51 protein-coding genes and 1 tRNA gene (1 of these 52 only partly in view) are annotated in these 56,811 nt (G+C 63.5%); 31 read left to right on the top strand and 21 right to left on the bottom strand.

Annotated features, from left to right (window positions below):
• A protein-coding gene (groL, locus tag NKJ57_RS20805; protein WP_023705440.1) for a chaperonin GroEL crosses the window boundary here: on the top strand, positions 1-344 show its 3' end. Its footprint begins 1,285 nt before the window's first position; only the last 344 of its 1,629 coding nucleotides appear in the window; the start codon falls outside the window, past its left edge; its stop codon occupies positions 342-344.
• Between the two features lie 134 nt (positions 345-478).
• On the top strand, positions 479-643 hold the full coding sequence (locus NKJ57_RS20800; RefSeq protein WP_023705441.1) for a hypothetical protein: 165 nt from the start codon (positions 479-481) through the stop codon (positions 641-643).
• A 12-nt stretch (positions 644-655) separates the two neighbouring features.
• On the opposite strand, the gene NKJ57_RS20795 is transcribed toward NKJ57_RS20800, so the two are convergent.
• Together NKJ57_RS20795 and NKJ57_RS20790 are read right to left on the bottom strand one after the other, a co-directional pair.
• Positions 656-2,209: a trimethylamine methyltransferase family protein gene (locus NKJ57_RS20795; protein ID WP_352512368.1), complete on the bottom strand. Its 1,554-nt coding sequence runs from the start codon at positions 2,207-2,209 to the stop codon at positions 656-658.
• Positions 2,191-2,496, bottom strand: a complete 306-nt coding sequence (locus tag NKJ57_RS20790; protein ID WP_352512370.1) for a glycine cleavage T C-terminal barrel domain-containing protein — start codon at positions 2,494-2,496, stop codon at positions 2,191-2,193. Before NKJ57_RS20790 ends, NKJ57_RS20795 begins: the two co-directional genes overlap by 19 nt.
• 127 nt (positions 2,497-2,623) lie before the next feature.
• Between NKJ57_RS20790 and NKJ57_RS20785 the strand changes: the two genes are divergently transcribed.
• From NKJ57_RS20785 to NKJ57_RS20770, 4 genes are all read left to right on the top strand, one after another.
• Positions 2,624-4,783: a transglycosylase domain-containing protein gene (locus NKJ57_RS20785; protein ID WP_352512371.1), complete on the top strand. Its 2,160-nt coding sequence runs from the start codon at positions 2,624-2,626 to the stop codon at positions 4,781-4,783.
• Positions 4,784-4,856: 73 nt separating this feature from the next.
• On the top strand, positions 4,857-5,441 hold the full coding sequence (locus NKJ57_RS20780; RefSeq protein WP_023738546.1) for a DUF1214 domain-containing protein: 585 nt from the start codon (positions 4,857-4,859) through the stop codon (positions 5,439-5,441).
• The gene (locus NKJ57_RS20775; protein WP_023687234.1) at positions 5,434-5,982 is read left to right on the top strand and encodes a DUF1254 domain-containing protein; all 549 of its coding nucleotides are present in this window, start codon (positions 5,434-5,436) and stop codon (positions 5,980-5,982) included. The genes NKJ57_RS20780 and NKJ57_RS20775 overlap by 8 nt, the downstream gene beginning before the upstream one ends.
• A gap of 396 nt (positions 5,983-6,378) precedes the next feature.
• On the top strand, positions 6,379-7,389 hold the full coding sequence (locus tag NKJ57_RS20770; RefSeq protein WP_023692802.1) for a DUF2336 domain-containing protein: 1,011 nt from the start codon (positions 6,379-6,381) through the stop codon (positions 7,387-7,389).
• Here NKJ57_RS20770 and NKJ57_RS20765 read toward each other — a convergent pair.
• The 3 genes from NKJ57_RS20765 to NKJ57_RS20755 all read right to left on the bottom strand — a co-directional run bounded on the left by NKJ57_RS20765 (position 7,376) and on the right by NKJ57_RS20755 (position 10,305).
• Entirely contained in the window at positions 7,376-7,723 is a 348-nt protein-coding gene (locus tag NKJ57_RS20765; RefSeq protein WP_023808038.1) for a DUF1491 family protein, read from the bottom strand. The genes NKJ57_RS20770 and NKJ57_RS20765 overlap by 14 nt on opposite strands.
• Positions 7,724-7,796: 73 nt before the next feature.
• Positions 7,797-8,585, bottom strand: a complete 789-nt coding sequence (locus tag NKJ57_RS20760; RefSeq protein WP_023670159.1) for a peptidoglycan-binding domain-containing protein — start codon at positions 8,583-8,585, stop codon at positions 7,797-7,799.
• Positions 8,560-10,305 carry a sensor histidine kinase gene (locus tag NKJ57_RS20755; RefSeq protein WP_352512410.1) on the bottom strand — a complete coding sequence of 582 codons (1,746 nt, stop codon included), beginning with the start codon at positions 10,303-10,305 and terminating at the stop codon, positions 8,560-8,562. Before NKJ57_RS20755 ends, NKJ57_RS20760 begins: the two co-directional genes overlap by 26 nt.
• 531 nt (positions 10,306-10,836) lie before the next feature.
• Here NKJ57_RS20755 and NKJ57_RS20750 point away from each other — a divergent pair.
• Together NKJ57_RS20750 and NKJ57_RS20745 are read left to right on the top strand one after the other, a co-directional pair.
• Positions 10,837-11,205: a DUF5330 domain-containing protein gene (locus tag NKJ57_RS20750; RefSeq protein ID WP_023684546.1), complete on the top strand. Its 369-nt coding sequence runs from the start codon at positions 10,837-10,839 to the stop codon at positions 11,203-11,205.
• 116 nt (positions 11,206-11,321) lie between these two features.
• The gene (locus tag NKJ57_RS20745) at positions 11,322-11,750 is read left to right on the top strand and encodes a SufE family protein (RefSeq protein ID WP_023692799.1); all 429 of its coding nucleotides are present in this window, start codon (positions 11,322-11,324) and stop codon (positions 11,748-11,750) included.
• A 127-nt stretch (positions 11,751-11,877) separates the two neighbouring features.
• On the opposite strand, the gene NKJ57_RS20740 is transcribed toward NKJ57_RS20745, so the two are convergent.
• Together NKJ57_RS20740 and NKJ57_RS20735 are read right to left on the bottom strand one after the other, a co-directional pair.
• Complete coding sequence (locus tag NKJ57_RS20740; protein WP_023673680.1) at positions 11,878-12,303, bottom strand: Ros/MucR family transcriptional regulator; 426 nt, start codon at positions 12,301-12,303, stop codon at positions 11,878-11,880.
• A 415-nt stretch (positions 12,304-12,718) separates the two neighbouring features.
• Positions 12,719-13,090 (bottom strand): SH3 domain-containing protein, encoded by a 372-nt coding sequence (locus NKJ57_RS20735; protein ID WP_352512412.1) that lies wholly within the window; start codon positions 13,088-13,090, stop codon positions 12,719-12,721.
• 114 nt (positions 13,091-13,204) lie between these two features.
• Here NKJ57_RS20735 and NKJ57_RS20730 point away from each other — a divergent pair, with 114 nt between their 5' ends.
• The 3 genes from NKJ57_RS20730 to NKJ57_RS20720 all read left to right on the top strand — a co-directional run bounded on the left by NKJ57_RS20730 (position 13,205) and on the right by NKJ57_RS20720 (position 16,535).
• A complete protein-coding gene (locus tag NKJ57_RS20730) occupies positions 13,205-15,376 on the top strand; it encodes a S9 family peptidase (protein WP_352512372.1) in 2,172 nt (723 codons plus the stop codon).
• Entirely contained in the window at positions 15,373-15,999 is a 627-nt protein-coding gene (locus NKJ57_RS20725; RefSeq protein ID WP_352512373.1) for a LysE family translocator, read from the top strand. The genes NKJ57_RS20730 and NKJ57_RS20725 overlap by 4 nt, the downstream gene beginning before the upstream one ends.
• 146 nt (positions 16,000-16,145) lie before the next feature.
• Complete coding sequence (locus NKJ57_RS20720) at positions 16,146-16,535, top strand: SET domain-containing protein (protein ID WP_023673684.1); 390 nt, start codon at positions 16,146-16,148, stop codon at positions 16,533-16,535.
• Positions 16,536-16,555: 20 nt separating this feature from the next.
• Here NKJ57_RS20720 and NKJ57_RS20715 read toward each other — a convergent pair whose 3' ends face one another.
• The 4 genes from NKJ57_RS20715 to NKJ57_RS20700 all read right to left on the bottom strand — a co-directional run bounded on the left by NKJ57_RS20715 (position 16,556) and on the right by NKJ57_RS20700 (position 19,699).
• Positions 16,556-17,506, bottom strand: a complete 951-nt coding sequence (locus NKJ57_RS20715; protein WP_352512374.1) for a cytochrome c — start codon at positions 17,504-17,506, stop codon at positions 16,556-16,558.
• Positions 17,507-17,515: 9 nt separating this feature from the next.
• Positions 17,516-17,953, bottom strand: coding sequence for a c-type cytochrome (locus tag NKJ57_RS20710; RefSeq protein ID WP_023684552.1), 438 nt, complete (start codon positions 17,951-17,953; stop codon positions 17,516-17,518).
• A 159-nt stretch (positions 17,954-18,112) separates the two neighbouring features.
• Complete coding sequence (locus NKJ57_RS20705) at positions 18,113-18,715, bottom strand: superoxide dismutase (RefSeq protein ID WP_023742667.1); 603 nt, start codon at positions 18,713-18,715, stop codon at positions 18,113-18,115.
• Positions 18,716-18,820: 105 nt separating this feature from the next.
• Positions 18,821-19,699, bottom strand: a complete 879-nt coding sequence (locus tag NKJ57_RS20700; RefSeq protein WP_023742668.1) for a branched-chain amino acid aminotransferase — start codon at positions 19,697-19,699, stop codon at positions 18,821-18,823.
• 168 nt (positions 19,700-19,867) lie between these two features.
• On the opposite strand from NKJ57_RS20700, the gene NKJ57_RS20695 reads away from it, so the two are divergent.
• The 9 genes from NKJ57_RS20695 to NKJ57_RS20655 all read left to right on the top strand — a co-directional run bounded on the left by NKJ57_RS20695 (position 19,868) and on the right by NKJ57_RS20655 (position 30,694).
• Positions 19,868-20,530 carry a haloacid dehalogenase type II gene (locus tag NKJ57_RS20695; protein ID WP_352512376.1) on the top strand — a complete coding sequence of 221 codons (663 nt, stop codon included), beginning with the start codon at positions 19,868-19,870 and terminating at the stop codon, positions 20,528-20,530.
• Positions 20,531-20,705: 175 nt separating this feature from the next.
• Positions 20,706-21,515, top strand: a complete 810-nt coding sequence (locus NKJ57_RS20690) for a L,D-transpeptidase (RefSeq protein WP_023692792.1) — start codon at positions 20,706-20,708, stop codon at positions 21,513-21,515.
• A gap of 289 nt (positions 21,516-21,804) precedes the next feature.
• Entirely contained in the window at positions 21,805-22,005 is a 201-nt protein-coding gene (locus tag NKJ57_RS20685; protein ID WP_023684556.1) for a hypothetical protein, read from the top strand.
• Between the two features lie 763 nt (positions 22,006-22,768).
• Positions 22,769-23,704, top strand: a complete 936-nt coding sequence (locus NKJ57_RS20680; protein ID WP_352512377.1) for a helix-turn-helix domain-containing protein — start codon at positions 22,769-22,771, stop codon at positions 23,702-23,704.
• 233 nt (positions 23,705-23,937) lie between these two features.
• Positions 23,938-24,357, top strand: a complete 420-nt coding sequence (locus NKJ57_RS20675) for a hypothetical protein (RefSeq protein WP_352512379.1) — start codon at positions 23,938-23,940, stop codon at positions 24,355-24,357.
• A gap of 1 nt (position 24,358) precedes the next feature.
• Complete coding sequence (locus tag NKJ57_RS20670; RefSeq protein WP_352512381.1) at positions 24,359-28,927, top strand: YadA-like family protein; 4,569 nt, start codon at positions 24,359-24,361, stop codon at positions 28,925-28,927.
• 9 nt (positions 28,928-28,936) lie between these two features.
• Entirely contained in the window at positions 28,937-29,512 is a 576-nt protein-coding gene (locus NKJ57_RS20665) for an invasion associated locus B family protein (RefSeq protein WP_023670757.1), read from the top strand.
• A gap of 13 nt (positions 29,513-29,525) precedes the next feature.
• Complete coding sequence (locus tag NKJ57_RS20660) at positions 29,526-30,221, top strand: hypothetical protein (protein ID WP_023727661.1); 696 nt, start codon at positions 29,526-29,528, stop codon at positions 30,219-30,221.
• Positions 30,218-30,694: a DUF4189 domain-containing protein gene (locus NKJ57_RS20655; protein ID WP_352512382.1), complete on the top strand. Its 477-nt coding sequence runs from the start codon at positions 30,218-30,220 to the stop codon at positions 30,692-30,694. Before NKJ57_RS20660 ends, NKJ57_RS20655 begins: the two co-directional genes overlap by 4 nt.
• Positions 30,695-30,698: 4 nt before the next feature.
• On the opposite strand, the gene NKJ57_RS20650 is transcribed toward NKJ57_RS20655, so the two are convergent.
• Complete coding sequence (locus tag NKJ57_RS20650) at positions 30,699-31,568, bottom strand: aldose 1-epimerase (protein ID WP_352512384.1); 870 nt, start codon at positions 31,566-31,568, stop codon at positions 30,699-30,701.
• Positions 31,569-31,638: 70 nt separating this feature from the next.
• Positions 31,639-33,183 (bottom strand): helicase HerA-like C-terminal domain-containing protein, encoded by a 1,545-nt coding sequence (locus NKJ57_RS20645; protein ID WP_352512385.1) that lies wholly within the window; start codon positions 33,181-33,183, stop codon positions 31,639-31,641.
• Positions 33,184-33,532: 349 nt separating this feature from the next.
• On the opposite strand from NKJ57_RS20645, the gene NKJ57_RS20640 reads away from it, so the two are divergent.
• The 3 genes from NKJ57_RS20640 (at position 33,533) to NKJ57_RS20630 (ending at position 37,288) form a co-directional block, all read left to right on the top strand.
• On the top strand, positions 33,533-34,975 hold the full coding sequence (locus NKJ57_RS20640; protein ID WP_352512386.1) for a methylmalonyl-CoA mutase subunit beta: 1,443 nt from the start codon (positions 33,533-33,535) through the stop codon (positions 34,973-34,975).
• Entirely contained in the window at positions 34,972-37,092 is a 2,121-nt protein-coding gene (gene scpA / locus NKJ57_RS20635) for a methylmalonyl-CoA mutase (protein ID WP_352512388.1), read from the top strand. Before NKJ57_RS20640 ends, scpA begins: the two co-directional genes overlap by 4 nt.
• A gap of 64 nt (positions 37,093-37,156) precedes the next feature.
• Entirely contained in the window at positions 37,157-37,288 is a 132-nt protein-coding gene (locus NKJ57_RS20630) for an AbrB/MazE/SpoVT family DNA-binding domain-containing protein (protein WP_023732052.1), read from the top strand.
• A gap of 111 nt (positions 37,289-37,399) precedes the next feature.
• On the opposite strand, the gene greA is transcribed toward NKJ57_RS20630, so the two are convergent.
• Positions 37,400-37,873: a transcription elongation factor GreA gene (gene greA, locus NKJ57_RS20625; RefSeq protein ID WP_023670749.1), complete on the bottom strand. Its 474-nt coding sequence runs from the start codon at positions 37,871-37,873 to the stop codon at positions 37,400-37,402.
• Positions 37,874-38,012: 139 nt separating this feature from the next.
• Here greA and NKJ57_RS20620 point away from each other — a divergent pair, with 139 nt between their 5' ends.
• Positions 38,013-39,368 carry a TIGR03808 family TAT-translocated repetitive protein gene (locus NKJ57_RS20620; RefSeq protein ID WP_023732053.1) on the top strand — a complete coding sequence of 452 codons (1,356 nt, stop codon included), beginning with the start codon at positions 38,013-38,015 and terminating at the stop codon, positions 39,366-39,368.
• On the opposite strand, the gene NKJ57_RS20615 is transcribed toward NKJ57_RS20620, so the two are convergent.
• Together NKJ57_RS20615 and NKJ57_RS20610 are read right to left on the bottom strand one after the other, a co-directional pair.
• Positions 39,361-40,365: an asparaginase gene (locus tag NKJ57_RS20615; protein ID WP_352512390.1), complete on the bottom strand. Its 1,005-nt coding sequence runs from the start codon at positions 40,363-40,365 to the stop codon at positions 39,361-39,363. The genes NKJ57_RS20620 and NKJ57_RS20615 overlap by 8 nt on opposite strands.
• 28 nt (positions 40,366-40,393) lie before the next feature.
• A complete protein-coding gene (locus tag NKJ57_RS20610) occupies positions 40,394-41,560 on the bottom strand; it encodes an acetyl-CoA acetyltransferase (protein ID WP_352512392.1) in 1,167 nt (388 codons plus the stop codon).
• A gap of 189 nt (positions 41,561-41,749) precedes the next feature.
• On the opposite strand from NKJ57_RS20610, the gene betI reads away from it, so the two are divergent.
• Genes betI through betB form a run of 5 tightly spaced genes read left to right on the top strand, consistent with a single transcriptional unit; the run spans position 41,750 to position 48,050 of the window.
• On the top strand, positions 41,750-42,340 hold the full coding sequence (gene betI, locus NKJ57_RS20605; RefSeq protein WP_023670745.1) for a choline-binding transcriptional repressor BetI: 591 nt from the start codon (positions 41,750-41,752) through the stop codon (positions 42,338-42,340).
• An 8-nt stretch (positions 42,341-42,348) separates the two neighbouring features.
• Complete coding sequence (gene betC, locus NKJ57_RS20600; RefSeq protein ID WP_352512414.1) at positions 42,349-43,878, top strand: choline-sulfatase; 1,530 nt, start codon at positions 42,349-42,351, stop codon at positions 43,876-43,878.
• A complete protein-coding gene (locus NKJ57_RS20595; protein WP_352512394.1) occupies positions 43,875-44,879 on the top strand; it encodes a threonine/serine dehydratase family protein in 1,005 nt (334 codons plus the stop codon). The genes betC and NKJ57_RS20595 overlap by 4 nt, the downstream gene beginning before the upstream one ends.
• 3 nt (positions 44,880-44,882) lie before the next feature.
• A complete protein-coding gene (gene betA, locus NKJ57_RS20590) occupies positions 44,883-46,535 on the top strand; it encodes a choline dehydrogenase (RefSeq protein WP_352512395.1) in 1,653 nt (550 codons plus the stop codon).
• 51 nt (positions 46,536-46,586) lie between these two features.
• Positions 46,587-48,050, top strand: a complete 1,464-nt coding sequence (betB, locus tag NKJ57_RS20585) for a betaine-aldehyde dehydrogenase (RefSeq protein ID WP_023670741.1) — start codon at positions 46,587-46,589, stop codon at positions 48,048-48,050.
• Positions 48,051-48,238: 188 nt separating this feature from the next.
• On the opposite strand, the gene NKJ57_RS20580 is transcribed toward betB, so the two are convergent.
• Positions 48,239-50,476 carry a mannose-1-phosphate guanylyltransferase/mannose-6-phosphate isomerase gene (locus tag NKJ57_RS20580; RefSeq protein ID WP_352512396.1) on the bottom strand — a complete coding sequence of 746 codons (2,238 nt, stop codon included), beginning with the start codon at positions 50,474-50,476 and terminating at the stop codon, positions 48,239-48,241.
• Between the two features lie 11 nt (positions 50,477-50,487).
• Complete coding sequence (locus tag NKJ57_RS20575; protein WP_352512397.1) at positions 50,488-52,008, bottom strand: phosphomannomutase/phosphoglucomutase; 1,521 nt, start codon at positions 52,006-52,008, stop codon at positions 50,488-50,490.
• A 198-nt stretch (positions 52,009-52,206) separates the two neighbouring features.
• Between NKJ57_RS20575 and NKJ57_RS20570 the strand changes: the two genes are divergently transcribed.
• Together NKJ57_RS20570 and NKJ57_RS20565 are read left to right on the top strand one after the other, a co-directional pair.
• Positions 52,207-52,283 (top strand) — tRNA-Pro (locus NKJ57_RS20570).
• Between the two features lie 168 nt (positions 52,284-52,451).
• Positions 52,452-52,790, top strand: a complete 339-nt coding sequence (locus NKJ57_RS20565; RefSeq protein ID WP_023684572.1) for a hypothetical protein — start codon at positions 52,452-52,454, stop codon at positions 52,788-52,790.
• 41 nt (positions 52,791-52,831) lie between these two features.
• Here the strand turns inward: NKJ57_RS20565 and NKJ57_RS20560 are convergent, their stop codons facing one another.
• From NKJ57_RS20560 to NKJ57_RS20550, 3 genes are read right to left on the bottom strand one after another with little or no spacing between them, the layout of a single operon-like run.
• On the bottom strand, positions 52,832-54,451 hold the full coding sequence (locus NKJ57_RS20560; RefSeq protein WP_352512399.1) for an ABC transporter ATP-binding protein: 1,620 nt from the start codon (positions 54,449-54,451) through the stop codon (positions 52,832-52,834).
• Positions 54,452-54,498: 47 nt separating this feature from the next.
• Positions 54,499-55,626 carry an ABC transporter permease gene (locus NKJ57_RS20555; RefSeq protein ID WP_023670736.1) on the bottom strand — a complete coding sequence of 376 codons (1,128 nt, stop codon included), beginning with the start codon at positions 55,624-55,626 and terminating at the stop codon, positions 54,499-54,501.
• Positions 55,627-55,635: 9 nt separating this feature from the next.
• The gene (locus tag NKJ57_RS20550) at positions 55,636-56,559 is read right to left on the bottom strand and encodes an ABC transporter permease subunit (protein WP_023684574.1); all 924 of its coding nucleotides are present in this window, start codon (positions 56,557-56,559) and stop codon (positions 55,636-55,638) included.
• Between the last annotated feature and the right edge of the window lie 252 nt (positions 56,560-56,811).

Below are 56,811 nucleotides of genomic sequence, written 5' to 3'. Positions count from 1 at the left end.
TGACCGGCGCCAATGACGATGTGACCGCCGGCATTTCGATCGTGCTCAGGGCGCTGGAAGCGCCGATCCGCCAGATCGCCGAGAATTCCGGCGTCGAAGGCTCGATCGTCGTCGGCAGGCTGTCCGACAGCAAGGACCAGAATCAGGGCTTTGATGCCCAGAACGAGGTCTATGTCGACATGATCAAGGCCGGCATCGTCGACCCGGCGAAAGTGGTGCGCACCGCGTTGCAGGACGCCGGCTCGATCGCCGCCCTTCTGATCACCGCCGAAGCGATGATCACCGACGTTCCGGCCAAGGATGCGGCGCCTGCGGGCGGCGGTGGCGGCATGGGCGGCTACTGACCATCGCCCGAAAATTGCCCGCTGGAATCTGGGCGGGCATAAATCAGAACAGGCTGCCGGGGACATTTCCCCGGCGAGCCAGGAATTTCCGTCAGTCAGTCAAGACCAGTCAGCAACGACAGGGAGATCGACAGATGATCACATTTGCCCCGAAGCCAAACGCTGTATCCGCGACCAAGCCGGCGGAGGAGAGCCGCTTCGATCGCATCCGCCGGATTGCCGCCGACAAGCACAGGCAGGCCGATGCCGGGCCGATTCGCCGCGAGCCGTCGAAGACCGGCGACAAGCGGCCGATGTGACGGCTGCCAACCTCACGACATCGGCAACGCTCCGCCCTCTTCGGTGCGGCGGGCAATGAACTCGTCGAGCACATCGGATGTGGCAACGGCCGACGCCGGCGGCTGGAAGTCGGCCAGCGTCCGCTTCCAGATGCCGGTGGCGCGCTCGGTGGCCGACTTCGAACCGGACTGCGTCCAGCTGCCGAAATTCGACCAGTCGGCGACCAGCGGCTCGTAGAAGGCGGTGCGGTAGCGCGTCATGGTGTGGCCGGCGGAGAAGAAATGCCCGCCCGGCTGGACTTCGGCGATCGCCTCGAAGCCGATCGAATCCTTGTCGCCGGGGGTCGTAGCACAGAGTTCGGCAACCGTCTGCAATGCCTCGATATCGGTGATCAGCTTCTCGTAGGAGACGCTGAGGCCACCCTCCAGCCAGCCCGCGGCATGGATGCAGACGGTGGCGCCGGCAAGCACCGAGCCCCAGAGCGCGAACTGCGTCTCGTGCGCCGCCTGCACATCGGAAATGTTGGCCGCACTGCCGCCGCCGGACCGCCAAGGCAGGCCGGTGAAGCGGGCCAACTGACCGGCGCCCAGCGTCGCCTTGACGTGCTCGGGCGTGCCGAAGGCCGGTGCGCCGGACTTCATGTCCACATTGGAGGAGAAGGATCCGTAAACCACCGGTGCGCCCGGCCGCACCATCTGCGCCAGCGCGAGACCAGCCAGCGCCTCGGCATGCTGCAGCGTCAATGCGCCGGCGACGGTGATCGGCGCCATGGCGCCGGCCAGGCAGAAGGGCGTGATGACAGAGACCTGGCCGGCCTTGGCAAAGTCGATGATGCCCTGCGCCATCGGGATATCGAGCTGGCGCGGCGAATTGGTGTTGATCACGGTGTAGCAATGGACGCCGGCCAGGAACTCGTCCTGCGAGAGCCCGCGCGCCAGCCTGATCATCTCGAACCCATCCTCGACCTGCGGCATGCCGCGCGCGAAGACGAAGGGGAACTTGTCCGACAGGGTCAGTTGCGCACGGTTGACGGCATAGTGGCGCAAATGGTTGTCGACATCCTGCGCCTCGATCCAGGGGCCGAGCATATGCAGCACGTCGAAATTCTGAACAAGCTTGGTCAGTTCTTCGAAAGCGGCGAGCGTGCCCGGACGCCGTCCGCGTTCGAGATCGGTGACGTTGGGCGCCCCGGCCCCGGCGAGGAACGTCATCGAGCCGAGTTCGAGCGTGAGGTCGCGGCTGCGATTGCCGGCCAGCGCCCGGATGGATTTTGGCGCCGAGGCCAGTGCGGCGGTGACGATATCGCGGCCGATGCGCACCATCTGGCTGTCCTCGTCGACCATCGCGCCGGAGCGGGCGAAGATGGTGCGCGCCTCCGGCAGCAGCACCTTGATGCCGAGCTCTTCCAGCACGCGCAACGCCGTGTCGTGGATGGCCGCAACCCGGTCGTCCGAAAACACCGGCTGCGGCAGGAACGGGTTCTTGAGCGAGCGATAGTTCGGGTGGCGGCTTGACCCGCTGCCGGCCTCACCGGTGTGCCCGCGCCGGCGCTCGCGCCTGGTCTCCCTTATAATGTCATCGACCATGGCCAAAACTCCTCATTGCCGCATCGCCTGCCCTCGGGGTCGTATGGCGAGCCCGGAATAATTCGCGCCGGCCGCTCGACGCCGACAATGTGCACCCAAAGCGCGGTCCCCTCCCCGGCGAATTCGTCGCCCAGCAACGTCAGCGCGACGCTTTTGCCTATTGTGTAGCCATAGCCGGCTGAGGCGACGAAGCCGACGCGCCGGCCCTTGTGCCAGACTGGCTCGAAGCCACTGGCGTCGGCATCGACGGCGTCGACCTCCAGCGTCACGATCCGGGCGGCGCTCAACAAACCGTGCGGTGTGGCCTGGCTGCCCTTGTGAGCCGGGCTGAAATGGAAGAATAGTCTTCGCCGGGTATGCCCGCCCTGAAATTGCCCGCTTGCGGTTCTCAGGTGGGTTGGGTGAGTTTCGGGAATGGCCAGTCCTTTAGAACGACGTCCAAGACGAAGAGGTCCGATCGCCGCCGCACTGCTGGCGGTGGACGCGTGGATCGATTCCTCGCTCTACGAAATCGGCTTCAAGGCCGGCCAGTTCTGGGAATCGGCAACCATTTTTTCGCGGCGCTTCCGAGTCACCGGCTGGCGACGCGGCATCATCGAGGTGCTGAGCGAAGGTTTTACGATGGGCGCCGGCGGCGTCGTCGTGCTGCTCGCACTCGCGATGCCGGCCTTCCAGATCACCACCGGCGACTGGCGCAGTCAGGGCGATTTCGCCGTCACCTTCCTCGACCGCTACGGCAATGAGATTGGCCAGCGCGGCATCATCCAGCGCGATTCCGTGCCTGTCGACGAGATGCCGGACCATGTCATCAAAGCGGTGCTGGCGACCGAGGACCGGCGCTTCTTCGAGCACTACGGCATCGACGTGCTCGGCCTGTCGCGCGCCATCTTCGAGAATGTGCGGGCTAATTCCGTCGTCCAGGGCGGCTCCAGCATCACCCAGCAGCTGGCCAAGAACCTGTTCCTGTCGAATGAGCGTACCTTCCAGCGCAAGATCAAGGAAGCCTTCCTGTCGCTGTGGCTGGAGGCCAATCTGTCGAAGAAGGAGATCCTGCAGCTCTATCTCGACCGCGCCTATATGGGCGGCGGCACGTTCGGCATCGAGGCGGCGGCGGATTTCTATTTCGGCAAGAGCGTCAAGGATCTGAACCTCGCCGAGGCGGCGATGCTGGCCGGCCTGTTCAAGGCGCCGACCAAATACGCCCCGCACATCAACCTGCCCGCCGCCCGTGCTCGCGCCAATGTGGTGCTGTCGAACCTCGTCGATTCCGGTTTCATGACCGAAGGCCAGGTGCTGCAGGCAAGGCTGCATCCAGCCGAGATCGTCGACCGCGGCGAGCAGAAGAGCCCGGACTATTACCTCGACTGGGCCTTCGATGAGGTCAAGAAGATCGCCAAGCCCGGCCAGCATTCGCTGGTCGCCCACACCACTTTCGACGCCAACATCCAGAAAGCGGCGGAGGAATCCGTCGAATTCCATCTCCGCCAGTTCGGCAAGGAATACAACGTCACCGAGGGCGCCGTTGTGGTGATCGAGACCAATGGCGCGGTGCGCGCCATTGTCGGCGGCCGCGACTATGGCGCAAGCCAGTTCAACCGCGCCACCAAGGCGCTGCGCCAGACCGGCTCCTCGTTCAAACCTTACGTCTACGCCACCGCCATGGAGCACGGGTTCACCCCGGACTCCGTCGTCTCAGGCGGGCCGATCAGCTGGGGCGGCTGGTCACCGCACAATTACAATGGCGGCTCGGCCGGCAATGTGACGCTGATCACGGCGATCGCCAAATCGATCAACACCGTGCCGGTACGGCTGGCCAAGGACTATCTCGGCATCGGCCCGATCAAGGCGATGGCCGAATCATTCGGTGTGGAATCGCCGCTGGAGTCGCACAAGACCATGGTGCTCGGCACATCGGGCATGACGGTCATGGACCAGGCGACGGGCTACAGCGTGTTCGCGCAGAACGGCTTCGCCGGCTCGCGGCACGGCATCACCCAGCTCGTCACCCGCACCGGCGATGTCGTCTACGACTTTGCCAAGGATGCGCCGGCGCCGCATCGGGTTCTGTCGGAACAGGCTTTGAAATACATGAACACCATGCTGGCTGCGGTGCCGGCGATCGGCACCGCGCGGCGCGCGCAGCTGCCCAACATCGTCGTCGCTGGCAAGACGGGGACGACGCAATCCTACCGCGACGCCTGGTTCGTCGGCTTCACCGGCAATTACACGGCTGCCGTCTGGCTCGGCAATGACGACTTCACCCCGACCCGCAACATGACCGGCGGCACGCTGCCGGCGATGGTGTGGCAGCGGCTGATGGTCTACGCGCACCAGAATATCGACCTGAAGCCGATCCCCGGCCTAGACAAACCCTTCGTCGACGAAGAGATCGCGGCCAAGGCCGAGGAAGCGGAGAAGAAAAATGCCGATCAGGCAGCAGCGGATGCCGCGGCCGAGCGCCCGGCGGTGCTGTCCAGCCGCACGACACAGACGCTGCGCGAGCTGACCAAGGTGTTCCAGGCCGCGCCCGTGCTCGGCTCGCCGCAGACACCGGAGACCCTGTCGGCGCTTTGATTCCACAGCGCTGCTTGCTCTGCGGCCTGCCCCGCTATATCCCCGAACGATAATTCACTCGTCCCGGTTCTTCATGCTCAAGACCGCCTTTTTCACGCTGCTTTCGCTTGCCATAGCCATCGGCCTCGGCGGCGGCAGCGTCTGGTATGCGCTGCAGGCGCAGAGCGGCGTCGGCGCGATCAGCATCGGCGAATGGACCGCCTTTCCCGAGATCGGCACGCAAGATGCCGACCCCTATTCCAAGGCGCGCGTGGCGCGTGAAGGCGTGCTGGCGCTCGGCAAGGCCGAGGGCTTGTCCTTCATCGCCGAGCGCGATGCGGCCGGCGATGAGCTTCAGCGGCAATGCGACTACAGGATCGAGGGCAGTTTCCCCACCGCCCGGTTCTGGACGCTCTATGCCGCGGATCAATCGCTCGGCGTGGTCGACACCGGCAAGCCGAGGCTGGCGGCGCTGCAATCCTACCAGGTGCTGCGTCAGCCCGACAATTCGGTGATCATCGCCGTCGGCAACCGTCCGGCCCCCGGCAACTGGCTTCTGACCGAAGGTTTTGGCCGGATGTATTTCGTGCTCACCTTCTACGACACGCCGATTGCCTCAAGCACCGGCCTTTCCGACGTGTCGCTGCCCCGGATCGTCAAGGCTGGCTGCAATGCGTAGGTTGCTGCACGCCATCCTGCTCGGCCTGCTCGGCGCCGGCATCGTCCACATCGTGGTGCTTTTGCTGGTGCCGGAATTTACCGAGCGCGATGCCTGGTCACGGCTGGCGATGGCGTCCGACCTCTACAAGATGACTAGGCTGGATGCCGAGGCGGGCGGCGCGCCGGTGGTGAAGTCGGTGGATCCGCTGTTTTACGCCGCCGCCTGCCGCTTCGACCTTGCCGAAGGCGTGGTGCGGATCAAGGCGCCGGGCAGCGTGCCGTTCTGGTCGGTGTCGGTCTATGACCGCAACGGCCACAATTTCTATTCATTCAACGACCGCACGGCGACCGGCAGCAAGCTGGACACCGTGGTGCTGACGCCGGCACAGATGATCGACGTGCGCAGGGAGCTTCCCGAAGACCTGCAAGGGGCGATCTTCGTCGAGGCGCCGATCGAGGAAGGCATCTTCGTCATCCGCGCCTTCGTGCCTGACGACAGCTGGAAGCCGGTTGTGTCGCAGTTCCTGGACCAGAGCTCCTGCGAACTGCAGGACTACTGACCTCACCCCGACGACCAGCAAATTCAGTGGTGCGGAACAGGCGTCCGTGGTGTGCCCGGCTGGTCCGCCGGTCGCGCCTGGCCCGCCAATGGCGGATGCTCGTAGCGGACGCCGGGAAAAATGATCACCGCCGCCGGCGTACCGGTGTCCTGAACTGCTCGATTGACTGGTGCCGATCGCGGCACGAAAGACAGTACCATGCCCATGGTTCGCGTATTCCTCTCGGTTGCCCCGGAGCACAACGCAACGCCTCCAAATGTGATTAAGGCCGGCAGAGGGTTAACGGAGCGCTAACGGATCGCGGCTAATTTGATGTTTGTTCCAGGCCTTGCGCGAAACCGACACAGTTGCGGTTGAGCATGGTCCGGGTTGTGTCGAGTGTCGGGCGTATCTTCCGTGTCAGCTTCGGATTTCAGGCAAATCGCCATACGGACGGAATCGGGAAAAGCCGAAAGGCTGTTTCGCGCCGCCGTGTCGGCGTTCTGCTCGCTGACCCGCCCGTCGCGCCGCGAGATCGCCCAGCTCGAGGATCTGACGCTGCCGCTGTTCGACAGCGTGCCGGACGAATCGCGCCGCTATGTCGCCGCCGCCCTGTCCGAATGCGAATATGCGCCGGCCGCCCTGGTGCGGCGGCTTTGCGAGGAGCCGGTCGATGTCTGCGCGCCTTTGCTCGTCCGTTCGCGGGCGCTGGGCGACATCGACCTGATCGCGTTGATCGGCCGCCACGGCCTGCCGCATGCGCGCGCTATTGCCCGCCGCAAGGATTTGAACCCGGCCATCGCGCAGTTGATCAAGGCGCTGGAAAAGCCGACCCTGGTGCGCGTGCGGCAGCCCGAGCCGATCGCCGACGTGGCGGGCAACGGTGCCGAAGCCGCTGCCGCCGCTCCCAGCGCACCAAAACTGCCCGGCAGCGCCGCCGAAACCGCCAGGCGCCGCCTGCGCTCGATGATGCTCGCCGAGGGCGAGGCGACATCGGTCAATCCCTTCGTCGGCTCAGCAACTTACAGCAAGCTGCGCGAGACGGCGCTGACCGGCAACGCCGCCTTCTTTCAGACCGCGCTTGCCGACGCGCTCGACATCGACTTCTCCACGGCGCGGTCGCTGACCGAGCATTCGAGCTATGTCTCGTTGCTCGCCGCGCTGCGGGCGCTCGACCTCAGCGAGGACAGGGCATTCCTGATCGTGGTCGCGGTTTACCCCCGGGAGTTTCCGCACCCGCAGGCGATCCGCATCTTCCTCGACCGCTACCGGCTGCTGCACCACGAGGCGGCGCTCGACAAGGTGCGCGGCTGGAAGGCCGAAACATTGTCGCGAGCGGTGCGCGGCAACACCCCTGTCGCCGCGAATGGCGACCAAGCGCCGGACGTCGACAAAGCCAACCTAGGGGCCAGCCTCAAGGCGTCTTGACGGAGAGAAGCTCCTCGACGGAAACCGTTGCGGCCTCGATCTCGACCACCCAGATGTCGGGATCGAATTTTTTCTCCCGCTCAAGCCTGGCGTCAAGCGCTGCGGCATCGTCGCCGGCGCCGAGCAGCGTGAAAAAGCGATCATCCGGTTTGTCCGAATCGTAGCTCGTCTGCGGCGCCGGGCCGAACAGGGAGACCTCGCCCAGCCTGCCGCGGGAGAGCACGAAGACAGCGCCGGCCTCGGTTGCGCCGCGCTTGACGACGGCCGCAAAGCCGCCGGCGCCGAAAACACGGCGCAGCAGGGCCGACACCCAAAACTCGGTGGTTACGCGCATGACGAGGCTCCGGAGGACATGCGCGGCGTCTTAGCCGGATTTTCGTCTATCCGCGAGCGGTCGTCTTGACCACTCAATTGGTCAGGCCGATCTCGCGCATCTTGACGTAGACGACCTCGTCGGGCTCGCCCGTTTCCGGCAGGCCGAATAGCGACTGGAATTCCTTGATCGCCGCCTTGGTGCGGGCGCCGACGACGCCGTCGAGCTGCATGTCGTCATTGCCGAATGCCTTCAGGCCGGCCTGGATCTTGACAATGCGGGCATCGGGCGCCTGGGCGGATACCGGCGCGGAAACCGGGATGGGCGCAGGCGCGGCCTCGGGCGCGGCAACTCGAGCGGCGGCCATATCCACGGGCCTCGGCACAGGATGCGGGATGCCAGCTGTTGTCTGCTTGGCGCCGAGCTGGTCGAGCAGGACGGCGTCGATCTCACCGGAGGCCGGCAGGCCAACTTTCTGCTGGTATGCCTGGATCGCCTTTTGGGTATTCGGCCCGGAAATGCCGTCGACCGTTCCCGTGTAGAAATCGAGATCCTTCAGGATGCCCTGGACCTGCTCGACGGTCGGATCGCTTTTGACCGGAGCCGGGCCGGGCCGCAGGATGTTGATGGTGGTTTCGGGTTCGTCCGCGCCGGGGTGCGGAAAACCCTCGATGCTGCGGGTGGCGAAGAAGGCGCCGGCATGCGGAAACGGCTGGTACCACAGCGCGTTGGCGGAAACGTAGAACAGCGTCACCAGGAAGGCGGTCGAGCCGCCGACCAGGACCGGATTGCGCGAGATCGCGCCGCCGAGCGCAATCGCGCCGGCCTCGAACGCGCCGCTGCGGCGCTTGACCGCCTTAGGCTGTTTTGCGGAGCGAGCCATTCCTGTCCCCTTTCGCGTCGCCTTTCGTCCTGGTCGCGGGCATCGGCAGCACCCCGTTCCTGTCGGTCGCGCTCCTCTTCGGCCCGTTCACCGGCAGGCTGATCGTGACCGTCGTCCCCTCGCCCGGCATGCTTTCGATCGACATCGTGCCGTCGTGCAGCGCCACCAGGCCCTTGACCAGCGACAGGCCGAGCCCGGTGCCCTCGAAGCGGCGCGTATAGTCGTTCTGGATCTGCATGAACGGCTTGCCGAGATTGACAAAATCTTCCTCGGCGATGCCGATGCCGGTGTCCCTGACCCAGAAATGCAGCCGCGAGCCGATCCGCTTGGCGCCGACGACGACATCGCCGCCATCGGGCGTGAACTTGACCGCATTGGAGACGAGGTTGATCAGGATCTGCTGCACGGCACGGCGGTCGGCATTGATCTCGCCGGCGTCCGGCGCAATCTGCGCCTGGAGATCGATGTTCTTGGCATTCGCCTGCAGCTGCATCATCGACTGGCACATCTCGACCGCTTCGATGAATCGGAACGGTTCGGGCTCGGTCGCGTAGGCGCCGGCCTCGATCCTCGAGACATCAAGGATGGAGGTGACGACGGCAAGCAGATGCTGGCCCGACTCCTTCACCAGGCCGACATACTCCTTCTGGCGCGGGTCCTTGAAGCCGCCGAACATCTCATGCAGCAGCATGTCGGAAAAACCGATGATGGCGTTGAGCGGCGTCCGAAGCTCATGGCTGACGACCGCCAGGAAGCGGCCCTTTGCCACCTCGGCCGACGCTGCGGCCTCATTGGCGGCAGCAAGCTCGTCGCGCAATTCGGCAGTCTCGTCGTTCTCGCGCAGCAGCAGAGTGAAGGTCTCCTGCTGCTCTTCGGCACGCATCAGTTCGAGCTGAAATGGCCGGTAATTGTCGGCCGTCGAGGCGCTGCCGTCCTGCGGCAGCCTTACCCGAAGATCGAGCCGGCGCGCCAGGGCGCCATCGCGCATGTCGGCAAGCGCGCTGAGATAAGCGACGCGATCGGACAGGTGGATGCGGTCGAACAGCCCGGCGCCGAAAAGCAGTTCCGGCGGCAGCTTCAGGATGGTGCGCGCCTTGGCCGAGGCATCCAGGACCTCGCCATGCCGGGCGACATGCAGGACAACGGCGTCGATCATGTCTTCAAGGCGGTCGTTTGGAAGCAGCGCGGGCTGCGCGCGTGCGGCATCGCCTAGGGCTGCGAGCCGGGGAACCAGCGTCAGGCCCCAGGCGAGCGGCAGCAGCCAGTGCCACGCCGCGACTTGCGCCCCGCCGAGCGGGACGACAGAGGCGACAAAGGGCTGCAGCAGCATTGCGGCCAAGGCCGAGAGGCCGCCCCAAAGTGCCGCGCGCTTTGAACCGCCGATCCACCAGGCCTCGAATGGCAATGCCAGGGCCAGCAGCGCAACCGGCGACGCCAGGCCGCCTGCTGCCGCGACGGCGCCGGCAAGCGCAAGACCGCCGGCGGCAAGGGCAACCTGGGCTGCCAGCGTCATCTTGCCTGACGCCGCCACCAGCAAGGCGGCGAACCAGCAAAGACCGAAGGCGGCGAAAATGGCTGCGACGGTGACGGCGGCGCCCATGCCCGAGGTGACCAGTGTCACCGCCGCACCGGCGGCGAAGAACGGAGCGGCAAGCATGATGCCGATGAACCGGCGCTGGCGCAGGCGATCGCCCTGGCCGATGATGGCCGGATGGACCATGCGTTCGCAACCGGCCGCCAGCGCGCCAGGCAGTTCAATATATCTGGCAGTTGTCAAACTCAACGCACTCGCACCCGGTCGTGACTGCCCTGCTTTGCAGGTCGCTTTTGCTTGTTTGAAACTCGCATCCAGCGTTTAAGGAATGAATAAGGCTGACCGGAACAACGAGCGCGCTGCGGCAAAAATTGGAGCGCCGGCACCGGAATGCACCGCCATTTGTGGCCATAGTAAACGGAGCGTTATGTGCAAAGGGCGTGCCCGTGGCTGCGAAACCCTGAGCCGGCATGCCTGCTCTTCTGAAGATATCCATGCGCAACAATCGCTTAGATGGTTACTGCAAGGTTAAGAAAATTGCCGGCATTTGAGGCTAATGCACTGCAAAACGCCTCGCTTCGAATTTGCCTAAAATTTGAGGAAAATTTTCACTGAGCTGGAAAGCCGTCCTTTGCGCCTCATGTGCCATTGTGGCTGATATAAAGAGGTCATTGCGCATGGACGCATGATCCGGTCATTGGACGAGAGGGCAGATCGATGGGCTTTTTGATAAGAATGGCGTTCTGGTTTTCGCTGGTGTTGCTAGCGCTGCCGCTGACCGTCGGCCCCGACGAGGATGGCCGCGAGAGCGTCGGGCCGTTCCAGGCGCTTTTTGCGGCGCGCGAAGCGGTCGGCGACATCGCCGGCATTTGCGAGCGTAAGCCGGACGTCTGCGAAACCGGCAAGTCGGCGATGCATACGATCAGCGCCCGGGCCAAGGAAACCGCCAAGATCGCCGCCGCCATGCTGGACGACAAGAGCGCCGAGACCTCGCCCGATACATCGCTGGCCACCGGCAGCGTCGCCAAGGACATCGTGCTGCCGGCGACAGTCAACATACCTGCCAAGCTGGTGGCGAAGAACTAAACACCGTTTCAGCTGTATCTACAGCGACACCGCAGGCCGGTCGGACCTCTCGATGCCTGCGGTGCTTTTCTTCTTTTTCCGTGACGCCGGAGCCGCGGATGACTATATCCCGAGCAATGGCCACGACGATCCAGACGATCCGCGACGACTTCTCCCTGCTCGACGAGTGGGAAGACCGCTATCGCTATGTCATCGAGCTCGGCGAAGCGCTGCCGCCATTTCCCGACGCCGAACGCAACGCCGCCAACAAGGTGCCGGGCTGCGTCAGCCAGGTCTGGCTGACCACGAACCGAGCGCCGGGCGCCGATCCGGTCATCACCTTCACAGGCGATTCAGACGCTCATATCGTGCGCGGTCTGGTCGCCATCATGCTGGCGCTGTTTTCGGGACGGACTGCCAGCCAGATCCTTGAAACGGACGCAGAGGCGACGCTGAGGTCGCTTGGCCTCGACGAACATCTGTCGCCGCAGCGGGCCAATGGCCTGCGCTCGATGGTCAAGCGCGTCAAGCGCGACGCCGAGATGGCTCTCAAGCAGACTGCTTGATTGCTCTATCTTCTCTTCTTTCGACGCAATTCCCAAGAGAAAGCGCTCGGCAGTTTTCCTGGAATTGTTCTAGAAACAAAAACGGCGCCGTAAGGGGCGCCGTTGATCTTGTCCATTGGAGCCGGTGTTACCGCCCCTTGCGCTTGCGGCCGAGGCCCATCTTCTTGGCCAGCTGCGAACGGGCAGCGGCATAGTTAGGGGCAACCATCGGATAGCTGGCGTCGAGATTCCACTTCTCGCGGTATTCATCGGGCGTCAGACCGTAATGGGTCATCAGGTGGCGCTTCAGCGACTTGAACTTCTTGCCATCTTCAAGGCAGACGATGTAATCGTCATGAACAGAGCGCTTCGGGTTTACCGCAGGCTTCTGCTTGTCGGCCGGAGGCTGTTCGCTTGCTCCGCCCACGCGCCCGAGAGCGGCATGGACATCAGCGATAAGGTTCGGCAATTCGCCGACCGGCACGGGATTGTTGCTGACATAGGCTGCCACCACATCGGCGGTCAGCTCGATCAGCGCATCGCTATTTCTGGAAGGTGTTTCGACGATATCCATGGTTTAGGCCCCAACGAAGGATGTTTCTGTTTGCGCCCTTTTTGGAAGATCGGGCATGGCGCGAATTTCACGCGGGAAGAGCTTCATGGATTCGCGTCCGGGCATCTTAATGAGCCCACAGACAAAGTAAGTCAATTCGCATCTTGCGCTATATTCAACGATATTCATCGAATAGTCGCTCTTCAGCTTCAATCTTTCGTGCACTCTGTAACTTCGCGATATTTTCTGGTCGGACCAGGACTAGCATGACGTAAGGTCACGCCATCGCTAAATCAGCAGGGACTCATAAAGTGGGCAGCGATGCTTGGTCTATGCTTCAAGGTTTGGGCAGCTGATTGTCGGATTCGTACCAAACCGCAAGTTGCAAAGCGTTGGCGAAACCCGCCGAAGAAGATATTCGGTCTGACCGGATTCATTACGGCGTGAGGTATTTTCCATAGACCCAGCCACTAACAAAAGCACCATTTTGCGCCGGGTCGTGCCAAACTTGACACCATTGATAGCGAATTGCCTGTTTCTGTTTCCAGTGCGGCTGGCCGGCGATCTCCAGAAGATTCAAGCCGCCGGTGCACTTGCCGGTCATCTGCAGGATCGTCCCGTTGGGATAGGCGGCCTGCTTCTGCGAGGTGCCGGACGGATATTTGCGAACGTTGAGCGTGTCGCCGAACGGCACGCCAGCCACTTGCCAAGGGGCGAACGCGGTTGCATGAGACTGGCCGGTGAAAGCCAGAACGGTCGAAGCGACGACGGCGAGAGCCGCAGCGGTGTTGATATGGAAATTCATCATCCTCTCCTTTTGGCTCATCTCCCGAGCCCGCCGCAACCAATACATCCCGGCCCTTGAACCCGCGCTGATCGGCGTGTTCATTTGCCATTCAAGTAATTTCTTCAGTGAGACGCAATGACCAAGACCTCAGCTTTTCCGACCGCCAGCCCGCCGAGCCCCGAGAAACACCCCGTCTTCGACACGCATCACGGCATTACCCGCACAGATGACTATGCCTGGCTGAGGGCCGAGAACTGGCAGGCGATGTTCAGGGACCCTTCCCTGCTTGAGGGCCGCATCCGCGCCCATCTCGAAGCCGAAAACGCCTATCAAGCAGTGCTTATGGCCGATACGCTAGAGCTTCGGAAGCAGCTGTTCGACGAGATGAAGGGGCGCATCAAGGAAGATGATTCGACGGTGCCGATGAAGGATGGCCCCTATGCTTACGGCTCATCCTTCAAGCTTGGCGGCGAACAGCCCCGCTATTTCCGCATGCCGCGCGATGGCGGCGATGAGCAGATCCTGCTCGATGGCGACGCGGAAGCCGAGGGCAAGCCCTATTTCCGCCTCGGCGGCGTCGACCATTCGGCCGATCACCGCAAGCTGTTGTGGGCGTTCGACGACAAGGGCTCTGAATTCTTCACACTTCGCGTGCGCGATCTCACCAGCGGCAAGGAACTGAGCGACCAGATCGAGGCCACCAGTGGTGGCGGCGTCTGGAATGCCGCCGATGACGGCTTCTTCTACACAAGGCTCGACGACAATCATCGCCCGTCCAAGGTGCTGTTCCACGCGCTCGGCGGCAGCCCCCTTAATGACCGGCTGATTTATGAGGAAACCGATCCCGGCTTCTTCATGGATGTCGGCGGCACGCGCTCCAACGAATGGATCATGATCGGGATCAACGATCACGAAACCTCGGAATATCACCTGATGCGCGCCGATGAGCCTTTCGCCGAGCCAAAGCTGGTGGCAAAGCGCGAGACTGGCCTGCAATATGATCTGGAAGAAGGCGGCGACATCTTCTTCGTCCTCACCAATGCCGACGGCGCCAAGGACTTCAAGATCATGACGGCGCCGGCTAATGACCCGGTTCGGGCCAATTGGGAAGAGCTGGTGGCGCACGAGCCAGGCCGGCTGATCCTGTCGGTGGTCGGCTTCAGGGATCATATGGTCAGGCTCGAGCGCAAGGAAGGGCTGCCGCGCATCGTCGTTCGCGATCGCCGCAGCGGCGAGGAGCATCTGATCTCGTTCGACGAAGAGGCGTTCTCGCTCGGCCTGTCGGGGTCCTATGAATACGACACCGAGATCATGCGCTTCACCTATTCGTCGATGACGACCCCGGCGCAGGTCTTCGACTACAATATGCGCAGCCGCGAGCGTGTGCTGCTGAAGACCCAGGAAGTGCCGTCCGGTCACAATCCGGATCAATATGTCACGCGCCGGCTGATGGCGCCGGCCGCCGATGGCGAACTGGTGCCGGTCTCGCTGCTGCACCACCGCGACACGCCGCTCGATGGCTCCGCACCGTGCCTGCTTTACGGCTACGGCTCTTACGGCATTGCCATTCCGGCGGCGTTCAACACCAACTGGTTCTCGCTGGTCGACCGTGGCTTTGTCTTTGCCATCGCCCATGTCCGCGGCGGCAAGGACAAGGGCTATGGCTGGTATGACGACGGCAAGCGGGCGCACAAGATGAACACGTTCACCGATTTCATCGCCGTCGCGCAGCATCTCGTCGCCGAGCGTTACACCCAACACGACCGCATCGTCGCGCAAGGCGGCTCGGCCGGCGGCATGTTGATGGGTGCGATCGCCAACATGGCGCCGCATAGTTTCGGCGCCATCGTTGCCGAGGTTCCCTTTGTCGACGTGCTGACCACGATGCTCGACGCAAGCTTGCCGCTGACGCCGCCGGAGTGGCCGGAATGGGGCAACCCGATCGCGTCGGCGGAAGATTACCAAACGATCGCCGCCTACTCACCCTATGACAATGTCGCCGATCACGAATACCCGCCGATACTGGCGCTGGCCGGCCTCACCGATCCGCGCGTCACCTATTGGGAGCCGGCCAAATGGGTGGCGCGGCTGCGCGAGCGCAAGAGCGGCGACAATCCGGTGCTGTTCAAGATCAACATGGATTCCGGCCATGCCGGCGCCTCCGGCCGCTTTTCAAGGCTGGAGGAGATCGCCTATACCTACTCCTTCGCGCTCAAGGTTACGGCCAAGCCCGAACCCGAGGTTACGGGCAAGCCCGAACCTGAGGTGACGGGCAAGGCTGAGAATGCAACGGAGGCGTCGCAATGATCGATCTATCCACCTTGACGGCTTACATAGCGGTTGTGCTTGGCTTTGTGTTTATTCCAGGCCCAGCCACGCTTTTGACGGTCGCGCGAGCGACGAGTTCCGGAACCAGGGTTGGCGTCGCGACGGGCGCGGGCGTCGCGGCTGGCGATGTGTTCCATACCATCATGGCGATGGTCGGCATTTCGGCGATCATCGCCACTTCGGCAACGCTGTTCAGCGTCGTAAAATATATCGGCGCGGCGTATCTCGTTTACCTCGGCGTCCGCGCAATCATCGAGAGAATACCGGCCGACCCTACTGCCGGCGCACTCGCGATCTCCGCCAGCAAGGCGTTTCGTCAAGCTGTCCTGACCGAAGTGCTTAACCCAAAGACGGCGCTTTTCTTCCTCGCCTTCCTGCCCCAGTTCGTGCGGCCTGAAAACGGATCGGTGATGCTCCAGATGATGACGCTGGGCATAATCTTTGTTCTGCTCGGCCTTTTCAGCACAGTCGTCTTTGCCGTGAGTGCGGGCCGGCTCGGCACGTTCCTGCGCCGCAATCCGTCGGTGGTGAAATGGCAAGGCAAGGTGGTTGGCGGCATCTACTGCGCGTTAGGCGTCCGTCTGGCCTTGCAGCAGCGCTGATGTCGATGCGAAAGGCGCGCCCGTCGAGGCGCGCCGGTCGTCACTTTTTGAATTCCAGGCTGCTCATTTTCACTCGCATTTGCAATGGCTGCGCGCTACCCAATGCGCGCCACCTTCCAGACCATGACATACGCAAAGGGGCCACTATGTTGCTCGTCGACACCTATCTCGAGAAATCACCGATCCAGGGCATCGGGGTTTTCGCCAGGAACCACATTGCCAAGGGCACGCTGGTCTGGAAGCTCGACCCCAGATTCGACCGGATCATCGACGTCGAGACCTATGAAGGCGAGAGCGGCCCGGTGAAGAACTATCTCGACCGTTATTCCTATCCAGACCGCCGGGATCCGAACTACATCGTCTTCGAAGCCGACGACGCACGCTACATGAACCATGACGACGAACCGAATTGCGATGTCTCCTCGCCCGAGGAAACCTATGCCTTGCGCGACATCGCACCCGGCGAGGAACTGACCTGCAATTACAGCCATTTCTTCGAGACGGGCTTCGACTTCCTCGGCGATCGCCACCTGTAGATGGCCACCTGTAGCCGGGATCACTTGGCCGGCTTGCTGCGCACCGGGTAGCCGTTGGGATGCGGCGGCACCGCCTTGAGATAGGCGGCGATCGCCGCGCGATCTTCCGGCGGCAGTTCGGCCATGTTGCGCTGCACGTCGACCATGGCGCCGCCGACCGAATCGAAATCAGGGGTAAAACCGGTTTCGAGATAGTTGGCGATGTCGGCTTCCGACCAGTCACCGAGCCCGCCTTCGCCCGATGTGATGTTCGGCACGATGCCGCTGCCTTCGGCGGCCGCCGCGCCAGCCAGCCACTGGCTCTTCCTGGTGGCGCCGGTGACGTCGCGCGGCGTGTGGCATTCGCCGCAATGGCCGGGCCCCTCGACCAGGTAGCGGCCGGCGAGTACCGGATCAGGCGTGCCATCGGCAAAGGCAATCACCGGCTCCTTGCTGAGATAGAGCCGCTTCCACAGGCCGAGGCCGCGGCGGATGTTGAAGGGGAAACTCAGGGAATTGTCCGGCGCCTTGCCGGCGACCGCCGGCAGCGTCTTCAGGAACGCATAGAGATCGGCAATATCAGCCGGCTTCATGCGGGCGTAGGATGCGTAGGGGAAGGCCGGATAGAAATGCTCGCCCGACGGCGACACGCCCTTCAGCATGGCGTTGGCAAGGTCCTCGACCGTCCAGGCGCCGATGCCGTCCTTGGGATCCTGCGAGATGTTGGGCGGCACGAAGGTGCCGAACGGCGTCTTGAGCTCGAGGCCGCCGACCAGTTGCAAACGGGCGTCGCCTTGCGAGCCCGACTTGGCGTGACAGGAGGTGCAGCCGCCGGCATTGAAAATGCGCTTGCCCCTGGCGGCGTCGCCGGGGCCGAGTTGCGCCAGGGTGCCAGTGTCGAGCTTGACCGGCGCCGACAACAGCCAGCCGGCGCCCGCACCGACGACGCCCAGGACAAGGGCGACGCCGACAAATTTTTTCCACAAGGGCATTGCCCGGGATCAGCTCTTCTTCACCCGATAGGTCTTGTGGCAGGTGCCGCAATCACTGCCGAGCGTATCGATCTGCGCCTTCAGCGCATCGACATCGGCGGGCGCGGCGGCGACTGCGGCCTTGACGTCGGCGAGGTACTTGTCTTCGGTCGATTTGAAGCCCGCCATGTCTTTCCAGATTTTGGGCGAGGCGGTGGTATCACCGCTGTCGCTGCCGGCCGGGAACAGCGTGTCGACATCGAACTTCTCGGCATTGACTTGCAGCGCCTGCAGCGCCGTCAGCACGGCGGCGGCATCGAAGTCTGCCTCGCCCTTGGCGATTTTTGACAGGCCGCCGACGATCTTGCCTCGTTCCTTCATCAGTCCCTGTCGGTCGAGGATCGGGTCGGCAAAAGCCGCCGAGGCGGCGAGGCTGAGCATAGAGATGGCGATAACAAGCTTTCTCATTCAATTGGCTCCAGGATGATGAGGGGTCGCGACCTAACGTTAACGGAGGGCGGGCCGGGATTATTCCCTGTCCGCCGGCCGGATTCTGCCGAATTTTGTGTGCCTGCTGCTTCAGCTGAGAAAGAAAAGCCCCGGAGTACCGGGGCTTCTCTGGGTCGATCAGGCTTTCGCCTCTTCGTACATTTCAAGGACATGGTCCCAGTTGATGAGGCTGTCGACGAAGGCCTCGAGATATTTCGGCCGCGCGTTGCGGTAGTCGATGTAATAGGAATGTTCCCAGACATCGACGCCGAGGATCGGCGATGCGCCTTGGACGAGCGGGTTCTCGCCGTTCGGCGTCTTGGATATCGCCAGCTTGCCGTCCTTGACCGAGACCCAGGCCCAGCCCGAACCGAACTGCGTGGTGCCGGCGGCGATGAAGTCGGCCTTGAACTTGTCGTAGCCGCCGAGGTCGGCGTCGAAAGCCTTCTGCAGGGCGCCCGGAAGCTTGTTGCCGCCGCCGCCCTTCTTCATCCACTTCCAGAAATGGATGTGGTTGTAGTGCTGGGCTGCGTTGTTGAAGAGGCCGGCATTCTTGCCGAACGACTGCTTGACCACCTCTTCGACCGACAGATCGCCAAGGCCCGCTTCGGCGGCCAGCTTGTTGCCGTTGTCGACATAAGCCTTGTGGTGCTTGTCGTGGTGATACTCCAGCGTCTCCTTCGACATGTAAGGCTGCAAGGCCTCGTAGTCGTAGGGCAAGGCGGGCAATTCAAAAGCCATCGGTCATACTCCTCATGGAAAAATCCGGTGCGGATACCGGATTAAGATAGGGCTGCATTGATCTGGAACAACTCCGGAATGAAGCGCCAATTGCCTTTTAGCGGCTCAACCGGCGGAAGTCGAATGCGCCCATTCCCAATAAAGGTCGCGCGCTTTCTTGGCCACCGGCCCGGGCTGCAGATCGCGGTCCTCGATGCGGGTGATCGGCACGACCTTGGAATGATTTCCGGTCGAAAAGATCTCATCGGCTTCGAGAAAGTCGCGCACCGACAGCATCTTCTCCGTGGTCTTGAAGCCGTAATCGCCAAGCAGCGTCATGGTGCGCGAGCGGGTGATGCCGGACAGGAAGGTGCCGTTGGGCGCCGGCGTCAACACGTGGCTGTCCTTGACCAGGAAGATGTTCGAGGTTCCGGTCTCGGCGACATTGCCCAGCATGTCCAGCACCAGCGCATTGTCGAAGCCGCGTCCCTTCGCTTCGAGGATGGCGCGGCCATTGTTGGGATAGAGGCAGCCGGCCTTGGCATTGGTCGGCATGGTCTCGATCGTCGGCCGCCGGAACGGCGACACGGTGATCGAAAAGCCGGTCGGCGAGATCATCGGCGATTCGTAGAGGCAGAGGCAGAAACGGGTCGAGGCCGGATCGGCCGGCACGCCCATGTAGCCGCCATGCTCGGCCCAGTACATCGGCCTGATGTAGACCGCTGTCTTGCCGTCGAACTTCTTCAGCCCGGCCCAGGTCAGTCCAACAATCTCATCGGCGCTCATCGACGGCGCGAGGCCGAGCGCGGTCGCCGATGCGTTCACCCTAGCGGCATGCAGCTCGAGATCGGGGGCGACGCCTTCGAACCAGCGGGCGCCGTCGAAGACGCTGGTGCCGAGCCACATGGCGTGGCTGCGCGGACCCAGAATGGCAACGTTGCCTTCGTACCAGTCGCCGTCGACGAAGGTCCATGTCGCCGAGAGCGCCGCAGTCGCCAGTGTCATTGTTCGGTTCCGCTTCAAAGCTGCCTGTGCCAAGCATTGGAAGATGCTTTGACCGGCGCCGTCAACCGGCATGGAGCGGTTTTTGTTGAGGCCAGAGCGCCCCAAGAAAGCGACCAAGACTACAATCGATGCTTGCACCTTGCGCCGCCTGCCCTCAAAACTGTCGCCATGCATTACGCGGCTTACGTTTTCGACGCCTATGGCACGTTGTTCGACGTGCACGCAGCCGTGCGCCGTCATGACGGCGAGATCGGCCCCGACGGCCCGCTGCTTTCGGAAATCTGGCGCGCCAAGCAGCTGGAATATTCCTGGGTGCGCACGCTGATGGGCGGCTATGCCGATTTCTGGCAGCTCACCGAACAGGCGCTCGATTTCGCCCTGCTCAAGGTTCCCTCCGCCGACAAGGGACTGAAGGCCAAGCTGCTCGAAGCCTATTGGCGGCTCGACTGCTATCCGGAAGTGCCGGCCGTGCTCAAGGCGCTGAAAGCATCCGGCGCCAAGCTCGCAATCCTGTCCAACGGCTCGCCCGAGATGCTGGAAGCGGCGGTCAAGTCGGCCGCCCTCGACCAGGTGCTGGACGATATCTTTTCGGTCGACGCCGTCAGGCGCTTCAAGACCGACCCGTCGACCTACGACATGGTGGCGACGGGCTGGCGACTCTATCCGGGCGCCGTCTCGTTCCAGTCGTCCAACCGCTGGGACGTCGCCGGCGCCACTAAATTCGGCTTTCGCACCGTATGGATCAACCGCGCCAACCAGCCCGAGGAATACCGGGATTTCCCGCCGGCGCTGATCCTGCCGTCGCTTGAAGGCCTGGTGACCGGCGGCTGATCCCTCTGTTGCCTTCGAGCAACAGTGGCAGAGCGGTCACAGCTTCGCCTTTGTTTGTCCACCCTCAGGCCAGAATCGGAACCGCCTATCGCGTCAGGCATTGGGGGAGGCCGACCACTGCGCCGCTTGAAGGCATTCACGCTTTCTTGCGATTCGAGACTTAAAAAAGGCAACCATGTTGAAGACCGAAATCGACCCCTATCGCCTGAGCCGTCGCGGCTTTCTGAATGCTGCAGCCCTTGGCGCCGCTTCGATTGCGGTCTCCGCCTGCACCACCACCGGACCGGCGCCGGCGCCGGTCGAACCGCCACCGCCGACCTATGACGAGCCGCCGCTCGGCGACTATGCGACGATGTACGGCCCGATTTCCGACAGCGGGTTCGAGCTCCCGGCCATCCCGATCAAGAAGATGGACCCGCAGTTCCTGCGCCAGATCGTTCCCGATCCGACCGGCCAGCGGCCGGGCACCATCATCGTCGATACGACCAACCATTTCCTGTATCTGGTGCGCGAAGGCGGCCAGGCGATCCGTTACGGCGTCGGCCTCGGCCGCGCCGGCTTCGAATGGTCGGGAGACGCCGTCGTCCAGTGGAAGCAGAAATGGCCGAAATGGACGCCGCCCGATGAGATGGTTGCCCGCCAGCCTGAACTGGAAGAATACAGCGCCAAGAACGGCGGCATGCCCGGCGGCCTCAAGAACCCGCTCGGCGCCCGCGCGCTCTACCTGTTCCACGACAACGTCGACACGCTCTACCGCCTGCATGGCTCGCCGGAATGGAACTCGATCGGCAAATCCGTCTCGTCAGGCTGCGTGCGCCTGATAAATCAGGACATCATCGACCTCTACGACCGCGTGCCGTCGAAGAGCCCGGTCATCGTGACGTCCGACATCGGCCAGCCGATGGCGGCGAGCGCAAACCGCAGAGCCATCCCGATCGATGGCGGGGTGCCGGATGGCTCGGTCCTGCTCGGCCCGGTGACCTGATCGACTTCATCGATGCCATGAAGCGGCAGGTTCCGCTCCATGCGGCAAAGCTCGCCAGGATCCCGATAGCTTCACGCGAATGCCTGGGGTTCGCATCCAAGATATGCAATGCCGGCAACAGGAGGCCAAAAAAGACGTCCAGACAAACCATGGAGCCGCTGCAATCGGGGCGGCCATGCCCTGTCAATCTCGACGCTGCTGTGTTTCGTTTCCGATTGATGTATATTAGACGGGAGTATGATTGCAGAGACATACATTTCATTAGATCATTGATGGCGGGGGAACGCCGATGGTGGGATTTGATTTCGATAGTCCGCCTGCCGACGGCGCCGAGGCCAACCTGTCGGCCGAATGCGAGCGCCAATTGCTGCCGCTCGTCCGCGGAATTGTCGAGGCGGCGGTTGCCGCCGGGTGGAGCCAGGAAGACGTTCTTCTGGCCATGGTCGAGCTGTCCTGGGATCTGTACGAGAAACGCCGAGGCGATCTTTAGCAGGCCTGCGTGAGCCGGATAGTTCGGTAGCGCCGGCCAAGCCAGGCCATGTTTTTCTCGCGCGAACTTTTTTCTTCACTTACAATGTTTTTTCTATCCGCGGGATGCGCTACGCTGCCTTTGGGCAGGACTATGGGGGATACAAATTACCGTCCGGATTTCCGGGCTGAGGCAAGGCTGAGTGAAAAATGCGGGCGAGGTTCAGGAACGCAGCGCAGGCGCCGATCGGGTCGATCGGCACGCCCTCGACACAATCCCCGAAAATGCCAATCCCAGAAGAGCAACCATGCGGGGGAGCGGGATATGCTCTGTCCGCAGCCCTGGATCGCTCCCGGAGGGTCGCCATCGCCGAAGTCGCTTACCTCGGGGATTTTCGGATCAAGGCCATTTGGCCACCGCCATGAAGAAGCACAAGGGAAAGAAGCCATGGTTCGGGCGATAACTGCTGCTGGATCGTCCGTGGCAATCACAGATAGTCGACCAGCTCTGTCAATGGCCGCGCGATCTATATTCGGAATACAACTCTGGATTGTGCCGGCACACTATGCACAATAACTAGGCAAAAATGGTAAGATAAGATCCGAAAATAGTCAGGTAGCCTTGGCTAAAATTCAAACCTGTAAATTTATAGTCAAAATCCTGGTAAAAATTTTCATTTGAGCTCAAATTCTTCTTTGCAATATAAAGCAGCATCTGTAGGATTCGAAGGAACGCCCAGGAGCAAACGTCAATTCTGGGCGCCTCGATACAGCACAGGATTGGATTGATCGGCGCAGCAGTGGCAGAGACGAAGATGCAACATAGAGGCAACGTCCAGGAAAGCGCCGGGACAGAGCGGCGGCGCGCGGATCGTCGCATCTTCGACGGAATGCCGGAAAGCGCGGGGCGCTACCTGGTCACGTTTCGAGGCGGCGCGGCTCATGTCGTTCATGGGCCGGGATCACACACATTCAAAGCGGCGGAACATTTCGCTTCGGTTCTGCTTACACCCTCACCAGGGATTGCGGCATCGCTGGGCAGCGACAAAGTACACGAATACGACGGCGACGTCGGCATGATCATGATCGTCCCAGCCGATCTCGGCGGCAAGGTGACCCGGTCATCCACTACGGAGAGCGTAATCGTGGCGCTCACCCCCGAGAGTCTCTTCGAGCTGGCAACGCGTGAATTCGACACCGGCCATGCCGAGCTTCAACCGCCGCCGTTCGGGACCGTTGACTTCCAAGCGCTGCAACTCGCGCAGTTGCTGAAGGCGGAACTGACGGATCGGGAAACTCCAAACGAGTTCTATGTGGATTCGTTGGTCACCATGTTCGGCGTCCATTTGCTTCGGAACTACGCAGGAGCGCGAAAGTTGCCACAAGCCCCAAAGGGCGGTCTGTCGAACCGCAGCGCCCGGCGGGTGCGCGAATTCCTGGAGGTAAATTTTTCCAGCAAGATCGCGGTGGCCGAGCTGGCCGCACTCTGTGGCCTTTCGCCGAGCCATTTCATCCTGGCATTCACCAAGACCTTTGGCGAGCCGCCGCACAAATACCTGCTGCGGCTGCGTCTCGATTTCGCCGAAAAACTTCTCATCGAGAGCGACCTGTCGATTGCGGAAGTCGCTCATCTCAGTGGATTCTCGGACCAGAGCCACTTGACAGTCACCATGTCCAGATACCGGAACAGAACCCCCAGGCAGGTGAAGCTGCAACGTTAACGCTTGTTGCGGCGCGCATGATTGTCCGCGGCGATACCTCGATTGATCTTCAGTATAGTCGAAGGTTGTGTGGCAGAGCAGTCACAGTTGTCGAGCAGGGACCAAATACCGGATTTTCCTACAAAGATTCCGGATTATTCCAAAATACCTGCACCGCGAATGTGCTCATGGTCGCGATGGAAGTCATTTGGGGCGGGGGAGCAACCAGATGATACAGCATGTCGGATTGTCCCATGGACATTCAATTCGCGGAAATCGAGGTCTTCGCGCCTAAGGCCGAAGCGGCCTGGGCTGCACTGCAACGCCAATACGCCAGCCGGATCAGCGCTGCGGAACTCGACCATCTCCTGGCCTGTTTCGTGCTTGGACTGACCTCTCCGGCTTGTGGTGAAGGCGATCCGGGATTTCATTTCGATCTCTGCCGCGCGCTGGTGGCGGTAAACCTGCCGCCGGAACGGACGGAGGCTGCACTGCATGCGGTTCCAGAACCGACGCAGCCATGGGTCGCGAGCGCCTATCAGCTGATTGAAAAACAAGGCGCGAAGGTCGGTCTCTCGTTGCGGGAGAAGACGCGCAATTTCGAAGATTTTTTGGCCACCGAGGCGAATGGTGCGGCACATCAGGGCGCCTCGGCAATTGCGAGGAAAAACTAGCATGACCAAACGCGTCGAGGGGCGGAGAAGGATCGAACTTTCTTCAAGCTTTGTCGGAAACTGGATCGCGGGCGCGGCCGACAGCCGCTCGGTGCGGCGCCGCCTGATGGCGGTGCTGCGCATGGCTCACCGGGTTCTTGGATTCGGTCGCAAGAATATGGGTCTGGGAACATTGGGAAGCGGCACCAGCGTGCGTTCGGCTCTGGCCTGTGGCGTGAGCCCGGCCAGCGTGCTCGGCGGCCTGGCCGCGATCGCCGCGCTCGGCCTCGCCACACCGGCCCAGGCACAATATCAGGCTGGCGGCGGTTCGGCGACCGGCGGCAACGCCGTCGCCATCGGTAACGGCGCCGCGACGAATGGCAATAACAGCGTGGCGTTGGGCAGTTCCAACAGTGCAACGGGCGACGGCACGATCGCCATCGGCTATGCGATGGGTGTCAATGGCCTCAATTCCATAGGCATAGGTGTCTTCGCAGGCGCAACCGGCGTCAATGCCCTCGCCGTGGGCGGGAACGCCAAGGCCAACGGGGACGCAGCAAGCGCTATTGGCGTCAATTCGGTTGCAACCACAGGCGCGGCCGCTTTTGGCAATAATGCGCGTGCCGACGGAGTCAACTCGACCGCGATCGGCCCTGTTACCCGGGCGACCGGATTGCGCGCCACCGCGCTCGGGTTCGGGGCAACGGCATCCGGCGTGGATTCGATTGCCCAAGGTAACAGCGCTGTCGCAAGCAACCAGAATGCCGTCGCCATTGGATTCCAGGCGACCGCGACCAGCATCAACTCCATCAACATTGGCGGGCGCACCCTCGCGGGATCAGGCGCGCTCTCGCAGGGCGCCATCGCCCTTGGTACGGATGTCACGGCAAATCAGCAAAACACCGTTGCCATAGGCGTCCTGACCAAAGCGACCGGAACGAGCGCAACGGCGATGGGCAACACCGCCAGTGCCTGGGGCAACCAGTCCATCGCATTCGGCGTCGGCGCGCAGGCAGGCGTTCAGGCCAACACTGCCCTGCCGAACAGCATTGCCATCGGCACCAATTCGCTGTCTTCGGGCGCTTTCGCCACCGCGATGGGCGCTACCTCGGTTGCGAGTGGCTCCGCCAGCACCGCTATTGGCAACACCGCCGTTGCCAGCGGCGCAAACGCCTCCTCGTTCGGTTCCGGCGCGAATGCGACGGGAGACAATTCTCTTGCCGCCGGTGTCAGCGCCGCCGCCAGCGGGATTGCCAGCACCGCGCTCGGCATCGGCTCCAAGGCCAGCGCCACCAACGCCGTGGCGATCGGTAATGCGGCGGTCGCCAATTCCGCCGACGCTGTTGCAGTGGGCACGAATGCAACGGCGACGGGCGGCAAGGCTGTCGCCATCGGCGCCGGCAACACAGCCTTTGGCAACGGCGCGGTCTCCATCGGCGATCCCAGCTATGCCAGCGGCACCGGCGCCTTCACCGGCGGCGCCAACAACATCGCCAACAGCGACGGCACGGCAACCGCCACAGCCGCAAACCAGGCCGCAGGCGCGGTTGCCATCGGCAACAACAACAAGGCCGTCGGGCAAGGCTCCGTGGCGCTGGGCAATGGCTCGACGGCGGGTGCAGCCGGCATTGCCGGCAATGTCGCGCTGGGCAACGGCGCGACGGCGACGGCAAGCTCCGGCGACGTAGCGCTCGGTTCGGGCTCGGTGACCGCGACGGCGGTCGGCACCAGCGGCGCGACGATCGGCGGCACGGCCTACAGCTTCGCCGGCACGACGCCGACGAGCACTGTCAGCGTCGGCGCGCTCGGCGCGGAGCGGACCATCACCAATGTCGCGGCGGGCCGGCTCAGCAATTCGTCGACCGACGCCATCAATGGCTCGCAGCTCTTCGCCACCAACCAGCAGGTGACGCAGAACACGACGGCCATCGCCGCCAACACCGCCGACATCACCAATCTCGGCAACACGATCAACAGCATCAGCACCGGTGGCGGCATCAAGTATTTCCACGCCAATTCGACGGCGGCGGACTCGTCCGCAACGGGCACGGACTCCGTTGCTATCGGACCAGTCGCGACCGCGACGGGGACAAACGCCATCGCGGCCGGCACCAATTCGAGCGCCTCCGACGCCAACGCCTCGGCCTTCGGCAGCGGCGCCGTCGCATCGGCGCTTGACGCAACGGCGATGGGATACATCTCCAAGGCCTCGGGCCAATACAGCACCGCCATAGGCGCCAATGCCAACGCCACAGCTACCTCCAGCACCGCAATCGGCCAGAACGCGTTTGCAACCGCCTTTCAAGCGACCGCTCTCGGCGTAGGAGCGAATGCCGGCGCCCAGAATGCAATCGCGCTGGGCGCCCTCGCCAACGCCAGCAACGCCGGCGACGTGGCGCTCGGCTCGGGCTCGGTAACCGCCGCGGCGGTCGGCACCGCCGGCACGACGATCGGCGGCGTCGCCTACAGCTTCGCCGGCACGACGCCGGCGAGCACCGTCAGCGTCGGCGCGGTCGGCGCGGAACGCACCATCACCAATGTCGCGGCGGGCCGGCTCAGCAATTCGTCGACCGACGCGATCAACGGCTCGCAGCTCTTCGCCACCAACCAGCAGGTGACGCAGAATACGACCGACATCGCCGCCAACACCGCCGACATCACCAATCTCGGCAACACGATCAACAGCATCAGCACCGGCGGCGGCATCAAGTATTTCCACGCCAATTCGACGCTGGCGGATTCGCAGGCGCTGGGGGCGGATTCCGTTGCCGTCGGCCCGAACGCGGTCGCCAACAATGCCGGCGACGTGGCGATCGGCGCGAATGCGGTGTCGACCGTGACGACGGCTGTCGGCGGCACCACGATCGGCGGCGTTGCCTACACCTTCGCCGGCGCAACGCCCGCGGGTGCATTCTCGGTCGGCTCGGTGGGCGCCGAACGCCAAATCCAGAACGTCGCGGCCGGGCAGTTGAGCGGCTCCTCGACCGATGCGGTCAATGGTTCGCAGCTGTTTGCGACCAACCAGCAGGTGACGCAGAACACGACCGACATTGCCGCCAACACGGCTGACATAACCAATCTCGGCAATTCGATCAGCAACATTACCGGCGACACCTCGCTGGCCTACACCGACGCCAATGGCGACGGCATACGCTATGTGCGCACCAACGACCGGACGCTCGCCGTCGCCGACTCCTTCGCGCAAGGGATCGGCTCGTCCGCCCTCGGCTACCAGGCGACCGCGAGCGCCGACAATGCGCTGGCGCTCGGCCGCGACACCCAGGCGAGCGTCATCGGCGGCGTGGCGCTCGGCGCCGGCTCGGTTTCGGATCGGGCGGTCGCGCCCGTATCGGGATCGATCCTCTCCGGCACCGGCCTCATTCCCTACAACACCGCGGACATGAGCCTGCTCGGCGCCGTCTCGGTCGGCACCTCCACCTCCTATCGCCAGATCATCAACGTGGCCGACGGCACGCAGGACCAGGACGCGGTCACGCTTCGCCAGTTGAAGGGCGCGCTGAGCTCGTTCGCGGTGACGGGGAGCCTGTACTTCCATGCCAATTCGACGGCCGCGGATTCGCTCGCGGTCGGCGTCGATTCGGTTGCGGTCGGTCCGCGCACCACCGTCAATGGCGACAATGGCATCGGCATCGGCAATGGCGCCATCGTGCAGCAGACGGCGCCGGGAGGCATTGCGATCGGCCAGAATTCGACGGTCAACCAGGCCGACAGTATCGCACTCGGCACCAACGCGACCACCAACGGAGCGCAGGCGGTGGCGCTCGGCGCCGGCGCAAAGGCCAACGAGCCGGGCAGCGTCGCGCTCGGCGCGGGCTCGACGACGGCGGCGGCGGTCGCCACCACCGGCACCACGATCAACGGCGTTGCCTATACCTTCGCCGGAACAGCTCCGACCAGCACGGTCAGCGTCGGCACCGTCGGCAACGAGCGCACCGTCACCAATGTCGCGGCGGGCCGGATCAGCGGCACCTCCACCGACGCCATCAACGGCAGCCAGCTCTTCGCCACCAACCAGGCGGTCGAAGCCATGCAGGGTAGCGTCGGCGACCTGAATCAGTTCGCCGTCCAGTACGACAAGGACGGGAACGGCAACAAGTCCAACTCGATTACCCTTGCCGGCGGCGACCCGAACACGCCGGTGGTCATCCACAATGTCGGGCCGGGCGTTGCCAACACCGATGCGGTCAATGTTCAGCAGTTCAACAGCGGGTTAGCACTCAACCTGGACAATTCGAAGAACTACACCAACCAGGTGGCGGCCACCACGCTGCAGCAAGCCAATGCGTATGCGGACTCCAAACTCAGCCAGCTCAACATGGACATGGGAGAGGTCAGGGGCGAGGCGCGCCAGGCTGCGGCAATCGGCTTGGCGGCCGGCTCGCTGCGCTACGATGATCGTCCCGGCAAGCTGAGCGTGGCCGCCGGCGGAGGCTATTGGCGCGGTGAAGGCGCCCTGGCCTTCGGCGCCGGCTACACCAGCGAGGAGGGACGTGTTCGAGCGAACCTGTCCGGCACGACGGCAGGCGGGCACTGGGGTGTCGGCGCGGGCGTCAGCCTTACGCTGAACTAGAGCCCGGCCATGATCAGGCAGGCAGTCCTTGCTGTCGCGATATCCATGACGTCAATGCTCCTGTCCGGCCCGTTAGCGGCCGGGCAGGAAGCGATCCCTTCCGGCTACAGGGTAAAACCTTCCGACGTAGCGATCCCTGCGGATGCGAAGCTTGGCGAATATCAACGGACCACCCGTCCGTTCGAGAACTGGACGCTGATCTGCGACGAGAACCTGAAGGCGCGCCAAAAGGTCTGCAATGTCACCCAGATCATCGAGGACCAGGCAGGACAGGTTGCGTTCAGCTGGTCGCTTGCCGCCACCAAGGAAGGCAACCCCTACATGATCTTGCGCGCCCCGCCGATCGCCAAGAGCGACGCTCCTGTCTCGCTGACATTCGAGGGGCGCAAGGAGCCGATAAAAATTCAACTCGACGGATGCAATCAGGCCGTCTGCGTCGGCATGCTGCCGGTTGGTCCGATCATGCGCGAACAGATTTCGAAGGCCGCGGCATCCGTCATCTCCTTCCCGACCACGGATGGCAGGACGATCAACGTAACCGCGACCCTCAAGGGCTTGGCCGCGGCCGTTGCGGCGATCAATTGACGAGGCAATCGCGATGAACCAGCAATCGATCCATGACCGGATAATGTCCCGCAACCAGGGAAAGGATGCTGTCCGGGTCGGCATCGAAGACCGGAGCAGACCGCAACGAAACCGCGCGAGGACCGCTGTCTTCTCGTTGCTCGCCATTGCCGTCGTCGCCACGGCCGGCTTCGCGGCCATGCGCTACGACCTGCTCCACAATTTATTGCCGCAGCCGGCGGTCGCGGAGACCAACCAGCCCAATCCGGCCCTGGCCGAGACGCCATTTCTGCAACACGCCAAAGAGGCAGGCTTGCAGTCTTGTTCCAACATTTTCCCAGCCCTTGGGCAGATGCTGACGACCGGCACGACGTACAGCGTCCAGTCGATCTGGAACAACGAGGCCCCCGACAAACACCTCGTGGAAGCCCTGGTCGGCATGAACTACGCCACACAGGGCTACAGCGGCCCGGCGGCAGGCCTGGTGTTCGCGGCACCCACCGCATCCGTTTGCGAAGGTACGATGGTCAGGGTGGCGCCATTCGCGGCCAATTGCGCCGATGTTCCGGCCCTGCTTCCGAAAGACAGCAAGCTCGCCAACAATCTTGGACAAATCAGCGTCTATGAACTGGCCAATGGAGGGGGCAACGCGATGCTGCTGCCAACCGGCAACAGCTGCGTCGTCATTTCCGTGGCCTCGGCAGCAGGTAAACAAGGAGGCGTACAATGAGGGTGAATTCCGCCATTGCGGCGATCGGCATGCTGTTGCTTTGCGCCGGACGGCTGGGCGCGGCGGACCTCGCCCCGGCGGCGGACGTGCCCGAGCCGCCGGCCCAGGAGGAGAGAGGCATCTGGGCGGCGATCGCCTATTCGAGCCCCGACGAGAAGCACGGCTTCTTTTGGGGCGCCGACAAGCGGCAGGAGGCGATGGACATCGCGCTGAAGCATTGCCAGAACGCCGGCGGCGGCAGCTGCGCCGTGGTCAGCGTATTCCGCAATCATCGCCATTGGGACGACGACGACAATACCGGCTTTCCCTACAAGCATTGCGGCGCCCTCGCCGTAGGCGAGAAGCCGGAAGGGCGGCTGACCAGTTGGGGCGCCGAGACGGCGCAAACACGCCGGGATGCCGAAGACCTGACACTGCAGGCGTGCGAGCGGAGCGGACAGAAATGCAAGATCCGCGAGTGGGTGTGCACATGATGCATCAGAGCGAAGTGGTGGAATGCCAATCAAGGCGCATGTTTGCACTCAGCGTAGCGCCGTGCTCAAGCGGGGTCAGCCCTTCGCCGTGATGCGCATCGACGGTATGCGACACCGGCTCGAAGCAGAAGAAATCCGCATCCATCGACGGCGAATAGAGGATAAAGACGTCGAGCGGCGGCGAGGCCGTGAGCGAGATGGCGATCCTGTCCTCGGGCCGGGTGATCCTGGCGCGGCGGTCCCAGCCGTCGAAGGCGTTGTTGACCCAGCTTCGCGGCAGCAGGGAGGCGTTCGAGAAATTCCACGCGGGGTAATTGGCCACCGGCGCCACGCCGACCGGCAGATGATGCTTGTCCTCCAGCCAGACCCGCGCCGCCTTCGCCTCGAGCGTCGTTCCGGCGCTGCGCGGGAACCAGGGATGAAAACCGAGTCCGTAAGGCAGGCGAATGCCGGTGCGATTCTCCACCGTGAGCGTGGCATCCAAGGCCCCGTCATGCAGCGCATAGGCGACCCGCGCCGTATATCGGTAGGGGCCGACTTCACCGGCGTCGAGGACCAGTTCTGCCTCGGTGGCGCTGTGGCTGGCAATCCGCCACTCCCTCTGGAAGCCGTCGCCATGGATTGGAAAGGCCTCCCCCGGCACGTTCGGCTCGATCGCATGGAAGCGGCCGTCGAAGGCGAAACCGCCTCCTGAGATGCGGTTCGACCAGGGAACCAGAAGCTGGCAGCCGGAGGCGCCGGTGCCATCGTCGGGGCGGAGCAGCGGCACCGTTGCGCCGCAGACCAGTGCATCGAAGCGGGCGATCGCCGCGCCCTTTTGCGGCGCCAGGACCAGACGGGCGCGGTCGTCGCGCAGTTCCAGGAGGCCGGCCATCCCTTACCAACCGCCGTCGATGGCGATGTTCTGGCCGCTGATCATGTCCGAGGTGGGCTGGCCGACACTTTTACCGCCCCCTGGACAGGCTGCCCAGAATCCCGCGCACGATCGCGCGGCCGACCGACGAGCCGACCGAGCGCACGACAGCTTTGATCGCGGCTTCGGCCACCGTCTGGCGGTTGGACGGCCGTGGTGCAGGGGCCCGGCGACCGCCTGATTGCTGCGGCGGCGGATCGTCATTGCCGAAGCCCGGAATGGTCCAGCGCGAGCGGCCAGTGTCGGCCTGCTGCGCCTGCTCGTCCTGCGCATCCCTGGCTTTCTTCTGCAGCATCTCGAAGGCCGATTCGCGGTCGATGGTCTGGTCGTACTGGCCGGCGACCGGGCTCTGGTCGATCAGCTTGCGGCGCTCGTCCGCCGTGATCGGGCCAAGCCTGGACGACGGCGGCCGGATCAATGTCCGCTGCACCATGGACGGCACGCCCTTGACCTCCAGCGTCGAGACCAGCGCCTCGCCGGTGCCGAGCTGGGTGATGGCGGTGGCGCAGTCGAAATCGGGATTGGGCCGGAAGGTGTCGGCGGCGGTCTTGACCGCCTGCTGCTCACGCGGCGTATAGGCGCGCAGCGCGTGCTGCACACGGTTGCCGAGCTGGGCGAGAACCTTTTCAGGGATATCCAAGGGGTTCTGCGTAACGAAATAGACGCCGACGCCCTTGGAGCGGATCAAGCGAACCACCTGCTCAACGCGGTCGATCAGCACCTTCGGCGCCTCGTCGAAAAGCAGATGCGCCTCGTCGAAGAAGAACACCAGCTTCGGCCTGTCGGGATCGCCGACCTCGGGCAATTCCTCGAACAGCTCCGACATCAGCCAGAGCAGGAAGGTGGCGTAGAGCCTGGGGTTCATCATCAATCTGTCGGCGGCAAGCACGCTGATGGCGCCACGACCGTCGCGAGTGGTGCGCATGATGTCGGCGATGCGCAAAGCCGGTTCGCCGAAGAAATGCGCCGCGCCCTGCTGTTCCAGCACCAGAAGCGTGCGCTGGATTGCGCCGACCGACGGCTTGGTGACATTGCCGTAGCGCGAGCTGATCTCGTCGGCGCGCTCGGCGACGTTGGCCAGCAGCGCCTGCAGATCCTTCATGTCGAGCAGCAGCAGGCCGTCCTCATCGGCGATGCGGAAGGCGATGTTCATGATGCCTTCCTGCGCTTCGGAGAGGTTCATCAGCCGCGACAAAAGCAGCGGCCCCATTTCCGAGACGGTGGCGCGGATCGGATGGCCCTGCTCGCCGAACAGATCCCAGAAGATGACCGGGAATTCCTGGAAGTCGTAGGGATCGAGCTTGACCTGCTCGGCCCGCTTGACCAGGAAATCCTGCGCCTTGCCCATCATGGCAATGCCAGACAGGTCGCCCTTGATATCGGCGCAGAACACAGGCACGCCGGCATTGGAAAACCCCTCGGCCAGGATCTGCAGGCTGACTGTCTTGCCGGTGCCGGTGGCGCCGGTGATCAGGCCATGGCGGTTCCCATATTGCAGCAAGAGCTGTTCGGCGCGCTGATAGCTGTCGTCGGGCTTGCGGCTGGCGCCGAGGAAAATGCTGGTGTCGTCAGCCATATGACCATGTCTCCGCAAACTGATGTGTTAAAAGCCTGTGGCCGTGCCGCAGGGTATAGTCAGGCCATTGCGCAGCGACAATGCTATTCTCCAATTGGGCTATCCATCCAGTTGGCTATTCATCCAGATTGGGCCAATCGTCTAAATTGAACCAATCCTCCAAATCGGTTTTTGGAACTTGCGGATTTTGCCGCTGTTTGGCAATCGTTCCATGGTTCGTCCACGCAGGCTGCCCTATGTCAGGGAAGCGAATCCCAACCGCGCAAGCGCATTGCATTGCGATATCTGGCAGGGAACCGTAGACTGGACGGCTGACGCTGGTGCGGCCGCATAAAAACGAGGAACATGGATGGGCGCCGGAGCCTTGACCAGGAGCATCGAACCCGCTGACGTCGAGCGCCAGCGTTGGCTGGCCTTGGCCGAAAAGGCGCTCGCCGGCGCCTCGTTCGAGGAAAAACTGGTCTCGCATACCGACGATCAGATTCGCATCGAGCCGCTCTACGATCGCGCCGCAGGCGCCGAGCCGCTTGTGCGCGCCAACCCCAAATTGCCCTGGATTGCCAGCCAGCGCATTGACGATCCCGATATCGGCCGCGCCAAGGCGCAGGCCCTGGACGATGTGGCACAAGGCGCGACGGGATTGTCGCTTGTCTTCGAAGGTGCTCCGAATGCGTTCGGCTATGGCCTGCCGAGGACGGCGCAGGCGCTGGAGACGGTGCTGGACGGCGTACCGCTAAACCGCACGCAGATCCGCATCGACGCCCATCCCTGGAGCCGTGCCGTTGCCGACTGGCTGGTGGCGTTCCTGAGCAAGCGCCGCTCCGACCCGGCAAAGCTGAACCTCTCCTTCGGCATCGACCCGGCGGCAATCTTTGCCGGAACCGGCCGGCTGCGCATGTCGATCGAGGCGTTGCAGGCATCGATGCCGCAATCGCTGGCGCATTTCTTCTCGCTGGGCGTGCCGGGTGTGCTGCTGGAGGCAGACGGGCGGGTGTTCCACAATGCCGGCGCCACGGAGGCGCAGGAACTCGGCACCATGCTCGCTTCCGCCGTCTCCTACCTCAGGATGTTCGAGGATGCGCGCCAGCCGCTTGTCTATGCCGCTCCCCATATCGGCTTTGCGCTGAGCGTCGACCAGGACCAGTTCCTGTCCATGGCCAAGGTCCGGGCGTTGCGCAGGCTGTGGGCGCGTATTCAGGAAACCTGTTCCATCCCCGCATCGGCAGCCAACATCCATGCCGAGACGTCGTTCCGCATGATGACGGCGGCGGATCCCGAAACCAACATCCTGCGCACCACCATCGCCAGCTTTGCAGCGGCAGCAGGCGGCGCGGACTCGATCTCCACCCTGGCACACACCATCGCCCTCGGGCTGCCGGCCGGCTTTGCCCGCCGCATCGCCCGCAATGCGCAGTTGATCATGGCCAATGAAGGCCATATCGACCATGTCGCCGACCCAGCATTTGGGTCGGGCGCAGTCGAGGCGCTGACCCTGGGCCTGTGCGAAGCGGCGTGGGAAGAGTTCCAGCGGATCGAAGCGGAAGGCGGCGTTCTGGCAAGTCTGCAGCAAGGGCATATCCAGAAGCGCGTGAAGGCAGCATCCGAGCGCCGCGCCGGGGCCTACCGGTCGGGTGAACGGGCAATCATCGGCACCACGCTTTACCCGCTGAAAAACGATGCCCCGGTCGAGACGCTGGCGGCTGAGCGGCGGCCGCCTTTCACAGAGGGCGTGGCGGTGTGCGAGGCGCTGTTTCCCGTCCGCATCGACCAGGCAATCGGAGCCGCACAGTGATCCCGGATTTCAGCCACATTGGCTGGTCGGCGCCACGGCGCGCGCCGGTCGAGGTCAAGGGCCAGCGGCTGACGCCGGAAGGCATCGCCGTCAAGCATCTCTACAGCCAGGGCGATCTCAAGGAGCTGCCGCATCTCGACACCTATCCGGGAATGCCGCCCTTCGTGCGCGGTCCCTACCCGACCATGTATGTCCAGCAGCCGTGGACAATCCGGCAATATGCCGGCTTCTCGACGGCCGAGGAATCCAACGCCTTCTACCGGCGCAATCTCGCCGCCGGCCAAAAGGGCCTTTCGGTCGCTTTCGATCTGCCCACCCATCGCGGCTATGACAGCGACCATCCGCGCGTTGCCGGCGATGTCGGCATGGCGGGCGTGGCCATCGATTCCATCCTCGACATGCGGCAATTGTTCGACGGTATCCCGCTGGGCGAGATGACGGTGTCGATGACCATGAACGGCGCGGTGCTGCCGATCATGGCGCTCTATATCGTTGCGGCCGAAGAACAAGGAGTTGCGCAGAAGGATCTCGCCGGCACCATTCAGAACGACATTCTGAAGGAGTTCATGGTCCGCAACACCTACATCTATCCGCCGAAGCCCTCGATGCGGATCGTGTCTGACATCTTCTCCTATACCTCCCAGCACATGCCGAAGTTCAATTCGATCTCGATCTCCGGCTATCACATGCAGGAGGCCGGCGCGACCGCGGACCTGGAGCTCGCCTACACCATCGCCGACGGCATCGAATATGCCCGCGCCGGCGTCGCCGCCGGGCTCGATATCGACCGTTTCGCCCCGCGGCTTTCCTTCTTCTGGGCGGTCGGCATGAACTTCTTCATGGAGATCGCCAAGCTCCGCGCGGCGCGCCTGTTGTGGGCGACCCTGATGCAGAAGAATTTTGCACCGAAGGATGAACGCTCGCTGTCGCTGCGCACCCATTGCCAGACCTCCGGCTGGTCGCTGACGGCGCAGGACCCCTACAACAACATCACCCGCACCATGATCGAGGCGATGGCGGCGACGCAGGGACATACCCAGTCGCTGCACACCAACTCGTTCGACGAGGCGATGGCGCTGCCGACTGACCACTCCGCGCGCATCGCCCGCAACACGCAGCTGATCCTGCAGAAGGAATCCGGCACCACCCGCATCATCGATCCGTGGGGCGGCTCGGCCTATATCGAACGGCTGACGCATGATCTGGCGGCGCGTGCGCTCGCCCACATCGAAGAGGTCGAGGCGCTTGGCGGCATGGCGGCGGCAACCGAACAGGGCATTCCAAAACTGCGCATCGAGGAAGCGGCGGCGCGCACGCAGGCGCGTATCGATTCCGGCGAGCAGATACTGGTTGGCGTAAACGCGCATCGCCCCGAGAACAACATCGAGGTCGACGTGCTGAAGATCGACAATGCCGAGGTCAGGGCACGGCAATTGTCGAAGCTGCAGAACCTGAAAGGCACGCGCAATGTCGGCGCGGTCGAGAGCGCGCTCGATGCGCTGACCCGCGCTGCGCAGGGTAACGAAAACCTGCTGGAATTTGCCATCCTCGCCGCGCGCGCCAATGCCACGGTCGGCGAGATCTCGCTGGCGCTCGAAAAGGTCTTTGGCCGTCACGTCGCCTCGGTGCAAACGATCTCCGGCGTTTATCGCAATGCGCTTGGCGACAATCTGACGGTCGACCGATTGCTGGAGAAGCTCGAAGCTTTTGAGAAGAAGTCCGGCGGCAAGCCGCGCATCCTGGTCGCAAAGATGGGACAGGACGGCCACGACCGTGGCCAGAAGGTGATCGCCACCGCCTTCGCCGATCTCGGCTTCGACGTGACGGTCGGCGCGATGTTCCAGACACCCGACGAGATCGCCAGGCTGGCGGTGGCGCAGGACGTCCATGTCATCGGCGCCTCGTCGCTGGCGGCGGGGCACCTGACGCTGATCCCCGAACTACGCGACGCGCTGAAGAAGCTCGGCCGCAGCGACATGCTGATCGTCGCCGGCGGCGTCATCCCGCCGCAGGATTACGGCGCAGTGCTGGAAGCGGGTGCCGCGGAAATCTTTCCGCCAGGGACGGTTATCCCGGAGGCTGCGGATCGGTTGCTGGACCGGCTGCTGGCGGGCTGATTGAAACAGTTGCACTGCTTATCAAAGTTGCGTTACAATATCGGGCGCAACCTATGGTATAGCTATGAACACCATCATTCACGGACTTGAGGACGGATCGGGCGTTGTAATCCTGCCGCGGGAAACGCTCGACAGCTTGAGCCTGCAAGTGGGCGATGAACTCCAGATCATCGAAACCACGACGGCATCATCCTAAGGCCGGTGCCGTGTGACGACGTCGAACGGCAAATACGTGCTGCTCGCGATGTCATGGACAAGTATGAGCCCGCGTTGCGAAAGCTGGCTGTGCAAATAGGGTGAGCTGGCGTCAGGCGTCCGACAGCTTGACGATTTCCCATTCCTTGCCGTTGACGCTTGCGACGTCGCCGACCTTCTTGCCGAACAGCGCCACGGCCATTGGCGAGACGTGTGAGATGCTGCCCTTTGAGGGGTCGGCCTCGTCCTCGCCGACGATCTTCCAGTGCACTTTCTTGCCGTCATCGCTTTCCAGCGTGACACCCATGCCGAAGCGCACCTGGTCGCTGCCCGGTTCCGGCACGGAAAGCTCGGCGCTTTCGCGGCGCGCTGTCCAGTAGCGCAGGTCGCGCGAGACGACGGCAATGCGCTCGCGATCGGCTTTTCGCTCGGCTTTCGCCAAAATGTCGCGCAGATCGGCCAGATTGTCCTCGATCATCGCCAGGCCGCGCTCCGTCACCAGATTGCGGTGTTGGCTGATCGGCCGCTCGCCGATGCCGGCAATGGCGTTTTCGCTGTCTTCCTCGCGGGTGAAAGCCCTGCTCATCGGATAAACTTAGGCCCGCTTCGGCGACTGTACAAGCCACTTGGCGGACCCGGTCATTGGTCGGACTATCGCCGAGCGGAGACCTATGCGGCTGGCCCAATTCCTGCGAAGAACCATTTCATCGCAGGGATCTGTGCCGATGTTGAACAGACGAACGCTTCTCAAGGGGACTGTCGGCTTTGCGGTGCTCGGCGTTTCGTTGGACAACGCCTTGGCGAAGACGGCAGCGCTTGGCTCGATCAATGCCGCCGAGCTTGGCGTGGAGCCGGACGCACCGGACGACCAGAGCAGGGCCTTCGCCAGGATGCTAGCCGAGGCAAGCCAGCGCAATGCGCCGGTGTTCCTGCCGCCGGGCACCTATGTCGTGTCCAACCTGACCCTGCCCGCCCGCGTCAGGCTTTCGGGCGTGCCGGGCGCCTCGCGCATCCTCTATGGCGGCAGTGGCCATTTGCTGACGGCCGAACAGGCCGAGCATATAGAGTTCACCGCATTGGTCTTCGACGGCGCCAACGGCGGGTTGGCCGACGATGCGCAAGGCCTGCTCGACCTGCGCCGCGTCGCCCATCTCGTCATCGACAATTGCACGATCACCGGCAGCGGCAAGCATGGGCTGGCGCTGGAGCATGCGTCGGGCCGCGTCGAGCGCTCCGAGATTTCGGGGGCTGCGGACGCCGGCATCTACTCCGTCGAGGCCGCTGGCCTGGCGATATCCGATAATGCCGTATCCGACTGCGGCAATGGCGGCATTCTTGTCCATCGCTGGCAGCAGGCCGAGGACGGCACGATCGTCAGCGGCAACCGCGTGCAGCGGATCGGCGCCCGCAGCGGCGGCACCGGGCAGAACGGCAATGGCATCAACGCATTCCGTGCCGGCAATGTCTCGGTCACCGGCAACATCGTCTCGGACTGCGCCTTCTCGGCAATCCGCGCCAACAGTTCCAGCAATCTGCAGATGACCGGCAACACCTGCTCGCGGTCGGGCGAAACGGCGCTCTATTCCGAATTCTCCTTCGAAGGCACCATCATCGGCAACAACATCGTCGATGGTGCCGCTAACGGCATCTCGATCGTCAATTTCAACGAGGGCGGCCGTATGGGTGTCTGCTCGAACAACATCGTGCGCAACCTCTCGACCGCCGGCCCTTACCCCGCCGACGCGCCTGGCTTCGGCGTCGGTATCAGCGTCGAGGCCGACACCACCGTCTCGGGCAATGTCATCGAGAACGCGCCGCTCTACGGCATGCAGATCGGCTGGGGCGCCTATATGCGCAATGTTGTGGCGACGGGAAACATCATCCGCAAGGCGGGAACCGGCATCGCCGTCACTGTGGTCGAAGGCGCTGGGAACGCCATCATCTCCGACAACGTCATCGACGGCGCCAGGAACGGCGCCATCATCGGCCAGCGCTGGGCCGAACCGGCGACCGGCGACCTCGCGCGGTCAAGCGTAAGCGGCAATGCGCATCTGACGGTCGAGCGAAACAGGGTCAGCTGAGCGTCGTCGTCGGCCGCAGCGAGCCGACCTTGGCGCCGATGCGGCTTTCGATCGGCGGATTGGCCCGCTCCAGAAGGTTCGCCTCCAGTGCGCCGTCGGCGCTGAGAAGTTTTGCCAGCACAGCGGCAATCATCACCTCGGCGGCGCGGCCGGCGCCGTCATCACATTTTAGCGCGATGCCGAGGCCAAGCTCCGGAACGGCGGCGCAATAGACACCCTCGGCGCCCGTCTTGACGAATATGCGGCCGGGCGCGGCCTGCATCAGCGCCACATCCACTTTGCCGGTGCCGGCGACCAGGAAAGGCTCGGCCATACAGGCAGACAGCAGGCGTTTGGCCGCCTTGGCGCGCTCAGGGCCAAGGCTCCTGCCCGTCGCCATGCGGGCAAAGCCCAGCGCAAAGCTTTTCAGCGGCACGGCATAGGTGGGGATCGAGCAGCCATCGGTTGCCCGGTGATCCGCATCGTGGGCAGCGCCGGTCACCGCCTGCATGGCGTCGCGCACCATCTCCTGCAAAGCATGGCTGGCCTTGACGTAGCCCTGATGGGCAATTCCAGAGTGCACGCAGGTGCAGAGAAAGCCGGAATGCTTGCCGGAGCAATTGTTGTGCAGCGCGTTCGGAGAGACGCCTGTGCGGGCCAGTGCGATCGTCGCGTCGTGGCTCGACGGCCAATGGGCGCCGCATTCCAGCGCCGACTCGTCGAGGCCGGCCTTGGCCAGCATCGCCTGCGCCAGTTCGACATGCGCGGGTTCGCCTGAATGTGAAGCGCAGGCCAGCGCCAGTTCGCGGTCGCCGAAGCCATAGGCATCGGCGGCACCCGTTTCGACCAGCGGCAGCGCCTGGATCGCCTTGACCGCCGAGCGCGGAAACACCGGCCGCGCCGTATCGCCGATCTCCAGGACAGGCTTGCCGTCCCCGTCGAAGATTGCGACAGCGCCACGATGGGCGCTCTCGACGATCGCGCCGCGCAAGACCTCGACCAGAACCGGATTTGTCATCACCACGCCCCAAAAATACGGGCCGCTTCTACCTGATCCGGTCGAGGATGGAAACGTAGTTGGCGACGGCAGCGCCACCCATGTTGAAGATGCCGCCGAGCGTTGCCCCCAGCACCTGGATGCCGCCTGCCTCGCCGGTCAACTGCATGGCAGTCAGCACATGCATCGACACACCGGTGGCGCCGATCGGATGGCCCTTGGCCTTCAGCCCGCCCGAAGGATTGACCGGCAGCCTGCCGTCTTTTGCCGTCGTGCCGTCCAGCGCCAGCCTGGCGCCCTCGCCCGGCTTGGCTAGGCCCATCGCCTCGTATTCGATGAGTTCGGCAATGGTGAAGCAGTCATGCGTCTCGACGAAGGAGAGGTCGTCGAGCGTCACGCCGGCCTTCTTCAAAGCCAGGTTCCAGGCCTGCTCGCAGCCTTCGAAAGACAGGATATCGCGCTTCGACATCGGCAGGAAATCCTGGACATGCTCGTTGGCGCGGAAGGCGACGGCGCGGCGCATCTTCAACGCCGTCGAGGTGTCGGTCAGCACAAGGGCGGCAGCACCGTCGGAGACCAGCGAACAGTCCGTGCGCTTCAGCGGACCGGCCACGAACGGGTTTTTCTCGCTTTCCTGGCGGCAGAATTCGTAACCGAAATCCTTGCGCATCTGCGCGTACGGATTGTCGACGCCGTTCTTGTGGTTCTTGGCGGCGATCATCGCCAGCGCGTCCGACTGGTCGCCATAACGCTGGAAATAGGCCTGCGCGATCTTGCCGAAGACGCCAGCGAAACCGGCCGGCGTGTCGCCCTCCTCCGGCAGATAGGAAGCCTTGAGCAGGTTCTTGCCGATCTCGGGGCCGGGGGTCGTCGTCATCTGCTCGGCACCGACCACCAGCACGATGCGGGCGGCATTGGCGTCGATGGCGCGGATGCCTTGGCGAACCGCTGCCGAACCGGTGGCGCAGGCATTCTCGACGCGGGTCGCCGGCTTGAAGCGCAGCCGATCATCGGCCTGCAGCACCAGGCTGGCGGTAAAATCCTGCGGCGAAAAGCCGGCATTGAAATGGCCGAGCACGATCTCGTCGACCTCGTCCGGACCGATGCCGGCATGGTCGAGCGCGTCGACCGCGACCTTGGTGATCAGGCCTTCCAGCGTCTCGCCTTCCAGCTTGCCGAAGCGCGAATGCGCCCATCCGACGATGCATGCGGTCATGGCAACCTCCGTTTGCCGCAAGCCTAACATGTCTAAGCGCGGCATTAGCCTCTAATATTGTTCAACAGTGAACTGTTTTCCAATCCAAGGGATGGGCCAGAGCGACATGATCGGTTGATCCGAGCGCGAGTTTTTTATTGATTGATCCGTCAATAAAAAATAATCTCTGTTTTGATCTGGATCTCCCCAATGCCGAAAGTCGGAATGGAACCGTTGCGCCGCAAGGCGCTCATCGACGCGACGATCTCGGCGATCGGCGAGCGCGGCTCGCTTGATGTGACCATGTCGGAGATCGCCGGACGTGCCGGTGTATCCTCAGCCCTCGCCCATCATTATTTCGGCGCCAAGGACGAGCTCCTTCTGGCGACAATGCGGCACATTCTGGCCGAACTGACCATCGACATGCGGCGTGCCCTGCAATCCGCCGGCTCGCCGCGCGAACGCGTCTCGGCGGTGGTCGCCGTCAACTTCTCCGACATCCAGTTCCGGCCGGAAACCATCGCGGCCTGGCTCGCCTTTTATGTCGAGGCGCAGAAATCATCGGCCTTGCGCCGGCTGCTCAGGGTCTATGCGCGGCGGCTGCATTCCAACCTGATGAGCGGACTGATCGGCATACTGCCGCGCAACGAAGCCGACCGCGCGGCGGAAGCGGTCGCGGCGATGATCGACGGGCTGTACATCAGGCGCGCGCTGAAGGACGGCGTGCCGGATGCTCAAACCGCGATCGCGCTGGTCGAAGATTATCTCGAAATCAAACTCGGCGGGCGACAGACACAGTGACAGCCTCAGTGATATCAAGGCGACCCAACATCCTGATCGTCATGGTCGATCAGCTCAACGGCACGCTGTTTGCGGACGGGCCGGCGGACTTCCTGCATGTGCCGCATCTCAAGGCGCTGGCCGCACGCTCGGCGCGCTTCGGCAACAACTACACGGCCTCGCCGCTTTGCGCGCCGGGCCGCGCCGCCTTCATGAGCGGGCAATTGCCGTCGCGCATCCAGGTCTATGACAACGCCGCCGAATTCGCTTCCTCGATCCCGACCTATGCGCATCATCTGCGCGGCGCCGGCTACTACACTTGCCTATCGGGCAAGATGCATTTCGTCGGCCCTGACCAGTTGCACGGTTTCGAGGAGCGGCTGACCACCGACATCTATCCCGCCGATTTCGGCTGGACGCCGGATTACCGCAAGCCCGGCGAGCGCATCGACTGGTGGTATCACAATCTGGGCTCTGTCACCGGCGCCGGCGTTGCCGAGATCACCAACCAGATGGAGTATGACGACGAGGTCGCCTTCCACGCGGTGCAAAAACTTTACGATCTTGCCCGCACCTCCGAGGACGAGGCCAGCCGGCCCTGGTGCCTGACGGTTTCCTTCACCCACCCGCACGACCCCTATGTCGCACGGCGGCAATATTGGGATCTCTATGAAGACTGTCCGGCGCTTGAGCCGGAGGTGGGATTCATCCCCTATGCCAATCAGGACCCGCATTCGCAGCGGCTCTACCGGGCCAGCGACTACGACAGTTTCAACATCACACCCGAGCAGATCCGCCGCTCGCGGCGCGGCTACTACGCCAACATCTCCTATCTCGACGACAAGGTCGGCGAGATGGTGTCGGTGCTGGAACGCACGCGCATGCTGGACGACACGGTCGTCCTGTTCTGCTCCGACCATGGCGACATGCTTGGCGAGCGCGGCCTGTGGTTCAAAATGAACTTCTTCGAAGGTTCGGCGCGGGTGCCGCTGATGATCGCCGGCAAGGGTATTCCTGCCGGGCTGGTCGAGGCGCCGGTCTCCAACCTCGACGTGACGCCGACACTGTGCGATCTCGCCGGCATCGACATCTCTGCCATCGCGCCGTGGACCGATGGCCAGTCGCTGCTGCCGTTGCTTGATGGCGGACAGCGCACCGCGCCGGTGCTGATGGAATATGCCGCCGAGGGCTCCAACGCGCCGTTGGTGGCGATCCGCGACGGCCGCTACAAATTCATCCATTGCGAGATCGACCCGCCGCTTCTGTTCGATCTCGAAGCCGATCCGCAAGAACGCACCAATCTTGCCACCGATCCGGCGCATGCCGATCTGGTGGCGGCCTTCACGGGAGCCGTGCGAGCGCGCTGGGACATGACGGCATTCGATGCCGCGGTGCGCGTCAGCCAGGCGCGGCGCTGGGTGGTTTATCCCGCGCTGCGCAACGGCACGCATTACCCCTGGGAATTCCAGCCACTGCAGAAGGCGTCGGAACGCTACATGCGCAACCACATGAACCTCGACAATCTCGAGGAACAGAAACGCTTTCCGCGAGGGGAATGATGACAATTGTCCCCTCCCTCGAGCACCTCAGACAGGCCTATGCCGTGACGTCGAAGGCGACGCAGATCACGCCTTTGCTGGAATCGACAGCCTTGGCCAACGAGACGGGTGCGGCCCGCGTCTTTATCAAGCCGGAATCGCTGCAATGGGCGGGATCGTTCAAGGTGCGCGGGGCCTATTGGCGGTTGAAGCGGCTGTCGCCGGATGAGGCCAGAAAAGGCGTCGTCGCCTACTCCTCCGGCAATTTCGCGCAAGGGTTGGCGGCTGCCGGCCAGGCGCTCGGCATTCCCGTCACCATCGTCATGCCGATCGACGCGCCGGCCGCCAAGCGCGATGCGACCGCAGGCTATGGCGCGCGCGTCGTGCTGACCGATCATGGCGAGCGCGCCCGTGAAGAGGTCGCAGCCGCCAAGGCCCGCGAGATTGCCGAGACCGAAGGGCTGGCATTGCTGCATCCATTCGACGATCCGGAGATCGTTGCCGGCCAGGCCGGCGCCGGGCTCGAAGCGCTCGAACAACTCGAGGCAAAGGACGCCAGTGCCGACCTTCTGTTCTGCTCGGTCGGCGGCGGCGGACTGATCGGCGGCATGTCGCTCGCCTTCCACTATCTGTCGCCGGCAACCGAGATCATCGGCGTCGAGCCGGAAGGCTTCAACGGCATGGGTGCATCGCTAGCGCATGGCGCCATCGAGACCATGCCGATCGCGCCGAAATCGATTTGCGACGGGCTGATGTCGCGGCGGCCGGGCGACGCGCCGTTCGCGGCGGTCAGGACCGCCGGCGTGCGCGGCATCACCGTCGACGACCAGTCGGTTAGGCAAGCGATGAAGATCGCCTTCGAGCGGATGAAGCTCGTGCTTGAGCCGTCAGGCGCCGCGTCGCTGGCGGCGCTGCTCGGCGGCAAGGTGGATGTGGCGGGTAAAACGGTCCTGGTCATGGCTACCGGCGGCAATGTCTCTCTCGCCGATTATATTTCGCATATGAACGATGGGCGCATGTGAACCATGCTTGAAGCAGATTTCGTCATCATCGGCTCCGGCTCGGCCGGCTCGGCCATGGCCTACCGGCTGTCGGAAGACGGCAAGCATTCGGTGATCGTCATCGAGTTCGGCGGCACCGATATCGGGCCGCTGATCCAGATGCCGTCGGCGCTGTCGATCCCGCTCAACATGAGCCTTTACGACTGGGGCTTTGCCAGCGAACCGGAGCCGCATCTCGGCGGCCGCGTGTTGGCGACGCCACGCGGCAAGGTGATCGGCGGCTCGTCCTCGATCAACGGCATGGTCTATGTCAGGGGCCACGCACGCGACTTCGACCACTGGGCCGAACAGGGGGCCGCCGGCTGGGGCTTCGCCGACGTGCTGCCCTATTTCAAGCGCATGGAGGACAGTGACGGTGGCGAGGACGGCTGGCGCGGCCACGGCGGCCCGCTGCACGTCCAGCGCGGCCTGCGAAAGAATCCGCTCTACGGCGCCTTTGTCGAAGCCGGCCGTCAGGCGGGTTTTGAATTGACCGACGACTATAACGGTTCGAAGCAGGAAGGCTTCGGACCGATGGAGCAAACCATTAGCGGCGGCCGCCGCTGGTCGGCGGCGTCAGCCTATCTGAAGCCGGCGCTCAAGCGGCAAAATGTCAGCGTGATCAGAGGCTTCGCCCGCCGGGTGATCATCGAGAATCAGCGTGCCGTCGGAGTCGAGATCGAAGCTCACAAACAGATTCAGGTCGTTAAGGCGCGACGTGAGGTGATCGTTGCCGCATCATCGATCAATTCGCCCAAGATCCTGATGCTATCCGGTATCGGCCCGGCCGCGCATCTCAAGGAGAATGGCATCCAGGTCGTGGCCGACCGGCCCGGTGTCGGCCGCAATCTGCAGGATCATATGGAGCTCTACATCCAGCAGGAATCGACCCAGCCGATCACGCTGAATTCGGTTCTCAACCCATTCTCCAAGGCGCTGATCGGGGCGCAGTGGCTGTTCTTCAAGACCGGCCTCGGCGCCACCAACCATTTCGAGGCCGCAGCCTTCGTGCGCTCGCAGGCCGGCGTCGACTACCCCGACATCCAGTATCACTTCATCCCGGCTGCGGTGCGCTATGACGGCAAGGCGGCGGCGAAGGCCCATGGCTTCCAGGCCCATGTCGGGCCGATGCGGTCGAAGTCGCGCGGCTCGGTGACGCTGCGCTCTCCCGACCCGAAAGCGGCACCGGTGATCCGCTTCAATTACATGTCGCATCCAGACGACTGGGCCGAGTTCCGCCACTGCATCAGGCTGACTCGCGAGATCTTCGGCCAGAAGGCTTTTGACGGCTTCCGCGGCAAGGAAATCTCGCCAGGTTCGCATGTCCAGTCGGACGAGGATCTCGACGCCTTCATCCGGGATCATGCCGAGAGCGCCTATCACCCGTGCGGCACCTGCAAGATGGGTCGGGCCGATGACATCACGAGCGTCGTCGATCCGGAGTGCCGCGTCATCGGCATCGACGGGTTGCGGGTCGCCGACTCCTCGATCTTTCCGCGGGTGACCAACGGCAACCTCAACGCGCCGTCGATCATGACCGGCGAGAAGGCCTCCGACCACATTCTCGGCCGCACGCCACTGGCGCCGTCCAACCAGGAACCCTGGATCAATCCGCGCTGGCAGGTGGCGGATCGATAGGGCATTGTCCGGCGGACTGCTCCGCAATAGCGAATACATCTGGAGAACAGCATGCGCGCCCAGCCAACGGCATCGCACTATGTCAACGGCCGCTACATCGAGGACGAAGGCGGCGCGCCGCTGCCGGTGATCTATCCGGCGACCGGTGAGGTCATCGCCACCTTGCATTCGGCGACTCCGAACGTGCTGGAGCTCGCCATCGAAGCCGCGCGGGCCGCACAACCGGCCTGGGCGCGGATGAAGCCGGTCGAGCGTGGCCGCATCCTGCGCCGCGCCGCCGACATTTTGCGCGCGCGCAACGCCGATCTGGCGCGGATCGAGACGCTCGACACCGGCAAAGCGATCCAGGAGACGCTGGTGGCGGATGCACTATCGGCCGCCGACTGCCTCGAATATTTCGGCGGCGCGGTTGCCGCCTTCAACGGCGATGCGATCGATCTTGGTGGACCTTTTGCCTATACGCGCCGCGAGGCGCTCGGTGTGTGCGTCGGCATCGGCGCCTGGAACTATCCGATCCAGATCGCCGGCTGGAAATCCGCCCCCGCGCTCGCCATGGGCAACGCCATGGTATTCAAGCCTTCGGAAAACACGCCGCTGTCGGCGCTGGCGCTGGCCGAGATCTACTCAGAGGCGGGCCTGCCCGACGGGCTGTTCAACGTCGTGCAAGGCTATGGCGATGTCGGCGCCGGCCTCGTCGGCCACGATGTCGTTGCCAAGGTTTCGGTGACCGGCTCGGTGCCGACCGGCCGCAAGGTGCTGTCGCTCGCCGGTTCGAAGATGAAGCATGCGACGATGGAACTCGGCGGCAAGTCGCCGCTGATCGTGTTCGACGATGCCGATCTCGAAAACGCCATCGGCGGCGCCATGCTCGGCAATTTCTATTCGACCGGGCAGATCTGCTCCAACGGCACGCGTGTTTTCGTACAAAGCGGCATCCATGACCGCTTCGTCGACCGGCTGGTTGAGCGGACGAAAAAGATCCGCATCGGCGATCCGCTCGATCCTGAGACGCAGATGGGGCCGCTGGTCAACAAGGCGCAGCAGGAGAAGGTCGTTTCCTACATCGCGGCCGGCAGGCAGGATGGAGCAACGCTCGCCTGCGGTGGCAACGTGCCGTCGCTGCAAGGGTTCGATGGCGGCTTCTTTGTCGAGCCGACGGTGTTCACCGGTGTCACCGATACGATGCGCATTGCGCGCGAGGAGATTTTCGGGCCGGTGATGAGCGTGCTGAAGTTCGACGGCGAGGACGAGGTGATCGACCGCGCCAACGACACCGAATTCGGCCTCGCCGCCGGCGTCTTCACCCGCGACCTGCAGCGCGCTCATAGGGTGATCGCCGAACTGCAGGCCGGCACCTGCTGGATCAACGCCTACAATCTGACGCCAGTGGAAATTCCGTTTGGCGGGGTGAAGCAATCCGGCATCGGGCGCGAGAACTCGCTGGCGGCTTTAGCGCTCTATTCGCAGCTGAAGGCGGTGTATGTCGAGACCGGGGACGTGGCGAGCCCGTATTGAGGGTTGAAAGCGAAGTGACAGCTGATCTCCCCCCTTGCGGGGGAGATGGCCGGCAGGCCAGAGGGGGGTGTGACGGATCGCCACCTTTGGTCTGATCTTCGAGTAGCTGAGACGTCGGCGGGACAGCACCCCCCTCTGCCTTGCCAGGCATCTCCCCCGCAAGGGGGGAGATTGGCAGCTCCAACGCCTCACCCCTTCTGCGCCGTGCCGTCCAGATACTGCGTCAGCGCGCAGACCAGATGATAGAAGATGCTGGCCGGCACGTCCGATGCCAAGGAGCGGCCGCGTTCGTCGATGCGGTCAATCCACAGGCCGAGCGGGGCCGGATCGATGTGCCAGCGGAACAGGCGGCCGACGCGCGCCTCGATTTCCGGCTTGAGGTCGGGACCACCCGAGCCATCCAGCGCAATCGCCGCCTTGATCGCTTCTGCCTGTGGCCAGCTGCGCGATACAAGGTCGAGCGGCAGGCCTTGTCTTGAGACGGCGCCATAGGCAAGGCCGGTGGCGCGGTTGAGGCCGTTGGCGATGGCCGAGGCGTAGAGCTTGCGGGCAAAATTGCTCAACTCGCCCTGGCCGCTGCGGGCGACGAAATCGGTGAGCAGCGAGGCCCATTCGAAATGATGGCCGGGCTCGGTCCATGTGCCCTTCTCGCCGGCGGCCGGCTTCCATCCGGCATCGAAATATTCGCCCAGCGTCCAGCTCTCGGCATCGAAGAAATGACTGCGGAAAAGGTCGATGATGCGCGCGGCGCGGCGCAGATAGGTGCGGTCGCCGGTCGCCTCATACCAGGCGAGGAAGGCCTCGAGCAGATGCATATGCGGGTTGGAGCGCCGCTCGCCCTCCCCGTCCGACGTCTCGAGGAAACCGGTCATGCGGCTGTCCTCGAGATGCGCGTCGAGGAACACGAAGGTCTCCTGGCCCAGCCGCAGCGCATCCGGATCGCCGCACATATGCGCATGCGCCAGCGCCAGCAGCACGCAGGAATGGTCGTAGGCATCCTCGGTTGGGTCGGCGACGGAGCCGTCGACATTGAGCGTGCGCACCCAGCCGCCCCGGTCCGTGCGGCCCTTGCCGGCCATGAAGGCGATGCCATGGGAGATCAGGCGATCGGCTGGACCGTCCCAGCCGCGGGCCTTGGCAACGGCGAAGGCGTAGACTTGCCTCGCCGTCGTGCGCATGCGCTTGGGCTTCAACAGCGCCTCGCCGTCGAAGCCGAGCGCCTCGTGGAAACCGCCATGACGCTCATCGACGCCTGAAGTCGACCACAGCGGCAAGGTCTCCTCGAACAGCCAGTGATGCACGCGCCGACGCCAGGCGCCGCTCTCGATGACGCGGTCGTGTGCCGGCGTGAACCTGGTTTCCAGCCGGCCCGACTTTTCCAGCTGCTCGACGATTTTCTTGACGTGCTGGCTGTGGCTGACCGGGGCGACGAAGGTGGCGTCCGCCGTCGAGACGATGGCGACATCCTTCATACCGATTGCCGACAAAAGCCGGCCGTCGCTTCTGATGTAGGAGTTTTCGCAATCAATGGCGACGACATCGCCGACGACGACATTGCCCTTGGCGTCGGCAGGGCCGACATCGAGCAGCGACTGCCAGGAGCCGAGGTCGTTCCAGCGGAAGCCGGCCGGCACCATGGCGATGTCCTTGGCCCGTTCCATGATGGCGTAGTCGATCGAGTTCGACGGGATGGCGGCGTAGAGGTCGAGCGGCATATAGAGGCCGGACAGATCCGAAGTCGCTGCCTTGTAGGCCGCTTCGGTGGCCTGCCAGATGTCGGGCTGGAAGGCCGCAAATGCGTCGCGCATGGCGCCGGCGCGAAACAGGAAAATGCCGGTGTTCCAGTAGAAGGTGCCCGCACTGAGATAGCTCTGCGCAGTGGCGAGGTCGGGCTTTTCGACGAAGCGCGACACGTCGAAGACGCCGCCGCTTTCGGCTGCAACTTCGATATACCCATAGCCGGTCTCGGGCTGCGTCGGCTTGATGCCGAACACCACCAGACGGCCGGCAAGCGCTGCCTGGCTGCCCGCCTCGACGCTCTGCCAGAACTGCTTGGGCGTGGCGATTTCATGGTCTGACGGCACCACCAGCACTAGGCTGTCGCCGAACTCCGACAATGTGCGCAACGCGGCCAGCGCCACGGCGGCAGCCGTGTTGCGCCCGGTCGGCTCGAACAGCGGGCCACCGCCGGCGAGGTCGAGGCCGGCAAGGTCGGCATGCACGCGCTCGGCATGGCGCTCGGCGGCGATCAGGAAGATCGGCGTTTCGCCCTCCGGCCGCGCCGTCAGCCGGCGCAGTGTCTTGGCCAGCATCGAGCCGTCGCCGGAAAGATCGTGGAACTGTTTCGGGTTGTCCTCGCGCGACAGCGGCCACAGCCGCGAACCGACACCGCCGCTCATGACAAAACTGACGATGCGCTCGGTCATGAAAGGTCCAATCAGAACGTCTGGTTGTAAGCGCCGACTTCGGGGCTGCGGCGCAGCACGGCGTCGACCGCCTCGAACATCTGCCGGCGGCGGTCGGACGATACCGGGCTTTCGACAACCACGACAAGCTCCGGCTTGTTCGACGACGCCCGTACCAAGCCCCAGGTGCCATCTTCGGCCACGACGCGCACGCCGTTGACGGTGATCAGCTCGGCGATCTTCTGGCCGGCAAAAGTCTTGCCGGCGCGCTGCATCGCCTGGAAGTCCGCCACCACCCGATCGACCACGCCGTACTTCACCTCGTCGCCGCAATGCGGCGACATGGTCGGCGTGCCGAAGGTCAGCGGCAGCGCGCGATAGAGATCGGCCATCGAACTTGTGGGGTTGCGGTCGAGCATCTCACAAATGGCGGTCGCGGTGATGAGACCGTCATCATAGCCGCGGCCGATCGGCGGATTGAAGAAGAAATGGCCCGACTTCTCGAAGCCGGCAACGGCGCCCAGTTCGGCGACCCGGCGCTTGATGTAGGAATGGCCGGTCTTCCAGTAATCTGTCTTCGCGCCGTTGGCGCGCAGGACGCTGTCGGTGTTGAACAGGCCGGTCGACTTGACATCGACGACGAAGGTCGAGCCGGGGTATTGGGTTGATATGTCCCGCGCGAGCATGACGCCGACCTTGTCGGCAAAAATCTCGTTGCCCTCATTGTCGACCACGCCGCAACGGTCGCCGTCGCCGTCGAAGCCCAGCCCGACATCGGCACCTGTTTCCAGCACTTTGTCCCTGATGGCATGCAGCATCTGCATGTCTTCCGGGTTCGGGTTATAGCGCGGAAAACTGTGGTCGAGTTCGACATCGAGCGGGATCACCTCGCAGCCGATGCGCTCCAGCGCCTGTGGCGCGAAGGCGCCGGCAGTGCCGTTGCCGCAAGCGGCCACGACTTTCAGCTTTCGCGCGATGCGCTTGTCGCTCACCAGATCGTCGAGATAGGTCTCGCGAAAACCGGAGACGAATTCGTAGGAGCCACCGCCGGCAAGATCGAAATCGCCCGACAGCACGATCTGTTTCAGTGCGCTCATCTCGTCTGGTCCGAAGGTCAGCGGCCTCGCCGCACCCATCTTGACTCCGGTCCAGCCATTCTCGTTGTGCGATGCGGTGACCATGGCGACGGAAGGCGCGTCGAGCGCGAACTGGGCGAAGTAGGCCATAGGCGACAGCGCCAGGCCAATGTCTTTCACCTTTGCGCCCGCAGCCATCAGGCCGGAAACCAGCGCCAACTTGATGGCAAGCGAATAGGAGCGGAAATCATGCCCGGTGACGATGTCGGGCCCGGCGCCAAGACGGCGGATCAAGGTGCCCAGGCCCATGCCCAGCGCCTGGACGCCGATCAGGTTCAGCTCCGGCGGTTGGCTGGAGCCGGCATGGCCAAACCACCAGCGCGCGTCGTATTCGCGAAAGCCGGACGCCTTGATCAGCGCTTCGGTTTCGAATTCGAAGCTGTTGGACCGGGCGTCGCCTACGATTTTCAGGGGCAAGGCAGCAGAGCTCCAGATGGCGAAAGCACGATTTATCGAGGCTGCGACTTAGCACACAAGGCTTTAAGCCGGGTTTATCCCAACAGAACATCCTGGCTTTGCGGGAATGCCGACGAAAGCCAACGAAATGCGACAGAAGCGCTGCCATTGCCGCTTGCAGGAACGGTATGCGGCAGCTATAAGCCCGCGGTCTGGTCACGGAGTGTAGCGCAGCCTGGTAGCGCACCTCGTTCGGGACGAGGGGGTCGCAGGTTCAAATCCTGCCACTCCGACCAGAAAAAACAGACACTTAGGTGTTTGTTCTCCCGACCCACAAGATAGCTTGATGCAAACCGGCTGCGTCGGCGTCGCTGTCAGCATGGTGTTTTGACGCGACAACCTTCCGCGCTACCTCGATAATAGGAATGCCGCCGAGACAGCGGCCGGAACGAGGTTTGCGGAAGATGAATTTGTTGATTTCAAGCCGGCTGTCAGCGCTGCTCGCTTTGTCCCTGGCGGCAGGCTGCTCATCGCTGGGCAGCGCGGTGAACCCGGCGAAATACGACAGCATGACATGCGCCGAGCTCAACACCGCCGTAGGCGATACCGCGCGCGACATCTCGCAAACCGCCATCACCCGCGGCAAGGTCGCCAACACCAGCGTGCCGAACTGGCTGCTCGGCGGCACGCGCGTGAAGAGCGCAGTGGCCAAGCGTGAGACGGCCAGAATCGAACTGCTGAAGCAGCGGCAAGAGGCCATTGTCGCGACAAGGGCCAACAGATGCCCCAGGTCAGCGGGCTAAGCGAACTGGCCCTACCCTGATTATCTGCTGAACGTCACGCCTTAAGCACTCAGCCTGAAGCGCGTGACATCGATCGCCGCAGCCATCAGCGTCTGGGTGTAGCCGGCCTGCGGGTTGCTGAAGATCTCTTCCGTCGGGCCTTCCTCGACGATCTTGCCCTGCCTCATGACGATGATGTAGTCGGCCATGGCGCGCACCACGGAGAGATCGTGGCTGATGAAGAGGTAGGACAGTTCGTGGTCGGCCTGCAGCTTGCGCAGCAATTCGACGATCTGCTTCTGCACCGAGCGGTCGAGCGCCGAAGTCGGCTCGTCCAGCACCACCAGTTTGGGCTTCAGGATCACGGCACGCGCGATGGCGATGCGCTGGCGCTGGCCGCCGGAGAATTCGTGCGGGTAGCGGTTGCGTGCGTTGGGGTCGAGGCCGACCTCGAGCAAGGCCTCGACGGCGCGCTGATCGCGTTGCTTGCCTGACAGGTTCGGCTCATGCACCAGAAGCCCTTCGGTGATGATCTGGCCGACGGTCATGCGCGGCGACAGCGAGCCGAACGGATCCTGGAAGACGAGTTGCATCTCACGTCGCAGCGGCCGCATCGCCTGGCGGTCGGCGGTGGAGATGTCGCGGTCGCCGAAGCGGATGACACCGTCGCTGGGCAACAGGCGCAGAAGTGCGCGGCCGAGCGTCGATTTTCCCGAACCGGACTCGCCGACGATACCGATGGTCTGGTTGCGCTTCAGCCGGATCGAAATGTGATCGACGGCGCGTAGCAGCAGCGGTTCGCCGGCAAGGAAGCCGCCGCCGATCTTGAAGGTCACTTCGACATTGCGGCCCTCCAGCAGCACCGGAGCGCTGGGCGGCGGCGCCGCCTTGGTGCCGGTCGGTTCGGCGGCCAGCAGCATTTTGGTATAGGCATGCTGCGGGTTGGCGAAAAGTGCTTCCGCCTCGCCTTCCTCGACCACCTCGCCATAGCGCATGACGTAGACGCGGTCGGCAAAGCGCCGGACGATGCCGAGATCGTGGGTGATGAAGACGATGGCCATGCCGAGCTTGCGCTGCAATTCGGCGAGCAGCACCAGGATCTGCGCCTGGATGGTGACGTCGAGCGCCGTCGTCGGCTCGTCGGCGATCAGGATGTCGGGGTCGTTGGCCAATGCCATGGCGATCATGACGCGCTGGCGCTGGCCACCCGACATTTCGTGCGGATAGGATTTCATCCGCCGCTCGGGATCGGGGATATGCACCAGCCTGAGCAACTTGAGCGCCTCGTTCCGTGCCTCGGCTGCGTTCAGCCCGCGGTGCTTGCGGATCGGTTCGATAAGCTGGTTGCCGATCGAATAGAGTGGATCGAGCGAGGTCATCGGCTCCTGGAAGATCATGCTGATCTTGGCGCCGCGCACCTTGTTGAGGTCGCTCTTGGTCATGGTCAGAAGATTGCGGCCGCGATAATCGACGTGACCCGTCGCCTCGCCATTGGACGCCAGCAGGCTCATCGCCGCCATCATGGTCTGGCTCTTGCCGGATCCGGATTCGCCGACCACGGCAACGGTTTCCCCTGCCTTGACGTGGATGTTGATGCCCTTGACCGCTTCGACCGCGCCGTCGAGCGTGCGGAAGCGGACGCGAAGGTCCTTGACGCTGAGGATCGTTTCGGGCGTTTCCATCGCAACGGTCCCCATCTTATCGGTCCCCATCTTTATCGGTCCCATCTTCATCGGTCTCTTGGATCGAGCGCGTCGCGCAGGCCGTCGCCGACGAAGTTCAGCGCAAACAGCGTCGACACGAGGAAGAAGGCGGGGAACAAAAGCAGCCAGTTGGCGGTGCCGATGTTCTTGGCGCCGACGGAGATGAGCACGCCCCAGCTGGTCATCGGTTCCTGCACGCCAAGGCCGAGGAAGGACAGAAAGCTTTCCAGGATGATGACCTGCGGCACCAGCAGCGTCATGTAGATCACCACTGGTCCGAGCAGATTGGGGATGACATGGCGCAGCAGTATGCCGCGCTGGCCGACGCCCATGGCTTCGGCCGCCTGGACATACTCCTGCCGCCGGATCGACAGCGCCTGGCCGCGCACGATGCGCGCCATGTCGAGCCACAGCACCGCTCCCACCGCCAGGAACATCAGCACGAAGTTGCGGCCGAAGAACACCACCAGCATGATGACGAAGAAAATGAAGGGCAAGGAATAGAGCACGTCGACGATGCGCATCATCACCTCGTCGATCTTGCCGCCGGAAAAGCCTGCCGCCGCCCCGTAGAGGACACCGATGACCACGGCGACAATGCCGGCAAGCAGGCCGATGGCCAGCGAGATGCGCCCTGCCATCAGCGTTCGCGAGAGAAGATCGCGACCGGTGTTGTCGGTGCCGAACAGGAAGTACTGCTGTTTGACCGACGCAGTCATAGTCAATTCGAGCCCGTCGGCCGATTTGCTCTCTATCTTGGTATCGTCGAAGGCATCGGAGCGGTCGAGATAGCGGATGTTGCGGTCGTCGATCGGTTTGGTCGAGGTGACGGTGACGGTGACGCGACTGCCGTCCAGTTTCCACTCCTTGATGTCGACGCGCATGCGCTTGATGGCATCCTTGAGCGCCGTCTCGATCATGTCGGGCTTCGGATAGGCTGAAAAGCTTGGCGGCGTGCGCACATAGTCGGCATAGATGGTGGTGTACTGATGCGGCACGAACCAGGGGCCGAAGATGCTGATGACGCCAATGAAGGCCAGGTAATAGAGGCTGAACATGGCGGCGCGGTTGGCTTTGAGGCGCGCCCATGCGTCGCCCCAGAGCGAGCGGCCGACGACGGCCGGCGGAGCGGCGGCGGCTGTGATGTCAGTCATAGCGCACCCTCAGTCATAGCGTACCCTCGGGTCGACGACCGCGTACATGACGTCGACGATCAGGTTGAAGACGATGGTGAAGAGCGCGATCACCACCACGGTCCCCATCACCAGCGTGTAGTCGCGGTTGAGCGCGGCATCGACGAAATAGCGGCCGACACCGGGAATGGAGAAGATGGTCTCGACGATGACCGAACCGGTGAGCAGCGCCGCGGCTGCCGGACCGGTGAAGGAAACGATCGGCAGGATGGCGCCGCGCAGCGCGTGCTTGACCACCACCGACCAGTCGGAGAGGCCGAGCGCACGCGCCGTTCGGATATGATGCGAACGCAAGCTCTCGATCATCGACCCGCGCATCAGGCGGGCAACGATGGCGATCTGCGGCAAGGCCAGCGTCAGCACCGGGCCGATCTTGTTGATCAATGCGCCATCACCCCAGCCGCCGATCGGCAACAGCTTCCAGGTCAATCCGAACACCAGCTGAATCACAGGAGCGATGACGAAGGTGGGGATAGTGCTGCCGGCGGTCGCCAGCGCAATCACCGTATAGTCGCCAAGCTTGTTCTGGTTGAGCGCGGCGATGGTGCCGAGCACCGAACCAAGCAGCAGCGCCAGGATCAGCGCGGAGGTGCCGAGCTGGACCGATATCGGCAGCCCCTTGGCAAACAGTTCGGTGACGGTGAAGTCAGGCAAATTGTAGCTCGGCCCGAAATTGCCGCGCAGGAGATTGCCGAGATAGTGGGCATATTGCAGCCAGAGCGGATCGTCGAGGCCGAACTGTGCTTCCAGATTGGCCCTGATCTCGGGACTGAGGCCCCGCTCCTGATTGAAAGGGCCGCCCGGTGCGACGCGTATCAGGAAGAACGCCATTGTCACGATGACGAACAGCGTCGGAATGGCGGTCAAAAGCCGCCGTAAGATGTATCGCAGCATCGGCGCCCCGCTTCGGCCAGAGCGACATACGTCCATGCGGACGCATTGCCACGCTCCGGCGCCAAATCTTCGCACCGGGCTTGCCGAAAATCGACCACGACTTTCGGACCGGTGCGATGACCGACCAGTCCGGGGGGGGGGGGGGGGGGGGGGGGGGGGGGGGGGGGGGGGGTGGTGTGGGGGTTTATTGTGTCCGGCGCCGGCGGGGCCGAGCCCGCGGGGGGGGTGGTGGGTTGGGTGGTTTTAGAAGTT

It is taken from the genome of Mesorhizobium sp. M0077 (assembly GCF_040322955.1).
Classification (GTDB): domain Bacteria; phylum Pseudomonadota; class Alphaproteobacteria; order Rhizobiales; family Rhizobiaceae; genus Mesorhizobium.
This window is presented reverse-complemented; position numbering and strand designations above follow the sequence as displayed.

Coding starts and splice junctions, on each gene's coding strand:
- NKJ57_RS20800 (WP_023705441.1), top strand. CDS start 479: ATGATCACATTTGCCCCGAAGCCAAACGCTGTATCCGCGACCAAGCCG.
- NKJ57_RS20795 (WP_352512368.1), bottom strand. CDS start 2,209: ATGGTCGATGACATTATAAGGGAGACCAGGCGCGAGCGCCGGCGCGGG.
- NKJ57_RS20785 (WP_352512371.1), top strand. CDS start 2,624: ATGGCCAGTCCTTTAGAACGACGTCCAAGACGAAGAGGTCCGATCGCC.
- NKJ57_RS20780 (WP_023738546.1), top strand. CDS start 4,857: ATGCTCAAGACCGCCTTTTTCACGCTGCTTTCGCTTGCCATAGCCATC.
- NKJ57_RS20775 (WP_023687234.1), top strand. CDS start 5,434: ATGCGTAGGTTGCTGCACGCCATCCTGCTCGGCCTGCTCGGCGCCGGC.
- NKJ57_RS20765 (WP_023808038.1), bottom strand. CDS start 7,723: ATGCGCGTAACCACCGAGTTTTGGGTGTCGGCCCTGCTGCGCCGTGTT.
- NKJ57_RS20760 (WP_023670159.1), bottom strand. CDS start 8,585: ATGGCTCGCTCCGCAAAACAGCCTAAGGCGGTCAAGCGCCGCAGCGGC.
- NKJ57_RS20755 (WP_352512410.1), bottom strand. CDS start 10,305: ATGGTCCATCCGGCCATCATCGGCCAGGGCGATCGCCTGCGCCAGCGC.
- NKJ57_RS20750 (WP_023684546.1), top strand. CDS start 10,837: ATGGGCTTTTTGATAAGAATGGCGTTCTGGTTTTCGCTGGTGTTGCTA.
- NKJ57_RS20745 (WP_023692799.1), top strand. CDS start 11,322: ATGGCCACGACGATCCAGACGATCCGCGACGACTTCTCCCTGCTCGAC.
- NKJ57_RS20740 (WP_023673680.1), bottom strand. CDS start 12,303: ATGGATATCGTCGAAACACCTTCCAGAAATAGCGATGCGCTGATCGAG.
- NKJ57_RS20735 (WP_352512412.1), bottom strand. CDS start 13,090: ATGATGAATTTCCATATCAACACCGCTGCGGCTCTCGCCGTCGTCGCT.
- NKJ57_RS20730 (WP_352512372.1), top strand. CDS start 13,205: ATGACCAAGACCTCAGCTTTTCCGACCGCCAGCCCGCCGAGCCCCGAG.
- NKJ57_RS20725 (WP_352512373.1), top strand. CDS start 15,373: ATGATCGATCTATCCACCTTGACGGCTTACATAGCGGTTGTGCTTGGC.
- NKJ57_RS20720 (WP_023673684.1), top strand. CDS start 16,146: ATGTTGCTCGTCGACACCTATCTCGAGAAATCACCGATCCAGGGCATC.
- NKJ57_RS20715 (WP_352512374.1), bottom strand. CDS start 17,506: ATGCCCTTGTGGAAAAAATTTGTCGGCGTCGCCCTTGTCCTGGGCGTC.
- NKJ57_RS20710 (WP_023684552.1), bottom strand. CDS start 17,953: ATGAGAAAGCTTGTTATCGCCATCTCTATGCTCAGCCTCGCCGCCTCG.
- NKJ57_RS20705 (WP_023742667.1), bottom strand. CDS start 18,715: ATGGCTTTTGAATTGCCCGCCTTGCCCTACGACTACGAGGCCTTGCAG.
- NKJ57_RS20700 (WP_023742668.1), bottom strand. CDS start 19,699: ATGACACTGGCGACTGCGGCGCTCTCGGCGACATGGACCTTCGTCGAC.
- NKJ57_RS20695 (WP_352512376.1), top strand. CDS start 19,868: ATGCATTACGCGGCTTACGTTTTCGACGCCTATGGCACGTTGTTCGAC.
- NKJ57_RS20690 (WP_023692792.1), top strand. CDS start 20,706: ATGTTGAAGACCGAAATCGACCCCTATCGCCTGAGCCGTCGCGGCTTT.
- NKJ57_RS20685 (WP_023684556.1), top strand. CDS start 21,805: ATGGTGGGATTTGATTTCGATAGTCCGCCTGCCGACGGCGCCGAGGCC.
- NKJ57_RS20675 (WP_352512379.1), top strand. CDS start 23,938: ATGGACATTCAATTCGCGGAAATCGAGGTCTTCGCGCCTAAGGCCGAA.
- NKJ57_RS20670 (WP_352512381.1), top strand. CDS start 24,359: ATGACCAAACGCGTCGAGGGGCGGAGAAGGATCGAACTTTCTTCAAGC.
- NKJ57_RS20665 (WP_023670757.1), top strand. CDS start 28,937: ATGATCAGGCAGGCAGTCCTTGCTGTCGCGATATCCATGACGTCAATG.
- NKJ57_RS20660 (WP_023727661.1), top strand. CDS start 29,526: ATGAACCAGCAATCGATCCATGACCGGATAATGTCCCGCAACCAGGGA.
- NKJ57_RS20655 (WP_352512382.1), top strand. CDS start 30,218: ATGAGGGTGAATTCCGCCATTGCGGCGATCGGCATGCTGTTGCTTTGC.
- NKJ57_RS20650 (WP_352512384.1), bottom strand. CDS start 31,568: ATGGCCGGCCTCCTGGAACTGCGCGACGACCGCGCCCGTCTGGTCCTG.
- NKJ57_RS20645 (WP_352512385.1), bottom strand. CDS start 33,183: ATGGCTGACGACACCAGCATTTTCCTCGGCGCCAGCCGCAAGCCCGAC.
- NKJ57_RS20640 (WP_352512386.1), top strand. CDS start 33,533: ATGGGCGCCGGAGCCTTGACCAGGAGCATCGAACCCGCTGACGTCGAG.
- NKJ57_RS20630 (WP_023732052.1), top strand. CDS start 37,157: ATGAACACCATCATTCACGGACTTGAGGACGGATCGGGCGTTGTAATC.
- greA (WP_023670749.1), bottom strand. CDS start 37,873: ATGAGCAGGGCTTTCACCCGCGAGGAAGACAGCGAAAACGCCATTGCC.
- NKJ57_RS20620 (WP_023732053.1), top strand. CDS start 38,013: ATGTTGAACAGACGAACGCTTCTCAAGGGGACTGTCGGCTTTGCGGTG.
- NKJ57_RS20615 (WP_352512390.1), bottom strand. CDS start 40,365: ATGACAAATCCGGTTCTGGTCGAGGTCTTGCGCGGCGCGATCGTCGAG.
- NKJ57_RS20610 (WP_352512392.1), bottom strand. CDS start 41,560: ATGACCGCATGCATCGTCGGATGGGCGCATTCGCGCTTCGGCAAGCTG.
- betI (WP_023670745.1), top strand. CDS start 41,750: ATGCCGAAAGTCGGAATGGAACCGTTGCGCCGCAAGGCGCTCATCGAC.
- NKJ57_RS20595 (WP_352512394.1), top strand. CDS start 43,875: ATGATGACAATTGTCCCCTCCCTCGAGCACCTCAGACAGGCCTATGCC.
- betA (WP_352512395.1), top strand. CDS start 44,883: ATGCTTGAAGCAGATTTCGTCATCATCGGCTCCGGCTCGGCCGGCTCG.
- betB (WP_023670741.1), top strand. CDS start 46,587: ATGCGCGCCCAGCCAACGGCATCGCACTATGTCAACGGCCGCTACATC.
- NKJ57_RS20580 (WP_352512396.1), bottom strand. CDS start 50,476: ATGACCGAGCGCATCGTCAGTTTTGTCATGAGCGGCGGTGTCGGTTCG.
- NKJ57_RS20565 (WP_023684572.1), top strand. CDS start 52,452: ATGAATTTGTTGATTTCAAGCCGGCTGTCAGCGCTGCTCGCTTTGTCC.
- NKJ57_RS20560 (WP_352512399.1), bottom strand. CDS start 54,451: ATGGAAACGCCCGAAACGATCCTCAGCGTCAAGGACCTTCGCGTCCGC.
- NKJ57_RS20555 (WP_023670736.1), bottom strand. CDS start 55,626: ATGACTGACATCACAGCCGCCGCCGCTCCGCCGGCCGTCGTCGGCCGC.
- NKJ57_RS20550 (WP_023684574.1), bottom strand. CDS start 56,559: ATGCTGCGATACATCTTACGGCGGCTTTTGACCGCCATTCCGACGCTG.